This window comes from Kitasatospora sp. NPDC058162, from assembly GCF_042884005.1.
Lineage (GTDB): Bacteria > Actinomycetota > Actinomycetes > Streptomycetales > Streptomycetaceae > Kitasatospora.
The window spans coordinates 263148-318808 of sequence record NZ_JBHVUS010000007.1; the positions used below are offsets into that span (position 1 = coordinate 263148).

Here is a 55661-nt window from a genome sequence, read left to right on the forward strand (position 1 = left end):
CGGGTGGCGGGGAGCCCGGGGTTTTACACCCGGGGCGGTGGGGGGGCCAAAACGGGGGGGGGGGGGGCCGGCACCTGTGCGAGGGGGTGTGGGTGGGGCGGGCGCCGTACGGCGCCGGCCCCTCCGTCATGTCGTCCCGCGGGCTCAGACCACCTGGTGCAGCCAGCGCACCGGTGCGCCCTCGCCCGCGTAGCGGAACGGCTCCAGCTCGTCGTCCCAGGGCTTGCCCAGCAGCCGGGAGATCTCGGCCTCCAGGTCGGCCCCCTCGCTGCGGGCCCGCAGCAGGACGGCCCGCAGCCGGTCCTCGGGGATCAGGATGTCGCCGTGGATGCCCGTGACGGCGTGGAAGATGCCGAGCGTGGGCGTGCTGCTGTACCGCTCCCCCTCCGCCGTGGCGCAGGGCTCGCTGGTCACCTCGTACCGCATGAGCTGCCAGCCGCGCAGCGCGGAGGCGAGCTTCGAAGCGGTGCCGGGCTCCCCCTGCCAGGAGAGCTCGGCACGCCAGTGCCCGGGTGCGGCCGGCTGGCGGATCCAGTCCAGGCTCACCCGCACACCGAGCACCCCCGCGACGGCCCACTCGACGTGCGGGCACAGCGCGCGGGGCGCGGAGTGGATGTAGAGAACTCCACGTGTCGTCACCGGGACCTCCAGGCTGTGGACGAGGGTCGCCTTCCCCAGCTGCCTCGTGCCTGCAGTTGATCCACAGTTACCCACGTTAGCCGACATTAAGCTACTAAATTGAGCAAAACGGACAGGCTTTCGCTCAATGCTAGTCGAATCCTCAACGAGGTCTACCCCTCGGCCGGATCTCTCCCCCGAACGGCCCCATCGCCAGGCGGGACCACCGTACCGCGCGGCGCCGCACGATGGCTGACGCACTTTCGGATCCGGCCGGAATGCGGTAGTGCGGCCGGATCCCCTGCGCCGTGCACGCGAACCGCCCCGCGCGCCCGGTCGGGGGCGGCGGGGCGGTTCGGCCTCCTGACGGAGGGTCAGCCTTCCAGGCGGACGACCATCTTGCCGGTGTTGGCACCGCGCAGCAGGTCGATGAAGGCCTCGGCGGCGTTCTCGAAGCCGTCCACCACGGTCTCCTCGCCGCGCAGTTCGCCGGAGCGCAGCCAGCCGCCCACCTCGGTCACGAACTGCGGCTGCAGGGCGGCGTGGTCGCCGACCAGCATGCCCTCCAGGCGAAGCCGCTTGCCGATCGCCATCGCCAGGTTGCGCGGGGCGGCGGGCGCGGTGGTGTCGTTGTACTGGGCGATCGCGCCGCAGAGCACCGCGCGGCCGTGCACGCCGAGGGCGCCGATCGCGGCCTCCAGGTGCTCGCCGCCGACGTTGTCGAAGTAGAGGTCGATGCCCTCGGGGGCGACCTTCGCGAGCTGCTCGGCGACCGGGCCGTCCTTGTAGTTGAAGGCCGCGTCGAAGCCGTACTCGTCCACCAGCTTGGCGACCTTCTCCGCCGAGCCGGCCGAGCCGACCACCAGCGAGGCGCCCTTGAGCCGGGCGATCTGGCCGACCAGCGAGCCGACGGCACCGGCCGCGCCGGAGACGAAGACCTTGTCGCCCTCCTTGAGGGCGCCGACGGCGAGCAGTCCGGCGTAGGCGGTCAGGCCGGGCATGCCGAGCACCCCGAGGTAGGCGGAGAGCGGGGCGGCGGCCGGGTCGACCTTGACCGCGCGCTTCGCGTCCAGGGTGGCGTACTCGCGCCAGCCGAGCCCGTGCAGCACGGCGTCGCCCGGGGCGAAGCCCTCGGCCTCGGAGGCGACCACGTAGCCGACCGCGCCGCCGTCCATCGCCTGGCCGAGCTGGAACGGGGGCACGTACGACTTGACGTCGTTCATCCGGCCGCGCATGTACGGGTCGACCGAGAGGTGGGTGTTGCGGACCAGGATCTCGCCCGGGCCCGGGGTCCGGACCGGGGCCTCGACCAGGGCGAAGTCGGTGGGCGCCGGCCAGCCCTGGGGGCGGGCGGCGAGGTGCCATTCACGGGCGGTGGCGGGGGCGGCCTGCTCTGCCATGGCGGTACTCCTCGAAGGGGGTTCGGCAGGTGAAAGGTTGAGTAACTGAAGTAACGATGGACATGAAAGGTTCATGTTGTCAACTTTTCAGGTAGACTCTGGAGCATGGACACCCAGCCCACCGAGGTCGCCACGCCGCAGTCCGACGAGATCACCCGCGAGGTCGTCGACCTGATGGCCAACCTGGTCGCGCTGTTCCACCGCGAGTACGAGGAGGCCGCCGCCGCCCGCTCGCTCACCGGCGCCCAGGCCAAGGTGCTCGCCCTGCTGCGGCGCGGCCCGCTGCCGATGCGCCACATCGCCCAGACGCTCAGCTGCGAGCCCTCCAACATCACCGGCATCGTCGACCGACTGGAGGCCCGGGGCTTCGTCACCCGGGAGGCCGACCGGCAGGACCGCCGGGTCAAACTGGTCGCCGCCACCGAGACCGGCGCCGCCGCCTCCGAGGAGCTGCGCGAGTCGCTCAACTTCGCCCGCGAGCCGCTCGCCGCGCTCGGCCCGGAGGAGCGCACCGTGCTGCGGGACCTGCTCAGCCGGATGCTCACCGGCGCCGCCGGCCCCGGCGCGTGACCAGCATCACAGCCCCGCCGGTCGATTCGACCGCCCCCAGGGGGTAACCGAACAGCCTTCCGGAACGTCTAACGTTCGAACATCGAACGCGAGAAACCTGAAGACGGGGGGCACGGAGGATGAGCAGCAGCACGCGCCGGCGCCGCTACCTGCGGACCGCCATCGGCCTGGCCGCCGTTCTGGTGCTGTCGGTCGTGGGTGCCGGAGCCTGGTTCTACCACCGGCTCGACAGCAACATCACCACCTTCGACCAGGGCGGCGTCGCCACCGAGCGCCCGCCGGCCCCCGTCCCGGCCAGCCCCGGCGCCCAGGTGCCGGTCAACGTGCTGCTGCTCGGCTCGGACACCCGGGACGACGGCAACAACTCGCTGGGCGGCGGCGACGAGGGCGTCGGCAACTCGGACACCGCGATCCTGGTCCACATCTACGCCGACCACAAGCACGCCGTCGGGGTCTCGATCCCCCGCGACACCCTGGTCACCATCCCGTCCTGCAAGCTGGCGGACGGCACCTGGTCCAAGCCGCGCAACGACCAGATGTTCAACTCGGCGTTCAGCGTCGGCGAACTCGCCAAGGGCAACCCGGCCTGCACCCAGAACACCGTGGAGAAGCTCACCGGACTGCGGGTCGACCACACCGTGGTGGTCGACTTCAAGGGCGCCGCCGCGATGACCGAGGCCATCGGCGGCGTGGACGCCTGCGTGCCCAACGACGTCAACGAGTACGGCATCCAGCTGAAGAAGGGGATGCAGAAGCTCTCCGGGAAGCCCGCGGTGGACTACCTGCGCGCCCGCCACGGCATCGGCGACAACTCCGACATAGGCCGGATGAAGCGCCAGCAGGCCTTCCTCTCCTCGATGATCAAGAAGGTCCAGGGCCAGGGCTTCTCGCTGCCCACCCTGCTGCCGCTGGCCGACGCCGCCACCAAGTCGCTCACCGTGGACGAGGGCCTCGGCACCGCGATGAAGCTGGTGGACTTCGCCCGCTCGGTCGAGGACATCAAGCTCTCCGACGTCACCTTCGTCACCGCCCCCTGGCGCTTCGCCGGGGAGCGGGTGCGACTGGTCCAGCCCGACGCCGACACCCTGTGGAAGCTGCTGCGCGAGGACCGCACCCTGGACGGGCAGAGCACCGCCGGCACCGGCGCGGCCACCGCCGCCGCGTCCGGCTCCGCCTCGCCGAACGCGAGCACCGCCCCGAGCACCCCGCTCACCCCCGAGCAGGCCGCCGCCCAGATCACCGTGGTCAACGGCGTCGGCACCGCCGGGCTGGCCGGCTCCGGCGCGGAGACCCTCAAGGGCCGCGGCTTCCAGAACGTCGTCCTCGGCGCCAACAACCCCGGCAAGCAGCACACCGAGGTCTCCTACGACCCGGCGCTCAAGGCCACCGCCGACCAGGTCGCCGCGCTCTTCCCCGGCGCCGGCGCCGTCGAGGAGCCCGGCTCGGGCGCGATCACCGTCACCCTCGGCGCGGACTACAAGGCGGCCGGCACCCAGCTCAACTCGCTCTCCTCGCCCTCCGATTCGCCCACGACCCCCGCGCCCGGCGGGATCCCGACCGGCATAGCCGAGAACACCCGCAGCGCCGACACCGACCCCTGCGCCGACCTGACCTTCGGGTCGTAGGCGCCTCCGAGTCGTAGGCCCCTTCGGGCCTACTCCGGGTCCGGCAGGCCGGTGACCACGGCCGTCAGGCGGGTGCCGCGTTCGAAGGCGCCCGCCTGCGCCAGGTCGGCCAGTGCGGCGAGCAGCTTGGCGACGTACCGGCGCTCCACCGGGATGCCGTGACGGCGCTCGAACTCCTCGGCGTGGGCGGCGAGTTCGGACGGGACCTTGCCGTAGCCGCCGCCGTGGTGGGCGTGGTCGATCCGCCAGTTGTCGAACTCGCGCCCGAACCCGGCCCGGTGCAGCCGGGCCACCTCCGCCTCCAGGTAGCCCTCGCCACCGCGCAGCACGGCCACCCCGAGCGCCCGGGCCCCCGGCGGCAGGCCCGCCGCGATGCCGGCCAGGGTGCCGCCGGTGCCGACCGGGCAGCAGACCACGTCGCGCCCGCCCAGGTCCGGCAGTTCGGCCGGGATCGCGGCCGCGCCGATGGCGGCCAGGGCGTTGGAACCGCCCTCCGGGAGCACCAGGCACCGGCCCCAGCGGCGCCGCAGTTCCGCAGCGTCCCCGGCGCCGTCCTCGGCACCGTCCTCGGCACCGGCCCGGCCGGCAGCCTCCCGGTAGGCGGCCCGGGTGAGGAACTCCAGCCGCATCCCGGACCGTTCGGCGGCCCGCAGCGACCAGTTGCGCGGCCGGTCGGCCAACTCCTCGCCGCGCACCAGCCCGACGCTCTCCAGCCCCAGCGCGGCGGCGGCGGCCGCGACCGCCCGCAGGTGGGTCGAGTAGGCGCCGCCGAAGGTCAGCAGCCGGGTGTGGCCCTGCTCGACGGCGGCGGCCAGGTTGGGCGCGAGCTTGCGCCACTTGTTGCCGGGGACGCTCGGGTGCAGCAGGTCGTCCCGCTTGAGCCGCAGCTCCACCCCGGCCCGGGCGAAGACCCCGTCGGTGCAGTCCACCAGCGGAGTCGGCAACAGGGCGGGTTCGAGCACCCGGCCAGCTTACGGGCCCGCGCCCGGGACCCCGGACGCCCGGACGCCCGGAAGCCCGGCCGTCCGTCGGACGGTCGGGCCGGGGGCGGATCCCGGGCGGGTCAGCCCGCCCCGCCGTCCGCGTACTTCGCGGTGATGGCCATCCGCAGGGCGCGCGGGACAGGGCCCGCGGCGGGTGCCAGCTTGTCGATCCTGGTCCGGAACTCGCGCCGCTGGCGCCAGGTCAGGGCCGAGCCCAGCCGGGCGGCGTCGACCAGGGCGACCAGCGCCGCGTCCGCCGGGTCGACCCGGCTGAGCGGGCCGCGCAGCGCCGACATGACGCCCGCCGTCAGCGCCTTGCGCACCCGGGGCTCCGGAAGGGTGACCCGGGCGACCGGGAAGAGCCCGAGCACCCGGCGCTCCTCGACCCGGATCCGGCCGGCGGCCGCGAGCCCGTCGCGGACCACCCGCGCCGACCGCCGCGGGCGCCCGATCCAGCGCTTCCAGGTGCGCCGCCGCTCCTGGCGGATCTGCTCCAGCAGCGCGGCGGAGAGCGGGTCGAGCCCGTCGGCCGGGCCGTCGACGGCGGCCGGGTGCCGACCGTCGTCGCGGATCAGCCGGCGGCGGAGGAGCTCGGTGAGCGCCGCCGCCCGCAGGGCCAGGTCGAGCTCGGACGTGCGGGTGAGGCGCCCGCGCTCCGGGTCGTAGGCGAGCAGGTAGAACTTCTCGGGAAGATTGACGGGCAGGTCCATCTCGGTCTCCGAAGGATCTGGAAGATCTGCGGGACGCCCGGCGACCGCGGTCAGTCCTCGGCGGGACCGCCGCTCTCCGGGCTCTCCTTGGGCGGTCGGCCGCGCCGGGGAAGCCGGGCCGCACCGCTGGGCATCCGGCCGGCCTCGGTGAGGGCGCGGCGGAGCACGAACTCGATCTGTGCGTTGGTGCTGCGCAGTTCGTCCCCGGCCCATCTGGCCAGCGCGTCGTGAACTGAAGGGTCCAGTCGCAGCAGGAGCTTCTTCCGTTCCGTCGCCAACGCCGCGCCCTTACTGGTAGAGGGAGCCCGTGTTCACGACGGGCTGGGTGCCCCGGTCGCCGCAGAGCACCACCAGGAGGTTGCTCACCATGGCAGCCTTGCGCTCCTCGTCCAACTCGACGACGTCCCGCTCGGCGAGCCGGTCCAGGGCCTCCTCGACCATACCCACGGCGCCCTCGACGATCAGCCGTCGCGCGGCCACCACGGCCCCGGCCTGCTGGCGCTGGAGCATCACCTGGGCGACCTCGGGCGCGTAGGCGAGCCGGGTGATCCGGGACTCGATGACCCGCACGCCGGCCGAGGCGACCCGGGCGGCGATCTCGGCGGACAGCTTGCGGGTGATCTCCTCCGCGCCGTCGCGCAGCGACAACTGCCCCTCGTGGTGGGCGTCGTACGGGTAGCTGGTGGCGATGTGCCGGACGGCCGTCTCGGTCTGGACGGCGACGAAGTCGGTGTAGTCGTCCACCTCGAACACCGCCATCGCGGTGTCCTCGACCTGCCAGACCACCACGGCGGCGATCTCGATCGGGTTGCCGTCCGCGTCGTTGACCTTGGCGGTCTCGGTCTCGTGGTTGCGGATCCGCAGCGAGATGTGCCGGCGGCTGGTGAACGGGTTCAGCCAGCTGATCCCCTCGGCCCGGATCGTCCCCCGGTAGGTGCCGAGCAGCTGGACCACCCGGGCCGAGCCGGGCGAGACCACCGTCAGTCCGCAGAGCAGGACCAGCGAGGTGAGCAGCAGCAGCGGCCCGAGGACCACCAGCGGAACCCCCAAGCCCTTGTTCCCGCCGGCCAGTTGGACCCCTCCGACGATCAGCCCGGCCAGCCCGGCGACCACGCCGAGCAGCGCGCCGCCGAGCACCGGCAGCCCGGAGGCGCCGGTGATGACCCGCTCGGTGGTCTTCGGGGCCGGGAGGTCGAGAACGGGGCCGTCCTCGACGGAGACGTGCGGTGCGGTCATGGGACCGACTCCCCCCTGTGCGATGTGCGCCGCGCGGATGCCCGCTGCAGCTGTCAAAGTGATATCACTTTTTCCGTGCGGTGCGCCAGGGCCGTTCCGGGCGGTTGGTGGAATGTTGGGGCGTTGTTGCAGGCCGCTGTCAGCCTCGTGCCGTCCCCGTGTGACCGGCCCGCAGCGAAGCGAGGGCCGGGCGCACGCACCCAACGCCAGAGGCAGGACACGTGAAGATCAGAGTTCCCCGATTCCGCCGGATCAGAGCCGGCCTGACCGTCGTCGCCATGCTGGTGGCCGGCCTGTCGTTCTCCACCGGCCAGGCGTCGGCCGACGTGCACCCCTTGGCGTTCCAGATCCAGAACAAGGCGACCGGGCTGTGCCTGGTGGGAACCACCGACACGGGTGCGTGGCCCGTCGCGCTCCAGCCCTGCGGCAGCAACGACAACCAGTACTTCGTCAGCGGGTACCAGAACAACTTCGTCGACGGCTCCATGTACTACGGCGGTTCCTGCCTGGCGACGGACGGGTCCAACGTCCTGACCGTGGGCTGTGGCAGCCACGACTACGGGCTCGCCTGGTCGCAGGGCGGGTTGGACGGTCGCTGGACGACCATCGGCAGCCCCAAGGGCTGCTATCTGAAGGTCGCCCAGGGCACCCCCGTCTGCAGGCCCGGTTTCCAGGGCGATGAGGCCCAGTGGCGCATGGTCAGGACGCACTGGAACCACCACAGCGGCACCGAGGCCGGCAACGGCCGGGTCAAGTGGGCGGACTTCGACGGCGACGGCAAGGCCGACTACATCACCGTCGGCCCCACCGGCGCGATCAACGTCTGGCTGAACAACGGCGGCGACACCGGCGGCGGCTGGACGTCCCTCGGCCAGGTCGCCACCGGCCTCGGCGCGGACCCCAACCGCGTCCGCTTCGCCGACTTCGACGGCGACGGCAAGGCCGACTACATCTACATCAACCCGGACGGCTCGGTGCACGTCTACCTCAACCGCGGCGGCGACGGCCGCGGCGGCTGGCAGGACCTCGGCATCGTCGCCACCGGCCTGACCACCGACGTCAGCCGCGTCCGCTTCGCGGACATCGACGGCGACGGCCGGGCGGACTACAACGTCATCAACCCGAACGGCTCGGTCGGCACCTACCTCAACCGCGGCGGCGACACCGGCGGCGGCTGGGTCAACTACGGGCAGATCGCCTCCGGCCTCACCACCGACCCCAGCCGGGTGCGCCTCGCCGACATCGACGGTGACGGGCGGGCCGACTACTCCGCCATCGGCGGCAACGGCTCGGTCGTCACCTACCTCAACCGGGGCGGCGACGGGCACGGCGGCTGGAGCAACTACGGGCAGATCGCCACCGGCACCACCGCCGACCAGAACGCCGTCGTCCTCGCCGACTTCACCGGCGACGGCCGCAGCGACTACATCACCACCAACCCGAACGGTTCGGTCAACGTCTACCGCAACGACGGTGGCGACGGCCACGGTGGCTGGACCAACCTCGGTCAGGTCGCCACCGGCGCCTGACACCCGCGAACGGCGCCTGACTACCGTCGACGGCGTCACCCGGGGGCTTCGGTCCGTCAGCCGAAGCCCCCAGCCCGACCCGAACACCGAACACGTCATGGGGGGAACCATGAAACGCATCCTGCTGCTCGGCCTGAGCGCCCTGCTGGGCACGGCCGGTGCGGTCGCCGCCCCGGACGCGCCGTCCGCGCACGCCGCGCCGACGCCCGCGACCGCCACCACGACCGCCGGCACCGGCACCGCCGTGCCCTCGCTGCGCGTCATGCCGCTCGGCGACTCGATCACCGCGGGTGCCGGCAGCGCGACCTGGTCGTCCTACCGGGCTCCGCTGTGGAACCTGGTCGCCGGCCAGTCCCGCTACACCGTGCGCTACGTGGGCTCCCAGGCCGGCGGGCAGCTGCCCGACCTCGCCCACGAGGGCCACTCCGGCTACATGATCGACGACATCCGCGCCGGAATCGACCAGTGGCTCGCCGAGGCCCACCCGGACGTCGTCCTGCTGCACATCGGCGTCAACGACCTCGACCGCAGCACCGACCCGACCCACACGCCCGACCGCCTCAAGACCCTCCTCGACCGGATCTACGCGGACCGGCCCGGCGTGGCGGTGGTCATGGAGGGCGTGATCCCGACCACCCAGGGCCTCAAGGTGCCTCCGTCCGGCTACAACGACGCGGCCCGGCAGTTGCAGGCGATCGAGGCCCGGGCCGGGAACTCCTTCCGGTACGTGGACCCGCCGGCCCTGACACCGTCCGAGATGACCGACCGCCTCCACCCCAACGACAGCGGCTACCGGCGGATGGCGCAGTCCTTCTACGCCGGGCTGGACCAAGCGTACTCCGCCGGTACGGCCCGGGCCTCCGTGACGTCCAACACCGCCGGCGAATCGGGCGGGCTCGGCCGCGTCCGGTACGCGGACTTCGACGGCGACGGGAGGGCCGACTACATCACCATCAACCAGGACGGTTCGGTGCACGTCTGGCTGAACAAGGGCGGTGACGGCCACGGCGGTTGGCAGGACTACGGTCAGGTCGCCACCGGCGCCACCACCGACCCCGGCCGCGTGCGCCTCGCCGACTTCGACGGTGACGGGCGGGCCGACTACGAGGTGATCAACCCGGACGGTTCGGTGCACGTGTGGCTGAACAAGGGCGGTGACGGGCACGGGGGTTGGCAGGACCTCGGCATCGTCGCGACCGGCCTGACCACCGACGCCGGCCGGGTGAAACTCGCGGACTTCGACGGTGACGGGCGGGCCGACTACGCGGTCGTCAACCCGGACGGTTCGGTACACGTCTTCCTGAACAAGGGCGGTGACGGGCACGGGGGTTGGCAGGACCTGGGCCAGGTCGCCACCGGCCTCACCACCGACGCCGGGCGCGTGCGCCTCGCCGACTTCGACGGGGACGGCAGGGCCGACTACGCCGTCATCGACCCCGGCGGCGCCGTACGGGTCTGGCTGAACCGCGGCGGTGACACCGGCGGCGGCTGGGTGGCCCTGGGGCAGGTCGCCACCGGCCTCACCACCGACCAGGACCGCGTCCAGTTCGCCGACTTCGACGGCGGCGGAAACGCGGACTACATCCGCACCGACCCGCCGTCCAACGCCGCCACCGTCTACACCTGGAACGGCGGCGACGGCCACGGGAGCTGGATCGGCCTCGGCCAGGTGGCCACCGGCGTGCCCACCGGCTGATCCCGCTCGCAGTGCGCCGCCCGGGGAACTCCCGGGCGGCGCCGACGTGTTCACCGTCGTACGTCGCGGAGGCGTTCGAGCCCGTCGAGGCTCTGCTGCACGTAGGCGGGAATGTTGTGGTCCCGGCTGAGCCCGGCCGCCTGCTCGAAGCAGGCCCGAGCCTGCGGGAGGTCCCCGAAATGGGCGTGGGTGCGGCCGCTGATGATCAGGGTGTCGGCGATGCCGCTCATGTCCCCGAGGCGCCGGCGGATCGCCAGGGACTCGTCGAGCGCGGCGAAGGCGTCCCCCCGCCGGCCGAGTCCGCGCAGGCAGTCGCCGAGGTTGGCCAGCGCCACGGCGGCGTGCGTCAGGTTGCCACGGGCCCGGCAGAGTCCGAGGACCTCGCGGAAGTGGGTGTGCGCGGCTTCGAAGTCCCCGCTCCGCAGGTACGCCTGAGCCAGGGCCGCGAGCACCCCGGGCGTGCCCTCGTCCCCTCCGGCTTCCCGGTGCAGCTTCCATGCCTGCTGTGCGTACGCCAGGGCCGGCCCGTGCCGGCCCTGCTGGCTGAGGGCCGTGGACAGGTTCCCGAGGATGGTGGCCATGCAGAGGTCGTCGTCGTGGTCGTCGAAGACGGCGAGTGCGGCTTCCAGGGCCTCGATCGCCTCGTCGTTGCGGTAGGCCATGCCGTGCGACGCGCCGATCCGCCGCAGCGTCCAGGCCTGGCCGAGCAGGTCCTCACGCTCCTGGGCGGCCTTGAGGGCCACGGTCAGACAGGCGTCCCACTCCCCGGTCCACCAGAAGGTGTGCGCGTACCCCATGAGCCAGATCGCGAGTCGCCAGGCGAGATCGGGGCGGGAGGAGTCCGCGGCCCGGCGGATCACCTCCTTGATGACGGGCAGTTCCTGCCGGCACCAGTCCAGGGCCTGCTGGGGGTCGCCGAACGTGGGCACCGGGACGGCGGGGGGTTCGGCGAGGCGCGGAGCCCCTCCCGGTCCGATCACCGTTCCGGCCGTCTCCAGGGCGACCGTGTACCAGACGCCCAGCCGCAGGGCGGCCGCCTCGCGCAGCCCGGCCGGCTCCTCCTGGCGGGCACGCTCCGCGGCGAACTCGCCCAGCAGGTCGTGGAAGCGGTACCGCCACTGCTCCGGCGTCTGCACCAGGTGGACGTCCGCCAGCAGTTCGAGCAGGTCGGCGGTGAACTCCCGCGGGCGGTCCAGCAGGGCGGCCGCGGCGTCGACCCCCAGGGTGTGGCCCGCCCACAGGCCCAGCAGACGGAAGGCGCGCGCGGCCTCGCGCTCCACGGGGTCGTCGCTGTCGCGGATCGCCAGATAGCTGGTGGCGAAGGTGGTGTCGACGGCCAGCCGCCCCACGGACAGCGCCCGCAGCCGTCCCCGGCTGTCGTCCAGGCGCTCGGCCAGGGTGCCCAGCGACCAGGCCGGACGGGACGAGAGCCGGGCACCGGTGATCCGCAGCGCGAGCGGCAGACCCGCACAGGCGGCCAGCAGGCGGAAGGCACCGTCGGGGTCCTGCCGGATCCGTTCGGGGCCGCAGAGCCTGGAGAGGAAGGCGCGCTGCTCCTCGACGTCCAGCGGGGCCAGCGACAGCCGGACGCTCGCCGGCAGGTCGGTGAGGGTGTTGCGGGTGGTGACGACCACCGCGCTCCGGCGGCCGCCCGGCAGCAGCGGCGCCACCTGGGCGGCGTCCCGGGCGTTGTCGAGCACCAGCAGGACCCGGCGGTCCGCCAGCACGGTACGGAGCAGCGCCGCCCGGTCGTCGACGTGCTCGGGCAGCGGTCGGGCCGGTCCGCCGTGCTCGGCCGACCGGCCGTCCAGGGCCGCCAGGAGGACGGCGAGCAGCTCGTACGGGTCCCGGGCGGGCCCGGCGCCGAAGCCCCGCAGGTCCGCGTACAGCTGGCCGTCCGGGAAGAGGTGCTTCACGGCGTGGGCGGCTTGGACGGCGAGGGCGGTCTTGCCGATGCCGCCCATCCCCGAGACCACGGCCACCCGGGGCACGTCGTCGGCGGAGGGGGTGGCCAGCAGCTCGGTCAGGGCCCGCAGTTCGGTTCGTCGGCCGGTGAAGTCGGCGAGTCCGGAAGGGAGTTGGGCCTGCGGACGGATCGCGGGAGCGGGCGCGGGCGGCGCGGTCTCCTCAGCCGATTCGGTCCTGCCGGTCCTGCCGGTCCCGTCGCTCTCACGGCTCCCGTCGCTCTCGTCGCGCAGGATCTGCTCGTGGACCTTCCGGACGCCCGCCCCGGGCTCGATGCCGAGCTCCTCGACCAGCGCACGGCGCAACCGCTGGTAGGCCGCCAGGGCCTCGGAGCGCTGCCCGAGCCGGTGCAGGGCCAGCATCAGCTGGGCGTGGAAGGACTCGTGCAGCGGATGTTCGCCCGTCAGCCCGGTCAACTCGGGCACCAGGCCGCTGACCCGACCGAGGCGCAGCTCCGCCTCGATCCGCCACTCCAGGGCCTGCAGCCGGGCCTCCTCCCACTGCCGGCGCGGCGTCTGCGCCTCCGGCAGGTCCGGCAGCTCGGCCAGCGGCACCCCGCGCCACAGTGCGAGCACCGCGGCCGACTCCCGGTGCACCGAGTCCCAGTCCTCGCGCAGCAGCGCGTCCCGGGCGCGCTGGACGCCCAGGTCGAAGAGGTGGGCGTCCAACTCGCCCTCGGCGACCTCCAACAGGTAGCCCAGCGGCGTGGAGCGCAGGCGGTCGCCCTGCCCGTCGCCGAGCCGGCTCCGCAGGCGGGCCAGCATGTTGTGGAGCGAGGCGTTCGCCGAGGCGGGCGGACGATCGCCCCAGAGCGCGGCCTTGAGGCGGTCCGGCGGGACCGGCCGGTTGGCCGCCAGCAGCAGGACGGCGAGCAGGGTGCGCACCTTGACGCCGCCGACCGCCCGCTCCTGTCCGTCGATCCGGACGAGGAGCGATCCGAGCAGGCTGAAGTGCATGGCTGTTCCCCCGGTCCGATGCACCGCACCGTCCGTACGAGAACGGTGATCACCGACAGCGTAGGGGAAGGGCATCGTGGGTGTTCAAGGGGTTTTCACCGGTGCCGCCGGGCCGCTCGGGGATCCGGATCGAGGGCGCCCGGGGGGAGGTTCCACCGTCAACACGTTCCCGGGGTGTTCCCATCCGGGTGAAACCCAGCGTGGCACCGCCGGTTCCCGCGCGGGGTTGTTCTACAGTTCCACTCGCAGAAACCAGCGTTTTCGCTGGTCAAGGGCCCTATCGGCACAACGGCTCGGATGGGCCGGAGGTGGGGCGGGTGGGACTCGAACCCACGACCAAGGGATTATGAGTCCCCTGCTCTAACCGGCTGAGCTACCGCCCCGGTTCGCCGCGCGCGCCGGTCGTGGCCACGGCAGCAGCAGACGGCCCCGCGAGGCCGTCCCGGGCAGCATAGCCGGTCGATCACCCGTGGTGCGCGCCGGGGGCGCACCTGGGTGCGCGACGGTGCGCGCCTCTCCGGGCGGGGGACTCCGGGTGGCGGCGGAGGGCCCGGACAGGGCAGCCTGGGCTGATGACGATGCGTGGGGCGGGAGCGGCGGCCGGGGTGCTGGTCCTGGCGATCGCGACGGCCGGGTGCACCACCGCGGCGCGGCCCGGCAGCGTCGCCCCGACGGTCACCTCGGCACCGCCCAGCACCCCCGCGAGCGCCCACGGCTGGAGCAAGCAGCGCTTCAAGGGGGCGACCGGCAAGCACACCGGGGTCACCCGCACCGCCAAGCCCACCGTGCTCAACGGCCTGGTCGGCGCGGTGTTCACGCGCAACGCGGACGGCGACCACTTCTGCACCGCGAGCGTGGTCGACAGCGCCGGGCTCAACCTCATCGTCACCGCCGCCCACTGCGTCTGGGACCCGAAGATCGGCCAGCGCAGCGACCTGGTCTTCGTCCCCGGCTACCGCAACGGCGACACCCCCAGCGGCGTCTGGCCGCTGCTGGCGGTCAGCGTGGACGACGGCTGGAAGGACCACGCCGACCCGGACATGGACGTCGCCTTCGCCGTCGTCCAGGCCCAGAACGGGCAGCAGGTCCAACAGGTGCTCGGCGCCAACAAACTGGGCGTCAACCGCGGCTACCAGGTCCCGGTGCGGGTCACCGGCTACCCGGGCAGCAGCGACGTCCCGATCACCTGCTCCAACACCACCTCCGAGCAGAGCGCCACCCAGCTGCGGATCGACTGCCCCGACTACACCGGCGGCACCAGCGGCAGCCCCTGGGTCACCGACTTCGACCCGTCCACCAGGACCGGCACCGTGGTCGGCGTGATCGGCGGCTACCAGGAGGGCGGGGACAGTCCGAACACCTCCTACAGCAGCTACTTCGGCGACCGGGTCCAGGCGCTCTACGACCGGGCCACCGGCTGAGCGGGCCGGACCGGAGCCCCGGGCGCGTCCTTCGAACACCCGACAGTGGCGCCGCCGGGCACGGCCTGGTAGATCTTCCTCTCGAACGGCGGAACGCACGGCCCGGATGCCCGCCCCGAAGAACGAGACGGAGCCCCGATGGCCCCCCGCCCGGTGCCGCCCGCGCGCGCGGCCGGAGCGACCGCGCTGGCCGCCCTGCTGCTCACCGCCGGCACCTCTTGCGGCAGCGGGCCGGACAAGGCGCCGAACGCCGAGGTCGCCCAGCAGAGCGCGGCCCGCGACCGGATCGGCACCCTGTCCATCCACAACGCCCAGGGGCCCCGGTCCTGCACCGCGAGCGTGGTGCGCAGCCCCGCGCGCAATCTGCTGGTCACCGCCGCGCACTGCGTGCAGAACCAGCGGGTCGGCCTGCTGGACGGCCTGGTGTTCACCCCCGGCTACCGCAACGGGTACTCCCCGTACGGGAGTTGGCAGGTGCAGTCGATCACCGTCGACCCGCGCTGGGCCTCCGACGACGACCCCGACTACGACGTGGCCTTCATCACGCTCCGCCCGGCCGACGGCCGGCAGATCGAGGACGCGGTCGGCGGCAACCCGCTCGGCACCGGCCGGGGCGTCGGGCTGGCGGTCTCGGTGACCGGCTACCCCAACGAGAGCGACGAGCCGATCACCTGCTCGGTCCGGACCACTTCGCAGAGCTCCACCCAGGAGCGCTTCGACTGCGGCGGCTACACCGACGGCACCAGCGGCAGCCCGTGGGTGACCGGCGACGGCACGGTGGTCGGCGTGATCGGCGGCTTCGAGGAGGGCGGGGACACCCCGGGCACCTCGTACAGCGTCGCCTTCGACCAGCGGGTCGCCGACCTCTACCGGAAGGCGACCACCTGACCGCGCCCGTCACGTCCGCCCGCCCCGCCTTCCCCACAGGGGGCGGGCAGGCGGCGGGCCGGGCCGGGGCGGGCCGCCGGGTGACGCACGCGACACCTGGGCGGGCAACACGAAGGCCCCCCGGTCGTCCGAGGGGCCTTCGCTCTGAGCAGTCACCGAGCAGAGCCGGTGAAGCTCCCGCAATTGGACTCGAACCAATAACCTGCCGATTAACAGTCGGCTGCTCTGCCAATTGAGCTATGCGGGATCGCGGTACTCAACTTCCGTACCACGGGCGGGAGTCGGGCTCCGAAGAGCACTACTCCCGAGCTCCCCCAATTGGACTCGAACCAATAACCTGCCGATTAACAGTCGGCTGCTCTGCCAATTGAGCTATGGGGGATCGGCTTCCGCTTCGGCTCCCGTGACCCGGGCTCCTCGGCGCTCGCTGCGGGACATACATTAGCGCACTCGGGGGGGTGGTCCGCCAATCGTTTCCCCGGCCGCCCCGGACCGCCGGCCCGGCGTGCCCCGCGCGCGCCCCCGACGGCACCCGGGGATGCTGGGGGCGCGGGCGGTTCGCCGTCCCGGGCAACGGGTAGGGCAATGCGGCAGAAGGCCGCCAGGAGAGGGTGGGTCCGATCATGTGGAAGCTGTCGTTGGCCGTGGGTCTCGCGGCCGGCTACGTCCTCGGCTCGCGGGCCGGGCGCGAGCGCTACGAACAGATCACCAAGGTCACCCGGCAGATCGCCCGGAACCCCACCGTGCAGGGGGCGACCGACCGGGCGCGGCAGCAGGCCGGCGCGGTGGCCGGGAAGGCGGCGGGCGCCGTCGCCGACCGGGTCGGGGACCGGCTGCCGAACGCCGTCACCGACCGGGTGCCGTACTTCAGCCGCTCCCGGGCGGAGGACGACGGCTGGGGCACCGTCCGCCCGTGACCGGGCGGTAGGCCCGGCTACCGCCGGTCGGTAGCGGGGCTGTGGCCTCGGCTACCGGCCGTTCATGACGGGGCTGTGACCCCACGGCAAAGGAGATCCCAACGCGGGGTCCCGAACCGGCAACGGCTCACCCGGCCCGGACGCGTACCGGGCCGGGCTGAGGCATGATCTCGACATGGCCATCGTCGCGGGGATAGACAGCTCCACCAGCCGCACCAGGATCGTCGCGTGCGACACCGACACCGGTGCCGTCCTGCGCTCCGGCAAGGCGCCCCACCCCGTCCCCGAGGACCAGGACCTGCGCCCCGGCGAGGCCGACCCGCAGGTCTGGCTGCACTCGCTCGGCGACGCCGCGGCCGGCGGCCTGCTGGAGGGCGTCCGGGCCATCGGCGTCAGCGCCCAGCAGCACGGCATGATCGGCCTGGACGCGGGCGGGGTGCAGGTGCGGCCCGCGATCCTCTGGAACGACCCGCGCTCCAGCGGCGCCGCCGCCAAGCTGCTGGACGCCCTCGGCGGCCCGGCCGCCTGGACCGCCGCGATCGGCGCCGTGCCCGGCCCGACGTACACCATCGCCAAGCTGCGCTGGCTGGCCGAGTTCGAGCCGGCCAACGCCCGCCGGGTCGCCGAGGTGCTGCTGCCGCACGACTGGCTGGTCTGGCAGCTGCTCGGCCACCCCAAGCGCCGCACCACCGACCGCGGCGACGCCTCCGGCACCGGCTACTGGTCCCCGATCACCGGCGAGTACCGCCAGGACCTGGTCGAGCTGGCGCTCGGCCACGAGCTCAGACTGCCCGACGTGCTCGGCCCCGCCGAACCCGCCGGGCACACCCCCGAGGGCCTGCTGATCTCGGCCGGCACCGGCGACAACATGGCTGCCGCCCTGGGCCTGGGCCTCGGCCCGGGCGACGCGGTGGTCTCGCTCGGCAGCGCCGGGACGATCTTCGCGGTGCACGGGGAGGCCGTGGTGGACGCCACCGGCCTGGTCTCCTCCTTCGCCGACGCGAGCGGCCACCACCTGCCGATGGTCGCCACCCTCAACGCCGCCCAGGTGCTGCGCTCCACCGCCGCCATGCTCGGCCGGGACCTGGACGGGCTGAGCGACCTCGCCCTGCACTCCTCCCCCGGCGCCTACGGCCTGGTGCTGCTCCCCTACCTGGACGGCGAGCGCACCCCCGCGCTGCCGCACGCCGCCGGCACCCTGACCGGCCTGCGGGCCGAGGCGATGACCCCTCAGCACCTGGCCCGGGCCGCCGTCGAGGGCATGCTCTGCAACACCGCCGACGCGCTGGACGTGCTGCGTGCCCGGGGCGTCGGGATCAAGCGGGTGTTCCTGCTCGGCGCGGCCGGCCGGCTGCCCGTCGTCCGGCACGTCGCCCCGATGCTGTTCGGCGTCCCGGTCGTGGTGCCCCCGCCGGGCGCGCACGCCGCCCGCGGCGCCGCCCGGCAGGCCGCCTGGGCGCTGGCCGGGACCGCCGAGCCGCCGGAGTGGACGCTGCCGGACGCCGAGACGGTCGAGCCCGAGGGCGAGCAGGACCTGGCGATCGGATCGGCGGTGCGCCAGCAGTACCGCGCCGCCCGGAACCAGATCCACCCGGAGGCCGCCTCGGGCCCGTCGGCCTGACCACTGCCTCGTGAGGCCTGGAGTCTGAGGCCTGGAGTCTGAGGCCTGCCGTCGGGGGAAACGCCGTCTGGCCGAAGTCCGTCGGTGAAGATGCGTCACCCGGTGCCCGGTGGCAGCGTGGGTCGGGACACGGCCACCGAGGCGAAGGGCGGCAGGCACCCATGGCCCTGCACAAGGGGACCGGCGGCGACCGCCGGTTGAGCGTCAGTCCGTTCCTCGGCATCACCGACCCGCTGGGTGCGATGGAGCTCGCCCCGCCGGTCCACCGGCTCGGCGAGGGCCCGGTCGCGGCCGACACCGCGTACCAGCTGGTCCACGACGAGCTGATGCTGGACGGCAGCGCCAAGCTCAACCTGGCGACCTTCGTCACCACCTCGATGGAGGCGCAGGCCACCCGGCTGATGACCGAGTGCCTGGACAAGAACATGATCGACAAGGACGAGTACCCGCAGACCGCCGAACTGGAGCGGCGCTGCGTGGCCATCCTCGCCGACCTCTGGCACGCCCCCGACCCGGACGCCGCGGTCGGCTGCTCCACCACCGGCTCCAGCGAGGCCTGCATGCTGGCCGGCATGGCGCTCAAGCGCCGCTGGATGCGCCGCAACGCCGAGCGCTACGCGGCCGGGGCCCGCCCCAACCTGGTCATGGGCGTCAACGTGCAGGTGTGCTGGGAGAAGTTCTGCACCTTCTGGGAGATCGAGGCCCGCACCGCGCCGATGGAGGGCGAGCGCTTCCACCTCGGCCCCGAGCAGGCCGCCGCCCTGTGCGACGAGAACACCATCGGCGTGGTCGGCGTCCTCGGATCGACCTTCGACGGGTCGTACGAGCCGATCGCGGAGATCTGCGCGGCCCTGGACGCACTCCAGGCCCGCACCGGCCTGGACGTCCCGGTGCACGTGGACGGCGCCTCCGGCGGCATGGTGGCGCCCTTCCTCGACCCGGAGCTGGTCTGGGACTTCCGGCTCCCCCGGGTGCAGTCGATCAACACCTCCGGCCACAAGTACGGCCTGGTCTACCCCGGCGTCGGCTGGGCGCTGTGGCGGGACAAGGAGGCCCTGCCGGAGGAGCTGGTCTTCCGGGTCAACTACCTGGGCGGCGAGATGCCGACCTTCGCGCTGAACTTCTCCCGGCCCGGCGCGCAGGTCGCGGCGCAGTACTACGTCTTCCTGCGGCTCGGCCGGGCCGGCTTCCGGGCCGTCCAGGGCGCCAGCCGGGAGGTCGCCACCTACCTGTCCGGGGAGATCGGGAAACTCGGCTGCTTCCGGCTGCTGACCCGCGGCGACCAGGTCCCGGTGTTCGCCTTCACCACCACCGAGGACGTCACCTTCGACGTGTTCGACGTCTCCCGGCGCCTGCGCGAGCGCGGCTGGCAGGTGCCCGCCTACACCTTCCCGGCGGACCGGGAGGACCTGTCGGTGCTCCGGGTGGTCTGCCGCAACGGCTTCTCCAAGGACCTCGCCGACCTGCTGCTGGCCGACCTCAACCGGCTGCTGCCGGAACTGCGCCGTCAGCCCGTCCCGCTGCAGGAGCTGGGCGTGCCGGTCCGCGCGGGCTTCCACCATTGAGGCGTGTCCGACCCGCCTCGGGCGGCCGTCACGGCCCGGGAAATGCCGCGGCGGGAGGGCGCAGGGGAAGCGCCCTCCCGCCGGGTGGTCCCGGGTCGGTCGGGGCAGCCTCCCCCCGCGAGGCTGCCCCGACCGGTGGGGGGTTCCGGGACTCCGTATCGGGCCGACCACGGCCGACCGGCCGGGGCCCGAACGAAACCGCCGGGCGGCGAAACGCACCGGCGAGGAGAACTCTGCACGACGAACACGTGACTGTTCGAGGGTTCCGAGGGGTTGTGAGACACTTCCGTCCGTCTCAACGCCATGACCTGGAGTTTGGGACGCCAGGCCGCTGAGGTTGGAGAAGGAGAGACGCCGACCGGCCGGACCGGGCGTGCACCTCCCCGCCCCGTCCCACCGTCGTCCCGTCCCGCGACTCATGGAGGACCGCGTTGGCTTCCGCCTGGAAGGAACTGCCCGAGGAGCTGTCCGAGCCCGCCCGCCGGCTGGCCGAGGAGCTCCGGACGCTCAAGGACACCGCCGGACTCTCGCTGTCCGAGCTGGCCACCCGGACCCACTACAGCCGGGCCTCCTGGGAACGCTGGCTGAACGGCAAGCGGGTGGTCACCGAGCAGGCGCTGGAGGCGCTGATCGGGGCGGTCGACTGCGACGCGACCGCGCTGCGCCGGCTGTGGCAGCGGGCGGTGGCGCCCGAGGCCGAGGTGACGGCGGACCGGCCGACGGCCGAGCAGCCCAAGGCCGAGGCCCTGGCGCAGACGTCGGCACCGACCGACGCCGCGGGCCCCGAGCCCGACCGGGCAGAGCCCGACCCGGCCGGACCCGCCCCCGAAACCGCCCCCGCGTCGTCCCCCGAAACCGCCGACGAGCAGGCCGGCGAGCGGGCCGCCACCTGGTGGCGGCGCCCGGTGGCGCTGGTCTCCGGCGCGGCCGTGCTGGCGCTGCTGCTGGTGCTGGTCGGGCTGCGCGTCAGCCGGCACGACGGCCAGGCCTCGGCGGCCGACGAGCCGTCCCCGACCGCCCCGGCCGGCGCCAAGCCCGTCCCGACCGACCCCGCCTGCCGGGCCCTCGGCTGCGCCCACAAGGACCCCAAGACCACCGGCTGCGGCAAGGACGCCCGCACCCTGCAGACCCAGGTCGTCGGCAAGGTCGTCGTGTACCTCCGGTACAGCCGGACCTGCCAGGCCGCCTGGGCGGCGATCACCGAGGGCGAGCCCAAGGACTACGCGGTGATCACCGACAGCACCGGGGACAGCGAGACCGCGATGATCCACTGGGGCTACGACAACTACTCGCAGATGCTGAACGCGGCGGACCCGACGGTCAGCTTCAAGGTATGCGGCTTCCAGCCGGCCGGGAACGACTGCACCGGGACCGTCACCGACCTGGCCACGGTGGTCGCCTCCACCCCGATCCCGATCGGCCCCGCCTCCCCGCCCCCGGGTGCCGGGGGCGCGGCGGCGACGCCGAGCGACTCGCCGTCGGGGTCGGCGCCGGGGGCGGCGTCGACCGGACCGGCGCAGGGCGCCACCCAGGCGCCGCCGACCGACCAGGCCTCGCCGAGCGGCCAGGCCTCGCCGAGCCCGTCCGCGTCCTGAGGCACGGCCGACACGCCCCGGGGGACCCGCTATTCGAGGTAGCCGCGCAGCTGCTCGGCGTAGGCGTGGTCGCGGAGCTTGACCAGCGTCTTGGACTCGATCTGCCGGATCCGCTCCCGCGTCACACCGAACACCGCGCCGATCTCCTCCAGCGTGCGCGGGCGGCCGTCGTCCAGCCCGTAGCGGAGCTGGACGACCTGGCGCTCCCGATCGCCGAGGGTCGCCAGCACCGCGTCCAGGTGCTGGCGCAGCAGCAGGAAGGTCGCCGACTCGGCGGGCGAGGCGGCGTCGGCGTCCTCGATCAGGTCGCCGAGCGCGACGTCGTCCTCCTCCCCGACCGGGGTGTGCAGCGAGATCGGCTCCTGGGCCAGCCGGAGCAGCTCGCGGACCCGCACCTCGGTGAGCTCCAGGGCGGTGCCGATGTCGGCCGGGGTCGGTTCCAGGCCGCGCTCCTGCAGCAGCGCGCGCTGCACCCGGACCACCCGGTTGATCAGCTCCACCACGTGCACCGGCACCCGGATCGTCCGGGCCTGGTCGGCCAGCGCCCGGCTCATCGCCTGCCGGATCCACCAGGTCGCGTACGTCGAGAACTTGTAGCCGCGGGCGTAGTCGAACTTCTCCACCGCCCGGATCAGGCCGAGGTTGCCCTCCTGGACCAGGTCCAGCAGGGTCAGCCCGCGGCCGACGTAGCGCTTGGCGACGGACACCACCAGGCGCAGGTTCGCCTCGATCAGGCGGCGCTTGGCGATCCGGCCGAGGACCACCAGGGAGTCCAGCTCGCGGGCCAGCGGGTCGGGCGGCGGCGGGTCGCCGTTCAGCCGCTCCTCGGCGAACAGGCCGGCCTCGATCCGACGGGCCAGCTCGACCTCCTCGGCGGCGGTGAGGAGCCGGATCCGGCCGATCTCGCGCAGGTACTGGCGCAGCAGGTCGGCGGCCGGACTGCCGCCCTCCGCCCGCTCGGCGGGGCCTTCGTCGTCGAGATCCGGCTCGGCGTCCGGCTCGGAGTTCGACTCGGCGTCCGGCTCGGGGTTCGACTCAGGGGTCGGTTCCGGGCTGTCGGGGTGGCCCTCCGGCAGCTCCTGGGCGGGCACCCGCTGGTCCGGGGGCGCGGACCCGGCCCGGCCGTGGTCCGTCTCCTGCTCCCCGGTCGGCGGTCCGGTGGGCTCGGCTCGTCCGGTGGGCTCGGCTCGTCCGGTGGGCTCGGCTCGTCTGGTGGCGGTGGTCGCTGCGGCAAGGCCTTGGTCCACGGGCATCCCTCGGGGCGGGCGCGACTCTGGCGGACCCGCGCTGGACGGAGGTGGGACGCCCTCCAGTGTGGGGTACGCCACGCTCCGTGGCCGAGACTCGTGCGCCGACTTTCTGCGCAGGACTTCCCGGGCACGCCCTACAACGCTGCCGCGCCCCGGCTCTTCAGCTGGTCGCCGTACTGCTGGAGCTGCCACAGCTCGGTCTGCACCGCGTGCAGCTGCTCGGCGTCCGCCCGGTGGCCCAGCCGCTGGAGGTAGCCGCGGACCTCGGCGATCCGCCGGTCGACGGCCAGCAGGCGCAGCTTGACCAGGAACTCCCCGGCGTAGATCGCGTCCGCCTTGCGGAGCGACCGCACCGGTTCGACGGTCAGCTCGGTCACCAGCGAACGCACCTGGTCGTCCGGGGAGGCCTCGCGCACCGCGCTGGTGAAGTCGGGCACGGCCGCCCCGTACGCGGCGCCGCCGGCCTTGGCGATGGCCTGCCGGACGGCGGCGTACGGCGGGGTCGGGAACTCGTCCTCGCCGTACTGGTCGAAGGCCGGGCTGACCAGGTCCGGGTGCTGGAGCGCCAGCTTGAGCAGCTCCCGCTCGACGAACTGGGCCGGGTCCCGCGGGTTCAGCCGGAACGCGGGCCGGTCCGGGCGCGGCGCCGTGACGGGCTGCTCGGTGCGCCGCTGCTGGCCGTTGGCGCGGGGGTTCTGCTGCCGCTCCCGCTCCCAGCGGGCCAGCTGGGAGATCCGGCGGACCACGAACTGCTCGTCGCCCGGGTTGACCCCGAGCATGCCGGCCAGGCGGATCGCGTAGCCGTGCCGGATCGACTGGTCCTTGATCTTCGCGACGATCAGGGCGGCCTCCTCCATGGCGGCGGCCTGCCCCTCGGGCGTCTCGACCCGGTGCTTCGACACCGCGGAGTTCAGCGCGAACTCGAACAGCGGGACCGGGTGGTCGATCAGCTGCCGGACCGCCTCGTCGCCCTGGGCCAGGCGCAGCTCGCAGGGGTCCATGCCGCCCGGGCTGACCGCGATGGAGGTCTTGGCGGCGAACTTCTGGTCGTCCTCGAAGGCGCGCAGGGCGGCCTTCTGGCCGGCCGCGTCGCCGTCGAAGGTGAAGACCGTCTCGCCGCGGTACTGGGAGGTGTCCATCAGCAGCCGGCGGATGATCTTGATGTGGTCCTCGGCGAACGCCGTGCCGCAGGTGGCCACCGCCGAGGTGACCCCGGCCAGGTGGCAGGCCATCACGTCGGTGTAGCCCTCGACCACCACCGCCCGGCCCGACTTGGCGATCTCCTTCTTCGCCAGGTCGATGCCGTACAGCACGTGGGACTTCTTGTAGATCGGCGTCTCGGGGGTGTTCAGGTACTTCGGGCCGTTGTCGTCCTCGCGCAGCCGACGGGCGCCGAAGCCGACCACCTCACCCGCGATGTCCCGGATCGGCCACACCAGCCGGCCCCGGAAGCGGTCGATCAGACCGCCGCGCTGGCCCTGCGAGGCCAGGCCGCCCTGGAGGATCTCCTTGTCCGTGAAGCCCTTGCCGCGCAGGTAGCGGACCAGGTGCTCCCAGCCCACCGGGGCGTAGCCCACGCCGAAGATCTTCGCGGCCTCCTCGTCGAAGCCGCGCTCGGCCAGGAACCGGCGGCCGATCTCCGCCTCCGGCGAGGCCAGCTGCTCCCGGTACCAGGCGGCGGCCACCTTGTGCGCCTCGACCAGCCGGGTGCGCTCGCCCTGCTGGTGGCGGGGGCTGTAGCCGCCCTCCTCGTAGCGCAGCGTGATGCCGGCCTGGGCGGCCATCCGCTCGACGGCCTCGGCGAAGGTGAAGTGCTCGATCTTCATCAGGAAGGCGATGGTGTCGCCGTTCTCCTGGCAGCCGAAGCAGTGGAAGACGCCCTTGGCGGGGTTGACGTAGAAGGAGGCGGACTTCTCGTCGTGGAAGGGGCAGACGCCCTTGTACTCGCCGCCGCCACCGTTGGTGAGCTGTACGTAGTCGCCGACCACCGCGTCGATCGGCAGTGCGCTGCGCACCGCCTGTACGTCTTCGTCCCTGATCCGCCCGGCCACCCCGGAAGTCTACTGGGGCGGCCGGGGTTTCCGGCTCTGCCGGGGCACCCCGACGGGGAAGGGGACGGTGACCTCGGTCTCCCCCTCCCCCCCGCGGCTACGACCAGGCGGCGCCGACGAGTTTGGCGTGCAGGGCGAGGGCCGAGGCGTCCGTGAGGGTGGCGATCTGGTCGATCACGGTGCGCAGGGCGGCCCGGTCGTCCTCGGCCTCGTGGTACATCGCGGTGAAGACCGGGTCCAGCCCCTCGGGGGCGCGCTGGGTCAGCACGTACGCCAGCTCGGCGATCACGATCCGCTGGCGGGCCCGCAACTGGGCCTGCTCGTCGCGCATCATCACGTACCGGACGGCGACGGCCTTGAGCACCGCGACCTCCAGCCGGACCTCCCGCGGCACCACCAGCTCGGCCGCGTAGCGGGTGAGCCGGCCGGGGCCGTAGCGGGCGCGGGTGGCCTGCTCGGCGGCCAGGCAGAAGCGGCCGATCAGCTGGCTGGTGAGGTCCTTGAGGCCGGCCCGGGCGCGCGCGGTGCCGTCGTAGCCGCGCGGCCACCAGTCCTGGGCGAGCAGCCGGTCCAGGGCGGCGGCGAGCTCCTCCGGCTCGGCGTCCTGGGCATAGCGCTCGGCGACCTTGAACAGGTCGCCGCGCTCGCCGGGGGCGCGCAGGGCGGCCGGGTCGACGTGGCCGGCCTGGAGGGCGTCCTCGACGTCGTGGGTGGAGTAGGCGACGTCGTCGGACCAGTCCATGACGGTGGCCTCGAAGCACTTGCGCCCGGCCGGGGAGCCGGCCCGCAGCCAGCGGAAGACCGGCAGGTCGTCGGCGTAGACGCCGTACTTGGACGAGGCCGGGTCGGTGGGGTGGGCGCCCTTGGTCCACGGGTACTTGGTGGCGGCGTCCAGGGCGGCCCGGCTCAGGTTGAGGCCGACGCTACGGCCGGGCCAGGGGGCGAGCCGGGCGGCGGCCTGCTCCTCCGGGGGCGCGAAGCGCTTGGGTTCGAGCCGGGTGAGGATGCGCAGCGACTGGGCGTTGCCCTCGAAGCCGCCGCAGGCCTCGGCGGCCTGGTCGAGGGCCTCCTCGCCGGTGTGGCCGAAGGGCGGGTGGCCGATGTCGTGGGCCAGGCAGCCGGTCTCCACGAGGTCCGGGTCGCAGCCGAGGGCGGCGCCCAACTCCCGCCCGACCTGGGCGCATTCGAGCGAGTGGGTGAGCCGGGTGCGCGGGAAGTCGCTGCGCATCGGGGCGACCACCTGGGTGGTACCGGCCAGTCGGCGCAGCGCGGCGGAGTGCAGCACCCGGGCGCGGTCGCGCTGGAAGGCGGTGCGGCCGGGGCGCTTGTCCGGTTCGGGGACCCAGCGGGCCTCGGCGGCGTGGTCGTACGGGATCGGGGCGGCGAGGCGGTGCGTGGTGTCATCCATATGCTCCTCACGGTACGCCGCACCCCCGACACGCGGGGTGTGCCGCGCGCGAAGGGGCGCGGGCCGGGGCGTGAACCGTGGGAGGCGCGCCGGTGTCCGCCCCGGTGAATCGGCCGGACCCGAACGGTCCAGTCGCCCGGGGGCAAGTCCGGCGGGCGCGGTCAGCCCCGGACGGCCTTCAGCAGCACGGCGGCCACCGCCTCCTCCCCCCGGGCGTTGGGGTGGATCGGGGTGAGCCCGTGGGCCGGGAAGGGCGGCTCGATCCAGCGGGCGTCCTCCCCCGCGCACATGTCGTGCCCGGCCGAGGGCCCGGCGGTGTCCACGAACACCGCACCGGCGGCCTCCGCGCGCTGCTTGAGCATCCCGTTGAGCTGCTGCTCCTTCTCGGTGAGGAAGCCGAGGTCGGCCGGCGCGAGCGTGCCGCCCAGCGTCGGCTGGCAGCTCGCCGGGTCGGCCGGGAGCAGCGCCGGGTAGCCGACCACGTACACCCGGGCCTGCGGGGAGCGGCGCCTGATCTCCTGGAGGGCCTCGGCGACCTTCGCGCCGGCCGCGTCCACCCGGGCCTGCACCTCGTCGGTGCCGCCGGAGGCGTAGTGCTCCCGGCAGGGCGCGGCCGCGCGGTCCGCGCCGACCAGGTCCTTCACCGCGTCCACCAGGGTGGCCTTGGCGCACTCGGTGACGACCTGCATGAAGCCGGCGTCGTTGCCGCCGATGCCCAGGGTGACCAGCCGGGTGGCCGGGGTCAGCGCGTCCAGCTGGGCCGGGTTGGGGCCGTCGTCGGTCTTCTGCACCGCCCTGAGGTCTCCGGTGCGGGCGCCGCTGCAGCTGACGTCCCGGAACTGCCCGGACGGCACGGCGAGCGCCTTCGCCAGCAGGGAGGGGTAGTTGACCCCGGAGCGGGCGCAGCCGCCCGGGTCGCCGACCTGCGGGGCGATCTTCGGCCCGGCCGTGTACGAGTCGCCGAGCGCCACGTACGGGCTGGTGGGCGGCGGGGTGGGGGTCGGCGTCGGGGTCGGGGTCGGGCCGGCCGGTGCCCGGCCGGGCACCGCGCCCGCGAAGCCCCGGTCGGAACCGTCCGCTCCGTCCGGTCCGCCCCCGCCGCTGCACCCGGCCGTACCGGCCAGCAGCAGGGCGGCGAGCAGGGCCGTCGCGACGGCCGTCGGGCGGGTGGTGCTCGGCATGGCGTCCCCCCTGGGGCTGCGGGTCACGGGCTGCTCCGTACACGGCGGCCCGTCCCCCCGGGCACCGCAGGACCAACGTACGGGCGGCGCCGAAGACTCCCGTCCGCGGGGGCCTCCGCGGACGGCTCTGCGGCTGTGCGGCGTACTGCTACTCCGCGCCGCGTTCGTGCTCGGCCAGGAACTGCTCGAAGCGCCGCCCCAGCTCGTCCGCGGAGGGCAGGTCGACCGGCTCGGCGAGCAGGCTCTCCCGGCTCTCGGCGCCCGCGACCGCGTCGTACTGGCCCTCCATGCCGCGGATCGCCGAGCGCAACTCGCCGTCGCCCTGGGCCAGCTGCTCCTCGATGTCGGCGTACACCTCGCCCACCCGCTCGCGCAGCCGGGTGCCGGGCAGCACCAGGCCGGTGGCGGACTGCACCGCCTCCAGGATCAGCACCGCGGCCGCCGGGTAGGCCGAACGGGCCACGTAGTGCGGGACGTGCACGGCGAAGCCCAGCACGTCGTGCCCGGCCTCGGCCAGGCGGTACTCCAGCAGGGCCTGGGCGCTGCCCGGGACCTGCGCCTGCTCGAACCACTGCGGGTACCCCGGCGCGAGGTCGAGCCGGTTGCCGTGCGGCGTCAGGCCGACCGGGCGGGTGTGCGGCACCCCCATCGGGATGCCGTGGAAGTCCAGGCTGAGCCGGACCTCGAAGCGCTCGACCAGCGCGCGGACGGCGCGCGCGAAACGCTCCCACTCGACGTCCGGCTCGGGGCCGGTGAGCAGCAGGAACGGGGCGCCGGCGGCGTCGCGGACCAGCTGGAGCAGGATCTCCGGCGGGTCGTAGGACGACCAGTGGTCGTGGTCGAAGACCATCGCGGGGCGGCGGGCCCGGTAGTCGACCAGGCGGTCGTGATCGAAGCGGGCCACCACCTGGGGGGAGCCCGTCTCCAGCAGGTGGGCCACCACCTGGCCGCCCGCCTCGCCGGCGTCCATGAAGCCCTCGAAGTGCTGGAGCAGCACCAGTCCGGCGCCGGTGTCGCGCAGTTCCGCGTTGGCCTCGGCCACGGCGGCCACGCCCCGCTCATCCAGCTCGTACAGCGCCTGGAAGTCTCGCACCGCGCACCCTTCCCCGTTCTCTGCTCGTCCCGCTCCGACCGGCTCTCGTCCTGTCCAGCGTGTCGGGCCGCGAGGGAATTCCCGTTCCGGCCGACCGCTCGGTGGACGGTCCCGCCGGCGGGCCGTCCGGGGACCCGTCCGACGCCCTGTCCGCGGACCCGTCCGGCGACCCGTCCGGCGACACGTCCGGGGGCCGTCGCCGACCGCTCCGGACCATGATCGCACCCGAAGGGAAAGCCCCTGGTCACGGGTGTTCAACAGCCCGCTCCGGGGCGCGCGTCAGCGGCCCGCTGCGACATTCGCGCGCCGCGAAGTGACGCACCGCGTTCTGGCGGGTATCGTCCTCTCGCTGCCTCGCATCGTCGCGTCGTCGTCACGTCGTCCGTAACGCCGTCGATCACGACCCGGATCGCTGTCGGGCAGACACCCACGACGCACCTTGCCTTCACCTGGCCGCCTGCTTCCCTTCGCGCACCCGCCTCCTCCTCGGCCATTTCCCGGACGACACTGTCCCCTCGCTCTTCCCGCCGGACCGGTCCGAGGATCCGTGTCCGTTCCGGCACCCTCGCCGCCCGTTCCGGGCCGCCGCTCCGCCCCATCCGACCGGATTTCCTCCGGCGCACAGGGGTACCCGGAGCCGGAAACCGGGCCGGGGCGAAACCCCAGTCCACCGCAGTCCGTGCCGCACCCCGGCGCGGGATGCGCCCTACGACCGATGAAGGACCAAGGTTCCGTGCCAGCACCTGTCTTCCTCACCGGCCGCACCGTTCGGTTGGAGCCACTCGCCGCCCACCACGCCGAGGCCATCGCCGCGGCCGGCGCCGAGGACCGTACGACCTATGCCTTCACCCCCGTCCCGCACGGCCTGGAAGCGGCCCGCGACTACATCGCGCGCGCCCTCGCCGACCAGGCCGCGGGCCGGTCGCTGCCGTTCGCGACGGTGAACGCCGCCGACGGCCGGGTGGTCGGCTCCACCCGGTTCCTCGAACTCGACTACTGGCAGGGCCCCATGGTGTGGCCGCCGGTGCCCGGCGTGCCGTTCGGCGATCCGGCCACGGCCGTGCCGGACGCCGCCGAGATCGGCAACACCTGGCTCTCCCCGCGCGCCCAGGGCACCGGCATCAACACCGAGGCCAAGCTGCTCATGCTGCGGTACGCCTTCGAGACCTGGGGCGTGCAGCGGATCTCGCTGCGCGCGGACGCCCGCAACCTGCGTTCGCGCGCCGCGATCGAGCGGCTCGGCGCGACCTCCGAGGGGGTCCGCCGGGCGCACTCGCGCGGGCTGGACGGAGTGGTGCGCTCGACCGCGTTCTACTCGATCCTGGACGCCGAGTGGCCGGCCGTCCGGGACATCATCGAGCTGCGGATCGCCGCCGCCACCTCGCCGAGCGCCCCGGATCCGGCGATCAACCAGGAGTGCCTTAGACAGGGCGGCAGCGGCGCCGGGCAGCTGATGATCACGGCCTGAAGGGCAGCGGTTCGCCGGTAGCGGCGGTCTCCAGGATCCAGCTGAGGACCGCCAGGCCGTGCGCCTCGTGCGGCCGCACCGGCCAACGGTCGTGGCTCGTCTCGGCGACCGCCGAGACCGGCCGCCAGCCGTTGCGGACCGGGGCGACCACCACCTCCCAGACCGGATGGCCGTCGTTCGGGCGACAGATCCTGACCGAGCCCTCATGGGTGTGGACCGCCCAGCGGCCGTCCAGGGCGTCCGTGTGCCTCCCGCCCCGGATGCGCTGCCACTGCTCGTCGGTCCATTCCACCTCGGGGACCGGGTGCGGGCGCGGGACCAGGATCTCCGCGCGGCCCCGGCCGCCGGTGACCGCCCCGGGTGTCGGGAACGCCCAGCCGGGCAGCGGTTCCCGGGCGGCCAGCCAGGCGGCCGGGATGCCCTGGGTGCCGGTGTGGGCGGCGACCACTCCCCCGGTGATCGCGGCGACGGTGTCCATGTCGCCGCCGGCCGCGATCGCCTCGCGCACGGCGGTCGGGTAGTCGGTCAGATGGCTGGCGGCGCACCAGAGGGCGTACGGGACGGTGTCGGCGGCCGAGGTCCGGCTGCCGTTGCCGAGCACACTCGTGGCGGCCTGCGGGTCCGACTCGGCGAAAAATGTGGTCCCGGCCAGATCGCCTGAACGGCGCTGGCCGGGGTGAGATGCCCCGATTGATACCGGACCATCCTGCCCCTCCCCACCTCGGTCGCCACGCGACATCAATCGCGACTTCAACGGCTCGCGGGTGGGTGTGGGTGTTGGCTTCCTCCTGACCCCAAGGGATCAGGATTCCCTCCAGCCATGCGGCCGGACTGGGCTTCCGGTTACCCGTCTGCCTGGTTGGCGCTTCACAGCCTGCTCAACAGCTAAGGCTCCACGCCCTGCAAACGCCTGCCCGGCGTCCGTACTTCAGTGCCCCGAGTTTGGCTATCGCCCGCAGCACGAGCAACGTAGCACCCTTCGCTATCACGCGAGCACGAAGCGTCAATACTGTCGCGATCGACATGGCGGACACATACGAACAGACCATCTCAGCACAGCTGGTCCACAAGCTCGGGGCGGGAGAAAACGACCTGGGATGTAAGGCATGCCCAGGTGGACCGGAGCTTAGGAACCTCACCGACGGAGAGGCCGTTGAGCGCGTCGAGCGCGGGGCCGTTGGGTTCGATCATCATGGCCTCCCAGCACAGCGGCTCGACCGGCGTTTCGTCAACACCGTTGCGAGGAAGCCCCTGACGAGGGATGTTTCGCATACCTCCGATCCCGGCGGGCAGCACCCGGGTATGACCCGCGTGCATCCGCTCGACCCCGTCGCCCTGCTCGGCGCCGACCAGCAGCACATCGCCACCCGGGCGCAGCTGCGCCGGCTCGGCGTGCCCTCCGGCACCATCGCCCACCGGCTGCGGCCGGGCGGCCCCTGGCAGCAGGTGCTGCCGCGGGTGATCTGCCTGCAGAGCGGGAGGTTGACGATCCATCAGAAACTGCGGGCGGCCCTGGCGTACGCGGGCCCCAAGGGGCGGGAGCCGCACCCCGGGGAGGTGCTGCTGACCGGGTTCGCGGTGCTGGCGGACGCGGGGCTGCCGAGCGCCGGGCACCCCGCCGACCTGGCCGAGGTCGATGTGCTGATCCCCGGCCAACGGCGGATCCGGGAGCGGGAGTTCGTCCGGATCCACCGGGCGTCCGGGGTGATGCCGGGCGGCTTCGAGCGGGACGACGGGCTGTGGAGCGCCCCGGTCGCGCGGGCGCTGGCGGACGTCGCGCCGCAGGAGACCGGGCAGCGCCGGTTCCGGGCGCTGTGCGCCGAGGCGGTGCAGCGCCGGCACTGCGAACTCGGCGAGCTGCTGGACCAGTTGCTCGCCCGGCCGGGGGCACTGGCGCTGCCCCAGGTGGCCCGGGTGGTGGAGGACCTGACCGCCGGGGTGCGGTCCGTGGTGGAGGGCGAGGCCCGTGAGCTGCTCGCCCACGCGGGCCTCCCGGAGCCGCTGTGGAACCCGGTGCTCTTCCTGGACGGCCGCTTCCTGGCGGTGCCGGACGCCTACTGGCCGCACGCCTGCGTGGCCCTGGAGATCGACTCCCACGCCTACCACCTGCGCCCGGCCGACCACGAGCGCGGCCTGGCGCGGGCCAACCGGCTGACTGCCGCGGGCCTGCCGGTGGTCCGCACCACCCCGGTCCAGCTGCGCCGCGACCCGGCCCCGGTGCTGCACGAGTTGACCGCCTTGGTCACCACCGGCCCGCACGGCCCGCACGGCCGGATCAGCTGGCGGCGGGCACGGTGAACCCACCGTCGTTTCAGGCGTGTCGGGCTCCGGCCGCGGCAGCGGCGGTGACCAGGCGGTGGAGTTCGGCGAGGTGGGCGGCGAGGGCCGCGCGGCCCTCGCCGGTGGCGGCGAGCCAGGTGCGCGGGCGCTTGCCGACGTAGCCCTTCTTCACCGTGAGGTAGCCGGCCTCCTCCAGGGTGGTGGCGGCCTTGCTGAGGACGGAGTCGGAGACCTCGCAGTGGTCCCGGACGGCGCCGAACTCGGCCTCGCGGCAGGCGTCGAGGAAGGCGAGCACGGTCAGCCGGGTGGCGTGCTGGAGCAGCGGGTCGAGGGCGGCGGGCATCAGCCGGCCTCCTGGGAGCGCCGGACCCGGCGGTTGAGCCGGTCGGTGCCCACCCAGAAGGTCAGGCCCGCCGCGAGCCCGGCGGCCCCGCCGATCCAGCGCGGGCCGCCGCCGGCCTGCCAGGCGAGCAGCATCCCGGCCGCCGACGCGGCGCAGACCGCGAGGACCGCGAGGGCGACCGGGCCGCCGATGCCGTCCGGCACGCCCCGGCGGACGATGCCGTCGCTGCGCACGGCGACCCGGGCGAGGACACCGGTCAGGGCGGCGAAGCCGCCCGCGAGCACGGCGATCAGGACGAACTGCCCGGTCTCGATGACCTGGCCGATCCCCAGGCCGTAGGCGGCGAACGCGAAGGCGAAGGCCGGCCCGCTCAGCAGCGCGGGTCGATCTCCTGGAAGGTCGCGTAGTGGTCCGCGGACCAGTACTGCTCGCCCGAACCGCCGGTGACGACCCGTCGGGTGCCGCGGTCGTTGGAGCCCGGGGTGAGCACGGTGAACTCGTGGTAGTAGCCGTTGCCCTTCTTCGGCAGCCGGCTCTCGCGGTTCTCGAAGACGATGCCGTCCCGGTTGTACGGGTAGGGGCCGCCCTTGGCGATCAGGCCGAGGGTGTCCTGGGCCTGGCTGGGGAGCTTGGTGCGGCAGACGTCGGCCAGCGCCGGGTCGGCGGGCACCCAGGTGCCGCTCGGGGAGGCGGCGCCGCCGGCCGGCGGGGACGGCTTGGGGGCCGAGGGCTTGGGGGCCGAGGCGCCCGCGGTGGTGGTGGCGCTCGCGGCGGCCTTGGGGTGGCTGCTGCCGCCCTTGCCGGCGAGCAGGTAGCCGACTCCGGCGAGCACGGCCAGGATCAGGACGGCCACGACGACGAGCGGGCTCTTGCTTCTGGTCATGCGGACCAGCTTGGCAGGCGGCGGCGTGCGGCCCGGCCAGTCACACACATGACGGACACCACACGCGGCGCGCGCAGACGTACGGCCGGGCGGGAACGGACGCCGTTGTCCGTTCCCGCCCGGCCGTGTCACGTACGCCGGTTCTCCTGCGCCGAGCTCCGGTGTACGCCCTCCCGACGGGAGGGTGAGCGGTCAGTCGTACCCGCGCGTGAGTAGGGGATGCCTACCCTCTCAGCGCGAGTCGCTGCCCGCCGTCTCGATGGCGGCGCGGCCTGCCTCCAGGCGCGCCACCGGGATCCGGAAGGGGGAGCAGGAGACGTAGTCCAGCCCCACCTCGTGGAAGAAGTGCACCGACTCCGGGTCGCCGCCGTGCTCGCCGCAGACGCCGAGCTTGAGGTCGGGGCGGGTGGCCCGGCCGGCCTGGACGGCGTGCTTGACCAGCGAGCCGACGCCGTCGCGGTCGATGGTCTCGAACGGGGAGACCCCGAAGATGCCCTTCTCCAGGTAGGCGGTGAAGAACGAGGCCTCCACGTCGTCCCGGGAGAAGCCCCAGACCGTCTGGGTCAGGTCGTTGGTGCCGAAGGAGAAGAACTCGGCGGCCTCGGCGATCTGACCGGCGGTCACCGCGGCGCGCGGCAGCTCGATCATGGTGCCGAGCTTGATCTCCAGGCTGACGCCGGTGGACCGGACGACCTCGGCGAGCACCCGCTCGCACTCGTCGCGGACCAGCTCCAGCTCCTGGACGGTGCCGACCAGCGGGATCATCACCTCGGGGCGCGGGTCCCCGCCGGCCAGCTTGCGCTCGGCGGCGGCCTCCGCGATGGCCCGGACCTGCATGCCGAACAGGCCGGGGATGACCAGGCCGAGGCGGACGCCGCGCAGGCCGAGCATCGGGTTCTGCTCGTGCAGCTTGTGCACCGCCTGGAGCAGGCGCAGGTCGTTCTCGTTCGGGTCCTTGCGGGCCTCGGCGAGGGCGACGCGCACCGACAGCTCGGTGATGTCCGGCAGGAACTCGTGCAGCGGCGGGTCGAGCAGGCGGACGGTGACGGGCAGTCCGTCCATCGCCTGGAAGAGCTCCAGGAAGTCGGCCTTCTGCAGCGGCAGCAGGGTGGAGAGGGCGAGCTCGCGGTCCTTGTCGTTGTCCGCGAGGATCAGGTGCTCGACCTCCTTGCGGCGCTCCTCACCGAGGAACATGTGCTCGGTGCGGCACAGGCCGATGCCCTGGGCGCCGTAGCGGCGGGCGCGCCCGCCGTCCTCGGCGTTGTCGGCGTTGGCGCGCACGGCCAGGCGGCGGCGGCCGTCGGCGTGCGACATCAGCCGGTGGACGGCCTGGACCAGCCCGCCCTGGACGTCGGCGCCGGCGTGCAGGGTGCCCTCGAAGTACTCGACCACGGGGGACGGCAGGACGGGCACCTCGCCGAGGTAGACCTTGCCGGTGGCGCCGTCGATCGAGACCACGTCGCCCTCGTGGACCACCAGGCCGTCGGCGGTGGTGAACTTGCGCGACTTGGTGTCGACCTCCAGCTCCTCGGCGCCGCAGACACAGGTCTTGCCCATGCCGCGGGCGACGACGGCGGCGTGCGAGGTCTTGCCGCCGCGCGAGGTGAGGATGCCCTCGGCGGCGATCATGCCGTCCAGGTCGTCCGGGTTGGTCTCGCGGCGGACCAGGATGACCTTCTCGCCGGAGCGGGACCACTTGACCGCGGTGTAGGAGTCGAAGACGACCTTGCCGATCGCGGCGCCGGGCGAGGCGGCCAGGCCCCAGCCGATCTGCTTGGACTCGCCGGTCGGGGCGAAGCGCGGGAACATCAGCTGGGCCAGCTGGCCGCCGGTGACGCGCATCAGGGCCTCGTCCAGGTCGATCAGGCCCTGGTCGACCAGCTGGACGGCGATCCGGAAGGCGGCCGCGGCGGTGCGCTTGCCGACCCGGGTCTGCAGCATCCAGAGCTTGCCGCGCTCGATGGTGAACTCGATGTCGCAGAGGTCGCGGTAGTGGTTCTCGAGCTTCTGCATGATCGCCATCAGCTCGTCGTACGACTTCTTGTCGAGCTTCTCCAGCTCGGACAGCTGCAGCGTGTTGCGGATGCCGGCGACGACGTCCTCGCCCTGGGCGTTGGACAGGTAGTCGCCGTAGACGCCCTGGGCACCGGTGGAGGGGTCGCGGGTGAAGGCGACGCCGGTGCCGGAGTCCTCGCCGAGGTTGCCGAAGACCATGGTGCAGACGTTGACCGCGGTGCCCAGGTCGTTCGGGATGCGCTCCTGGCGGCGGTAGAGCCGGGCGCGGTCGCCGTTCCAGGAGTGGAAGACGGCGTGCACGGCGAGGTCCATCTGCTCCCGCGGTTCCTGCGGGAAGGGCCGGCCGGTCTCGCGCTCGACGATGCCCTTGAACACCTCGACCAGTTCCCGGAGGTCGGAAGCGTCCAGGTCCAGGTCGTTGACGGTGCCCTTGGCGTGCTTGGCCTCGTCCAGGGCCTCCTCGAACAGCTCGCCGTCGACGCCCAGCACGGTCTTGCCGAACATCTGGACCAGGCGGCGGTAGGAGTCCCAGGCGAACCGCTCGTTGCCGGACTGGGCGACCAGGCCGACCACCGAGGCGTCGGAGAGGCCGATGTTCAGGACGGTGTCCATCATGCCGGGCATGGAGAACTTGGCACCGGAACGGACGGAGACCAGGAGCGGGTTGTCGGCCTGGCCGAGCTTCTTGCCCATCTCCTGCTCGAGGGCGTCCAGGTGGGCGCTGATCTCCTCGTGCAGCGAGGACGGCTCGCTACCGGTCTCCAGGAAGACCTTGCAGGCCTCGGTGGTGATGGTGAACCCCGGAGGGACGGGGAGGCCCAGGTTGGTCATCTCGGCCAGGTTCGCGCCCTTGCCGCCAAGAAGATCCTTGAGGTCCTTGTTTCCTTCGGTGAAGGAGTAAACAAACTTCTGCTGGGACGGCACGGGTCGGTCTCCTCGTACGCGGTTGCCCTGACGCCGGAGAACATACCCATTTCGAAGGCACTTCTCTGCCCTGAATAGGCCACACGAGGCTGGTACCCAGCGGTAACCCGATAGATCGAAAGCGCATAAAGGCGTTCACCTCTGTTGGTGAAATCGTCCCCCTGACGCTAGCCAGCGTTCAAGTCTTGAAGGCGGCGAAACAAGAAGATCGCCCGATCCGGACGCTGGGTAGCGGCCGCGGGTCGGTCGCGTTGCCCCGGCTTGATTTCCTGCACCCGGATCGGCCGATCGGCGTCGAACCGGCTTCGGGAAGCGTTTCACGGCCGACCTGTCCATTCCGTCCACTGACCGACCGTCAGTCACGACCGCGTGTGGCAAGCGTCACCAGCCCGTCTCGCCACTCGAACGTAGAACGCCTGCGCCAATCGTCGCACTCCGTCCAGGAACGTGCCCGTTCCGTGACATCTGGACGCCGAAAAGGAGCCCTCCTGTCCAGAATGGACAAGAGGGCTGGGACCGGGTGGCCAGCGGCCCCGAGGGGCCGAATCTGCCGGATCGGCTAGATCATCCGCCGGATGTGTCCGATTCGGCGTCCTCGCCCGGCCGGGCGCAGTCGTACGGATCGTCCAACCAGCCCTCCGGCAGGACCACCCGGCCGTTGCCGCTGGTGCGCCCGCGCGGGCCGTCCGCGCCGATCGGCCAGGTCTGGGTCTGCTCCACGTGGGCGAGGGTTTCGGCCAGTTCGGCCAGCGAGGAGGAGTTCGCCAGCTTCACCCGCAGCTCGGAGCCGACCGAGAAGCCCTTGGTGTACCAGGCGACGTGCTTGCGGAAGTCGACCACACCGCGCGCCTCGTCGCCCAGCCACTCGCCGAGCAGCTGGGCGTGGCGCACCATCGCCCGGGCCACGTAGCCGAAGTCGGGGCGGGCGTAGTCGACGTCCCCCTCGAAGATCGAGACCAGGTCCTTGAACAGCCACGGCCGACCCAGGCAGCCGCGGCCCACCACCACGCCGTCGCAGCCGGTCCCGCGCATCATCCGCAGCGCGTCGTCGGCCGACCAGATGTCCCCGTTGCCCAGCACCGGGACGTGCGCCGGGACGGCCTCGCGCAGCCGGGCGATCGCCGCCCAGTCGGCCGTACCGCCGTAGTGCTGCGCGGCGGTGCGCCCGTGCAGGGCGATCGCGGCCACGCCCTCCTCGGCGCCGATCCGGCCGGCGTCCAGGAAGGTGAGGTGGTCGTCGTCGATGCCCTTGCGCATCTTCATGGTCACCGGCAGGTCCCCGGCGTTGGCGACGGCCTCGCGCAGGATCTCGCGCAGCAGGTTGCGCTTGTACGGCAGCGCCGAGCCGCCGCCCTTGCGGGTCACCTTGGGGACGGGGCAGCCGAAGTTGAGGTCGATGTGGTCGGCCAGGCCCTCGTCCGCGATCATCCGGGCCGCCTTGCCGACGGTCGCCGGGTCCACCCCGTACAGCTGGATCGAGCGCGGCTTCTCGCTCGGGTCGAACTTGATCAGCTGCATGGTCTTGGCATTGCGCTCGACCAGCGCCCGGGTGGTGATCATCTCCGAGACGTACAGCCCCTTGCCGCCGCTCTGCTCCCGGCAGAGGGTGCGGAACGGGGCGTTGGTGATGCCGGCCATCGGCGCCAGCACGACGGGCGGCCACACCCGGATCGGGCCGATGTCCAGCGGCGCGAACTCGGACTCGGTCGCGGTGGGTGCGGGCGTGGCAGTCATGCGCGGCTGACCTCGGGTAGCGGGGACGGGACTCTCCATTGTCCCCCACCCGGGTGAGCGGCCTCCGCCGCGGCTGCGGCGGAGGCCGCCACCGGCCCTGGTGGCGCCTTGTTACGAGGACGGGCCGATCGTGACCGAGCCCGAGGTGACCTCGGTGTGGATGGTGTCCGAGCTGGTGGAGTCCTCCAGCACCGGGTCGATCCGGCCGCTGCCGCTGCCGACGTCACTGGAGAGCGCGTAGCGGCTGCCCTTCGGCACGGTCATGTTCACCGAACCCGAGGTGGCGCCGACGTCCACCGCGTGCGGGGCCTTGGCGAAGACCAGCTCCACCGAGCCCGAGGTGGTCCGGGCGGTCACCCGCGGCGCGCTCAGGTCGCTGGCCTGCACCAGGCCGGAGGTGGCCCGGGCCCACACCTCGCCGGAGGTGTCCGCCAGCTGCAGCACGCCGGAGGTCAGCTCCATCCGCACGCTGCCGCTCAGGCCGTCCACCGAGATCGAGCCGGAGGTCACCGACCCGGTCACCTCGGTCGCGGCCGGCACCTCCAGATCGATCTGGGCACCGCAGCCGAAGTCGGCGAGCGGCAGCACCTGCCGGCAGTGCATCCCGACGGTGAGCACGTCACCGTCGAAGACGGCCGACACCACCGGCTTGCGCACCATCCAGTCCAGCCGCTGCCGGACCACCACCTGGCCCTCCCCTCCCGCGAACACCCGCACCGAGGCACTGCCGGTCTCCAGCCTGACCCGGTGGATCAGGACGGGGTACGACTTGGACGTGGTGGTCCGCTGCTGCACCACCGCCGACCAGGTCTGCAGCCCCGCGGCGAGCATCACCAGGACGACCGCGAGCGTCCCGGTGACCCGCCAGACCTTCGCACCGTCCACGGCTACCCGACCTCCAGGAAGCGCAGCACCGCCATCACCCGGCGGTGGTTGTCGTCGGCCGGCGGGAGGTCCAGCTTGGTGAAGATCGAGTTGATGTGCTTGGCCACCGCGCTGTCACTGACCACCAGGGAAGCCGCGATCGCCGCGTTGGACCGGCCCTCCGCCATCAGCGAGAGCACGTCCCGCTCGCGCGGGGTCAGCTTCTCCAGCGGGTCCCGGTGGCGGCGCACCAGCAGCTGGGCCACCACCTCCGGGTCCAGCGCGGTGCCGCCCTCGGCGACCCGCTGCAGCGCGTCCACGAAGTCGTCCACATTGGCCACCCGCTGCTTCAGCAGGTAGCCGACCCCGCTGGTGTTGGTCGACAGCAGGTCCGCGGCGTAGCGCTCCTCCACGAACTGGGAGAGCAGCAGCACGGCGGTCTCCGGCCACTGCTGCCGGATCACCATCGCCGCCTTGACGCCCTCGTCGGTGTAGCCCGGGGGCATCCGGACGTCCGCGACCACCACCCCCGGGCGGTGCTCCTCGACGGCGGCGAGCAGTTCGACGGCGTCCCCGACCGCGGCCACCACCTCGTACCCCACCGCCTCCAGGACCTTGACCAGGCCGACCCTCAGCAGGACCGAGTCCTCGGCGATCACAGCACGCACGGCAACTCCACGGTGATGGTGGTGGGACCCCCGAGGGGGCTGAGAACGGACAGCGTGCCGTCGACCGAGCCGGCGCGCTGGCGCAGACCGGTGAGCCCGGTGCCGCGCGAGGCGTCCGCGCCGCCCACGCCGTCGTCGCTGACGACCAGGCGCAGCCGGCCGCCGGTCGTCCGCACCGAGACGTCGACCTGCTTGGCCCGGGCGTGCTTGGCCACGTTGGTGAGCGCCTCGGAGACGGTGAAGTAGGCGACCGCCTCGACGGTCGGGGCGATCTGCTCGGACAGCTCGACGTCCAGCCGCACCGGCAGCGGGGCGCGCGCGGCGATGCCGGACAGCGCCGCGTCCAGGCCGCGGTCCTCCAGGACGGCCGGGTGCAGGCCGCGGACCAGGTCGCGCAGCTCGTCGATGGCGGCCTGGGCCTCCTCGTGCGCCTCCACGATCACCTGCATCACCTCCGGCGGCACGTCCTTGAGGGTGCGCCGGGCCAGGCCCAGGTTCATCGCCAGGGAGGTCAGCCGCTGCTGGGCGCCGTCGTGCAGGTCACGCTCGATCCGGCGGCGCTCCGCGTCCACCGCGTCGACCAGGCCGGCCCGGCTCTCGGCGATCTCCTCGACCCGCTGCTCCAACTGCTCCGTCCGGTCGGGGCCGAGCAGCCGCTGCGCCGCGCGGACCTCCAGCCAGGCCATCAGCCCGGCCAGCCAGGGCGTCAGCACCGCCAGCAGCAGGCCGCAGACCGTGAACGCCACCAACTCGGGCCAGTCCCCGCGCAGGTCGACGGACGGCGGCATCAGCCAGATCCAGCCGTACACCGTGGTCAGCACCAGGGCCGCGCCCCAGGCGTACACCACCAGCGCCGCACCGAGTGCCAGCAGCGGGCCGACCAGCAGGTGGTAGGCGGTCTGCCGCCAGGTCAGCACCGTCCGGACCCGGCCCATCAGCCGGCTCGGAGCGTCCCCGGGGCGCGGCGGCGGCACCACCACGCCGTGCAGGGTGCGGAGCCGGCCGCGCTGGACGGCGGACAGCGGGCGGGCACAGGCCAGCAGGACCGCGAGGACCGGGAAGAGCAGCTTGGACTCGGTGACGGCCAGCCAGGCCGGCAGGGCCAAGGGTATTCCGGCGGCTATGAAGCGGGTCTCCCGCCAGGCCTCGGCCGACCACGGTGGCCGCCGGAGGCTCCTGACGAGCGCTCGGCGCAACGTGGTGGAGGGCATGCCGGACAGCGTAGGGCCCGGTGATCAACGGCCGCCATGAAGGGGGGTACCCGCCGGGGGTGTAGCTAGATACACCCCTGATTCGGTGTGGAGCACCACCGACAAGGGACCCCTCCTCGCGGAAGGCTTGGGGACATGACGAGCACCGCATCGCACTCCGCCACTCCGCCGCACGGGCGGCCCGTCCCCGGGGACCACGGGGGTGTTCCCGGGGGCGCGCTCCGCCCGGCGCCGGGGCCGGAGGGGACGCTGCCCGCCGGGGCCGGGCCCTGGTCGGTCCGCAGCGTCGGGTCCGGCCGCGGCCGGGCCGCGCTGGAGCTGTACCAGCACGGCGAGTTGGCCGACGTCCTGGTCGCCGCCCGGCTCGCCCCGCAGCTGGTGCGGGGCGCGCGGCGCAGCCCGTCCTCCACCGGGCGCGGCTCGCACGTGCTCGCCTGGGGGCGGCTGCCCGCGGACGGCCGGGTGCCCTCGGTGGTGTTCACCGGCGGGCGGCGGCTGTTCGGCACCGTCCGGGCGGCGGTGGCCGAGGTGGTCACGGTGGCCGGGCAGTTCTGGCTCGCCCTGGCCGAGGGGCCGTACGACGCGGTGCAGGTCGGGCACCAGGCGGGCGGGCCGGTCGAGCGGCTCGCGCTGGAGCGGGTGCGGCAGGCGACTGGGGGTGCGGCATGAGTATCGCCGTCGTCTCGGGGGCTCCGGCGTACGTCCTGCCGGAGCGGTTCCGGCGGCTGCCGCGGCTGGCGGCCTTCGGGCTGCTGCCCTGGCTGATGATCCTGGCCGTCAACCACGAGACCCCGTGGGTGGTGCTGGACCTCGCGGAGTTCGCCGCGCTGCTCTCGCTGGACGCGCTGCTGCGCCGGGGCAGTGCCGCCGCCCCGTGGCTGGGCGGGGCGGTGGCCCTGCTGCTGGCCGGGGACGCGCTGGCCGACATCGCCTGCGCCGGGCCGGGGCACGCGGTGCTCGCCGCCCTGGTGATGGCCTGCTGCATCGAACTGCCGCTGGCGGCGGTCTGCTTGCTGCTGGGGCGCGAGGCGATACCCGGGGCGGTCCGCGCAGTACGTGGTTAGGGCTGCGCGGGCAGCCGGTCCATCAGGACGCGGGTCTCCTCGTCCAGCGGGGTGTAGCTGATCAGCCGCGTCCCGAGCCGGGGGCCGAGCCAGAAGTTGGTGTACTCGCAGCGCAGCAGGCCCACGCCCGGCACCTGGAAGCGCTTGATCCCGTTGCCCGGCCGCATCACCTCGTGCCGCTGCCACTCCTCCTCGAAGTCCGGCGAGGCCTTGCGCAGCCGGGCCAGCAACGCCTTCCAGGCCGGCTCGGCGGAGTGGTCGGCCATCGCGGCGCGGAACCGGGCCACCATGCCGAGGCGCTCCGTCCGGTAGTCGATCAGCACGTCGCGGAAGCGCGAGGGGGTGAACGCCAGCCACATCAGGTTCCGCTCCTCCGGGGGCAGTTCCCCGAGGTCGCCGACGATGGCGGTGTACGGCACGTTGTGCGCCAGGATGTCGTAGCGGGAGTTGACCGCGGCGGCCGGGTACGGCGCCAGCTGCTCCAGCACCAGCCGTACGCTCGGCGTCACCGAGGGGCAGTCCGTCACCGGCGCCGGGTCGTCCGCGCCGGCCAGGGTGAACAGGTGCGCCCGCTCGCTCGGGTCCAGCAGCAGTGCCCGGGCCACCGCGTCGAGCACCTGGGCGGACACCTGGATGTCCCGCCCCTGCTCCAGCCACGTGTACCAGGTCACCCCCACCGCGGCCAGCTGTGCCACCTCCTCCCGGCGCAGCCCCGGGGTGCGGCGGCGGCCGGTCAGCGGCAGGCCGACCTGCTCGGGGGCGATGCGCTCGCGGCGGCTGCGCAGGAACGCCGCCAGGTCGTGCCGGCGGGCCTCGTCGGGTGTGGCGCGGTGCTGCCCGGCGGAACCGGGGCGGCCTTGCGCGGCCGAACCGGAACGGGCTTGCGCGGCCGGGGTCATCAGGCTCATGCTCCCCAGCATGCGGCACGCGGCAGCCTGTTGCCAGGTACTTCTTATACCTGGATAACCACACTCTGGTACCAGGGTACGAAGCGGCGGATCGTATGACCCGTGACTCAACAACTCGCCGTCGCCCCGGCCCCGATCCGGACCGCCCCCGCAGCCGCAGCCGCTCCGCACACCGCCACCCTCGGCACCGCCGGGCTGGTCACCGTCCTGCTCGGCGCCTTCCTGCCGATGCTCGACTTCTTCATCGTCAACGTCGCCCTGCCCACCATCGACAAGGACCTGGCCGCCGGACCGGCCGTCCTGGAACTCGTCGCGGCCGGCTACGGCATCACCTTCGCCGTCCTGCTCGTCCTCGGCGGACGGCTCGGCGACACCTTCGGCCGCCGTCGGCTCTTCGTCGCCGGGGCCGTCGCCTTCGCCCTCACCTCGCTGGCCTGCGGCCTCGCCCCCGACGCGTGGTCCCTGGTCGCCGCCCGGGCCGCCCAGGGCGCCTCGGCCGCGCTGCTGATCCCGCAGGTGCTCGGCACCATCACCGCCGCCACCGACGGCGCCCGGCGCGGCCGCGCGCTCAGCGTCTACGGCGCGGTCGGCGGCATCTCCGTGGTGATCGGGCAGGTGCTCGGCGGGATGCTCGTGGCCGCCGACCTGTTCGGCACCGGCTGGCGCTCGGTCTTCCTGCTGAACGTCCCGTTCGCGCTGCTCGCCGTGGTCCTCGCCGTCCGGTACGTGCCGGAGAGCCGGGCCAGCCAGGCCGCCGCGGTCGACGTGCCCGGCACCGCCCTGCTCACCGCCTCGCTGCTCTCCCTGCTCGTCCCGCTGATGGAGGGCCGCGCGGCCGGCTGGCCGCTCTGGTCCTGGGTGCTGCTCGCCCTGTTCCCGGTGTTCGCCACCGCCTTCGCCCTGGTCGAACGCCGCGCCGAACAGCGCGGCGCCACCCCGCTGGTGCCGCCCACCCTGCTGCGGATCCCCGAGATGCGGCGCGGCCTCGGCATCGCGCTCCCCTACTTCGCCGGCTTCGGCGGCTTCATGTTCGTCATCGCCGTCGCCCTCCAGCAGGGCATGCGGCTCGGCGTGGTCGCGGCCGGCTGGGCGCTCGTCCCGATGGCCGTCGGCTACTTCACCGCCTCGCTCTCCGGCCCGCGGCTGATCGGCCGCTGGGGCAGCCGGGTGCTCAGCGCCGGAGCCGTCATCCAGGCCCTCGGCCTCGCCACCATCGCCGTGACCGTGCTCGCCGACGCGGACCACTTCTCCCCGCTGCGGATGGCCCCCGGCGTCGCCCTCGCGGGCATCGGCCAGGGCCTGATCGGCACCCCGCTGTTCCGGGTCGTCCTCTCCAAGGTGCCCGCCGCCCGGGCCGGGGTCGGCAGCGGCGTCCTCGCCACCAGCCAGCAGGCCAGCCTCGCCCTCGGCGTCGCCACCCTCGGCACCCTCTACCTCTCCCTCTCCCCCAGCCTCGGCATGGGCCGGGCGCTCGCCCTGTGCCTCGGCATCCAGCTGCTGGGCTCCTTCACCGTGCTGTACCTGACCACCCGCCTGCCCCGCTCCATCGGCTGAGCCCGGCGGGCCCACGGGCCCACGGGCGACGACGCACGGCCCCGCGACCGGTTCCCGCCGGTCGCGGGGCCGTTGCCGTGCTGCGGGTTCAGCTCCTGGGGGGCGGAACCGGGGGCGCTCCCGGGGGCGCTACCGGTGGAGCTCGTCCAGCCAGCGGCCGACCAGTCCCCGTGTCGTGGATCCGCCGGCCGGGCCGCAGGTACTCCTCGAAGAGCTCCCAACTGCGCCTGTCCAGGCGGGCCGTGACGTAGCCGAACAGCTCGCGGTCGGCGGTCGGGAGCCCGGCGAGCAGGTCCTCACCGGCGTCAGGGTCAAGCGGCCGTCCGACACCGGGCCGACCGGAGGGTCAGGCGAGTTCCTTGACCACGGACAGGTACTCCTGGATGGCGTCGCGGTTGCGGGTCAGGCACTCGATGCGGCGGGTCATCCGCTCCGTCTCGGACTCCAGGGTGTCGAGCATCTCCGGGGTGGCGTCCGCGAAGTGGATCGTCCGCGGGGCCTCCAGACAGGGCAGGATCTGCTTGATGATCCGGGTCGGCAGCCCCGCGTCCAGCAGGCCGCGGATCTGCAGCACCCGGTCCACCAGGTAGTCGTCGTAGTCCCGGTAGCCGTTCGCCTCACGGCGCGGGAAGATCAGGCCCTGCTTCTCGTAGTAGCGCAGCAGGCGCGGAGCGGTCTCCGTCAGCCGGGCCAGTTCGCCGATCCGCATGTGACCACCCTCACGTCCGGGCCGGGCCGTTCCGGCTGGACCTTGACATCGATGTCAACGATAGACGATCGGGCACATGTCGACGAACGAACTCCGTTCCCCCGCCTCCCCGATGACGATCCCGGCCACGGCCACGGCCGCGCCCCATGCTCCGGACGCAGCCGCCACTCCTCCGGACGCGCCGCCGGCCCGGCTGCCCTGGCCCGCGCTACTGGCCCTGAGCACCGGCGGATTCATCACCCTGATGACCGAGGCGCTGCCCGCCGGCGTCCTGCCCGCGATGAGCGCCGACCTCGGCGTCAGCCAGTCCGGTGCCGGACAGTCCGTCACCCTCTACGCGGTCGGCTCCATCGTCGCCGCCATCCCGCTGACCGCCGCCACCGCCGGCTGGCCGCGCAAGCGGCTGCTGCTCCTCGCCGTCGGCGGCTTCACCCTCGCCAATGCCGTCACCGCGGTCTCCGGGAACTACCCGCTCACCATGGCCGCCCGCTTCGCGGCGGGCCTGGTCGCCGGCATGCTCTGGGCCCTGCTGGCCGGGTACGCCCGCAGCATCGTCACGCCCGAGCAGCGCGGGCGGGCCATGGCCGTCGCGATGAGCGGCGCCACGGTCGCCCTGTCCGTCGGGGTGCCGGCCGGCACGCTGCTCGCCGGAGCCGCCGGGTGGCGGGTCGCCTTCGGGCTGATGAGCGTCCTCGCGCTCGCGCTCGTCGGCTGGATCGCCGCCGCCGTCCCCCCGGCCCCCGGCCGGGCCGAACACGACCGGCTGCCGCTCCGGAAGGTGCTCCGGATCCCCGGCGTCGGCGCCGTCCTGGCCGTCACCGCGGCCTTCGTGCTCGCCCACAACATCCTCTACACCTACGTCGCGGCCCTGCTCGAACCACTGCACCTCGGCGGGCGGACCGACACCGTCCTGCTCGTCCTCGGCCTGGCCTCCCTGGTGAGCATCGCCGCCACCGGGGCCCTGATCGACCGGCACCTGCGCACCCTCACCCTCACCGCCTGCGTCCTCGTCGCCGCCGCGACCCTGACCCTCGCCGCCGCCCTGCTCGGCTCGGCGCCCTGGGCCGTCTACGCCGCCGCCGCGATCTGGGGCCTCGGCTTCGGCGGCGTCGCCACCCTGCTGCAGACCGCCGTCGCCGACGCCGCCGACACGGCCGCCGACCTCGCCCAGTCCCTGCTGGTCACCTGCTGGAACCTCGGCATCGCCGCCGCCGCGTCCGCCGGCGGCCTCCTCCTCGACCACGCCGGACCACAGTCCCTGCCCTGGTCGGCCCTGGCCCTGCTGGCCCTCGCCCTGGCGGTGACGGCGGCAGCCCGCCGCCACGGCTTCCCGGGCCGGGGGCTCCCGGGGCGGAGGTGACGCTCGTCCGGGTGAACCCGACGCACGCTGCTCGCGGTGGCCGTCCGGTCCGCCCTACCGTGAGCCGCATGACGGCCCGCGCGACCATCCGACAACTCCAGCTCCACACGGACGAATTGATCGACCGGGTCGCGGCCGGGGAGCGGATCGGGATCACCCGCGACGGCCGCGTGATCGCCGTACTGGCGCCGCCCCACCCGGAGCAGCGGGTACTGGAGGAACTCGTGCGCACGGGCAGCATCGACCCGGAGAACGCCGCCACCGCGCGCGGACTGGCCGACTGGGACCCGCCCGCGACCGACATCCAGCTCCCGTCGGCGACCGAGGCCCTCCACAAGATGCGCGAGGAAGAAGACCGTTGATCTACCTCGACTCCTGCGCGCTCCTCAAGCTCCTCCTCCCGGAGACCGAATCCTCCGCGCTGCGAACACATTCCTCTCGTCACACGGTTCCGAAGGCCATGCGACCAGTGCGCTGGCCCAGGTCGAGGTCCCGCACGTGTTCATCAGGATTGGTACGCCGCAGCAGTTACACGATGCTGCGGCGGACCTGCTCGACCGAATGCTCCGCATCCGGCTCTCCGATCCGATCCTCCGAGCCGCAGGCAGCTTCCCCACCCGGCACTTGGGGACGCTCGACGCCATCCACCTCGCCAGCGCCGAACACCTGGAGCATGCGCTCACCGCTTTTGTGACGTACGACAAACGCCTCGCCGAAGCGGCCGAGGAACGTGACCTGCCGATCACCGCGCCGGGCTCGACTCTGAATGGCGAGCCCGGCAACACCCCTGGCTAGCAGCCGGATCCGCGCGCGGAGGGAGCGGCCATGCCCGCAGGCTACCCGCGGCCGTCCGGCGGGCGGCGGTCAGGCCCGGCTCCCCTCCGGCAGGGCCGGTCGGAGCCTGGTGGTGACCACCGCGAGGGTGCCGGCCAGGGCGATCGAGGCGAAGACGGCCAGCGCCCCGGTGGTGCCGACCGCGCCGGCCAGCGTGCCGCCCAGCAACGCGCCGACCGGCATGACGAGTTGGCCGATCGAACGGGACAGGCCGAGCACCCGCCCCAACTGCTCGGGCGGGGACAGCTGTTGCTGCAGGGTCACCCAACTGACGCCCCAGACCGTCGCGCAGAAGCCGAACACCGCCTGGTAAACGATCAGCACCGGGAGCGCCGCCCCGAGCGAGGCCAGCGGGATCAGGAACAGGGCGGCCGCGGCCAGCGGGCCGAAGACCGGGATCACCCTGGTCAGGCCGACCCGCCGGATGACCCGCTTCGCGGTGAGCACCGCGGTCACCGCGGCGATGCTGTAGACGGCCTGGGTCAGTCCGAGCTCGCCCGGGCCCAAGTCCACTACCTGGTAGGCGAAGTAGGCGAACAGGCCGGCCAGCCCGGCCCCGCCCAGGTTGAGCGCGGCCGCGGCGACCGCCAGCCGGGCCAGCAGCGGCTCGTCCCGCAGGACGTCGATCCCCTCCCGCAGCGACGCCCCGATCCCCGGACGCGCGGCGGCCGGCTGCGGCTCCTCGCCCCGCCGCAGCCGGGGCAGGCTCATCGCCAGCGCGGACAGCCCGTAGCTGACCGCGTCGGCGACCATCGCGGTCGCCGCGCCCACCGCCTGCACCAGCGCGGACGCCAGGCCCGGCCCGGCGATCTGGCCGACCGAACGGGCCCCGGCCAGCTTCGCGTTGACCGCCACCAGGCCGTCCTTCGGCACGAAGTCCGCCACCACGGTCGGCACCGCGATGGCGGAGACCCCGCCCAGCGCCCCGGAGACCGCCGCGACGGCGTAGAGGTGGAGCAGGGTCAGCGCGCCGACGGCGTGCGCCACCGGGACGGTGGCGATGAGCAGCAGCTGGAGGAGGTCCACCGCGACCAGCAGCCGCCGCCGGGAGGCGACCCGGTCCACCAGCACCCCGGCGAACGGCCCGGTCAACCCCTGCACCCCGTACTCCAGGGCGAACAGCAGCGAGGCCGCCAGCGGCCCGGCGTCCAGGAGCAGGATCGCCAGCGCCGGCAGGGCCAGCGCCGTGACCTGGGTGCCCGCCACGCTGACGCCCTGCGAGAACATCAGCGCCGGCACGGCGCTCCGCGCGGGCGGCGACGCGACCGAGGGGGTGGCTCCTGCAGCTTCATCTGCCATGCGCCCCAAGCTACTTCATGCTATGGCGGACCGACTTGACGGTCCGCCATACTCGATTCGCACAGTGTTCGAGCCCGGAGGAAGGGGAAGCTCGTGAGCTTCGTTCTCGTGTTCCTGGCCGCCCTGGCGGCCGTCATCGCCGGCACCACCCTGTTCCTGCTCCGCCGCGAGCGGTCCCGCCGGACGTGGGCGGGCGACCCGGAGGGCCTGTCGGTCGAACGGCGCCGGACCTCCCAGGCCGCCCGGATCCGCACCGTCTACTCCACCTGGGCCACCCACCACGGCAACGGCCTGCTCCCGGACGACCTCCACAAGCTCTACGTCTGACAGCGCGTCTGACCGCCCGTCTGACAGCGCGCTCCGGGACACCCGAAAACCCGGGTGCGGTCACCACCGCACCCGCGCGAAACTACCCGGATGAACTCCGACGCCGACCGGACACCGCAGGTCCGGGCCCTCGACCACGTGGCCTCGCTGTCCGCCGGCCCGCCCGTCGACCCGACCCTGCGGGTGACCCTCAACTTCCACCCGGACCGCGTCTCCCGCGGCCGGACCGTCCTCGACGCCCTCGCCGAGGACGGCGTCTACCTCTCCCAGTTCGCCACCGGAACCAGCAACGGCGGCCTGACCGCCCACCCCGGCGGGGACCGGTGGCGGTGGGAGAGCCGGATCTTCAACGGCGCCTACGACGACGCGGCCCCCGACCAGCGGCCCGCCTACGGGGCCCTGGACTACCGCCGCAGCCAGGTCGGCGCCGCACCGCGCTTCGGCTCCGCCCACCTCCGGCTCGCCGCCCCCGCGCTGGAGCGCACCACCTTCTGCTACCCGGACAGCTTCCTGGAGCCCACGGACTTCGGCACCGCGACCCGCATGCGGCTCGTCGAGCTCGCACTCGCCGACGACCAGGACGCCCTCGACGACTACATCGAGGCGCAGGTCCACGGCCCGGTCCGGCTCGCCCGGGACGTCGAGGCCCTGGTGCTCGACCCCTGCTACCGGGACACCCCCGTCGAGGACGCCGCCCGCCGCCTCCCCTGCCCGCTGGAATGGCACCCCGGCTTCCGACTCACCGTCGAGGAGCTACGCCGCCACCCCGACTACCGCGGCCAGGAGTTCGTCGACCTCGGCGCCCGGATCGCCGAGGACGGCGCACTCGACCCTTGCATCATCGGCACCGCCGCCGCCACCGGCCTGCACGACCCCCAGGCCCTCAAGCGGGTGTGGCACTACCTCGCCCGCTTCGGCGCCCCCGCGTGACCGACCGGCCGCGCCGCCCTACAGCACAGAGCCGAGCGCGTCGATGATCGGACCGACGGCCTCGAAGCCGGAGGCCGCGACGCTCATGATGCCGCGGATCCGCTCGATGATCGCCGGAATGCGGCCCGGGTCCGCGCCCTGGAGGTTCTCGGCGGCCTGCCCGGCGGCGTCCCGCAGCTGCGGCTGGAGCTCCGGGTCCCGCGCCACCGCGCCCAGCGCGGCGACGAGTTGGGCGAGCAGGGCGGACTGGTCGGTGCCGAAGTGGGTGGTGACCTCACGGGCCTGGTTGTGGTCGCCGATCTGGACCACGCCCGCCTGGTAGTTGTTGGTGACGTTCCGGGGCTGCTGCGACGCCGACATGATGCGCTCCATCCTCGCTTCTTCAACTGCCTTGTCCGTCAGGCGGATCGAGACGCCGGCCCGGTTGATCCGCGGCGATCCCTTGACGACACCGGCCCGGGCGAGGGAGTTGACGACCTTCAGGAACAGCCTCACCGGTATGAACGGCTGTCGGCGGACGTGGTCGGTGACGTCGATCCACACCCCCGAGACGGTCGAGCGCGCGTACAGCTCACGACGCAACTCCTCGGCGTAGGAGTTCAGTTCGGCCGGGGTGAGACCCCCACCCCGCCTGCCGTTCTTGCGCACGCCGACGCTCGCGATGACCAGCACGCCGATGATCACGAGCGCCCCGATGACAACGTATTCCACTGCTCGCCGCCCCCCGCGGCTCGGAGAATCTCCTGCGCGGGCAGTGTAGTACCGCCACCTTCCGCACGAACCCTCGACCGCTGCAACGTCACCGCGCCAGCGGCGTCAGCGCCGGGGGGCGGGCCGGGCGGAGTGCGGCGGCGGCCTCGAACCGCTCGTTGAAGGCCTGGGTCTCGGCGAGGCGGTCCTCGTCTGTGATCGTCATGGGCCGATCTTCGCGACCGTCCGCGACAGCCCCATGTCACCCTTTTCCAGTGGCCCGCGTCACATTTCCCGCCGCGGCTACCCTGGGGACGGCGCCCGCGCCGCAGCCGGGGCGCGTTCGAGAACCGAGGTTTCCCGTTGTCCGAGTACCAGGCCGCGCCACGGACGGTCGTCGAGGCCTGCTTCGATCCGCGGGGCAGCGCCTCGCTCGCCTACGTCTACGACGTCGCGGCCGCGGCCGGCCTCGCCGACCAGCCGGTCCGGCTCGCCATCCGCCGGCTGGAGGCGGCCGGTGTCCTGCGCCAGGAGGGGCGGGGCCGCAAGGGCCGCCTCCTGCTGACCGACGCGGGACGGCTCCGCACGGACGCGGACGCCCGCTTCGTCCGGCTCGCCTACGCCCAGGACGGCGGCCTCGCCCCCTGGGACGGGCTCTGGCGGCTGCACACCTTCTCCGTACCGGAGCAGCACCGCCCCGAACGCGACGCCCTCCGCACGGCGTTGACCCGGCTCGGCGCCGCCCCGCTCGCGCCCGGCGCCTACCTCAGCCCGCACGACCTGCTGGCCGAACTCGTCGGCGAGACCTCGGAGTCCACCGTCGGCGCGTACCTGATCACGGCGGAGGCCACCCGGCTGACCGGCCCGGGCTTCACCGACCCGGCCTCGGTCGCCGAGCGCCTCTGGCCCGCCGCCGACACCGTCGACGCCTACCGACCGCTCGCCGAGGCGCTCGCGGCCGAACCGGTCGGCAACGACCGCGGCTCCACCGAACTCGTCGCCACCGCACTGGGGTTGGCCGACGCCTTCAGCCGGGCCCTGGAGCACGACCCGCTGCTGCCACCCGAACTGCGCCCCACCCCCTGGCCGCCGTCACACCTCCGGCGCGCCTTCCGGGAGCGGTGGACGGCGCTCCGGCACCAGGCCCCGGACCTCTCCCTCTTCCGCACCTTCGACCCACCCGCGCCGCCACCGACCCCCACGCCGCCGGCTTGCCCTCCGGAGCCTGCGGGACCCCCGAGCACCCCGCCGCCCGGCCTCGGGCGAAAACCCGTTTGGCGCGGCTCCCCACCGGCCGGACAATCGCCGGATGACCGATGACCAGATCGACGTGAACCGCCGCCGGGCCGCCCGCCGGGCGTGTACCCGCTTCCTCTCCGGCAGCCGCCCGCTCACCATGCGGGAGCGGCTCACCGCCCTCGCCGAGGCGGTCGAGCCGGACGCCCATCCCGACATCTACGGCGACGGCGGGCCGGTCGGGGAGCTGGAGGAGCGCACCGCCGCGCTCCTCGGGACGGAGGGCGCGGTCTTCTTCCCCACCGGAACCATGGCCCAGCAGGTCGCCCTGCGTCACCACGCCGAGCGGACCGGCAACCCGGCCGTCGCGCTCCACCCGCAGAGCCACATCGAGCGGCACGAGCGCCACGCCCACATCCAGCTGACCGGCCTGCGGAGCCTCTGGCCCACCACCGAGCTGCGGCAGCCGACCGCCGCCGAGCTGCGCGGCCTCGGCCAGCCGTTCGGCACCCTGGTGGTGGAACTCCCGCTCCGCGACCCGGGTTTCCTCCTCCCCACCTGGGACGAGCTCACCGAGCTGGTCGCCGCCGCCCGCGAGGCCGGCGCCCGGGTGCACTTCGACGGCGCCCGCCTCTGGAACACCACAACCCACTTCGGCCGGCCGCTGAACGAGATCGCGGCCCTGGCCGACAGTGTCTACGTCTCCTTCTACAAGGACCTCGGCGGCATCAGCGGGGCCGCTCTCGCCGGGGACGAGGCCTTCACCGCGTACGCCCGCACCTGGCGCCACCGTTACGGCGGGCAGCTCTGGCAGCAGTGGCCGGCCGCCCTCTCCGCGCTCACCGGCCTGGACACCGAGCTCCCCCGGATCCCCGGCTACGCCCGCCACGCGCCGACCCTCATCCCGGCCCTGGCCGCGCTCCCCGGTGCGCGGATCTTCCCGGAGGTCCCGCCCACCCACGACTTCCAGCTCTGGCTGCCGCACCCGGCGAGCGTCCTGAACGCCGCCACCCTCGCCCTCGCCGAGCAGGAGAAGACCTGGTTCCTGGACTGGACCGACGCCGCCCCCGGCCTCGCCATGGCCGAGGTCCGCCTGGCGGGCGCGGCCCAGGACTGGACGGCCGAGGAGGTCACCGAGCTCGGGCTGCGCTTCCTGGAGCTGGTCGCGGCCGCCGAGCGGGGCTGAGCCGCCGGCCCCCTGACGCGAAGAGCCGGCCGGAGCCAACCGGCGTCAAACGGATGGCGGGCCCCAGACCCTTTGTGTCAGAATGACGATTATGAGCAAGCAGCACGTGGGGGAGTTCGCCGACGTCCGCACCCGCGAGGAACTGGCGGGCCTGATGGCCACCGGGGCGCGGCCGAAGTGGGTGATGTTCTGGGGCCACACCGCCCGCAAGGGCGGTGGAACGCGGCAGGAGTGCCTGAGCCAGTGGTGGCCCGGGCGGTTCACCGTCGACGGGGTGACGTACGCGTCCGCCGAGCACTGGATGATGGCCGGGAAGGCCCGGATGTTCGGCGACGAGGCGATCGAGCAGCAGGTGCTGGAGGCCCGGACGCCCGCCGAGGCGAAGAAGCTGGGCCGGCTGGTCCGGGGCTTCGACGACGAGGCCTGGGTGGCCGGGCGGTTCGACCTGGTGGTCGAGGGGAACGTCGCGAAGTTCGGCCAGGACGAGGCCCTGCGGGAGTACCTGCTGGGCACGGGCGGTCGCGTCCTGGTCGAGGCCAGCCCGCTGGACCGGATCTGGGGCATCGGGCTGGGCGCGGACGACATCCGGGCCGAACGCCCCCTGGAGTGGCGGGGGTTGAACCTGCTCGGGTTCGCCTTGATGGAGGCGCGGGCGCGGCTGGCCGGATGAGGCCGGTCGTCCCGCTGCTGGACGGTGCGGTGGCGGTCTCGACCGTCGCCGCGCTGCTGCTCGCACCCCGGACGGCGCGGCGCGGGGAACGCCCCCGGCCCGAACGGCGACGCCTCGGCCCGGAGGGGGCACTCGCCGCCGTGGTGGCGCTGGTCTACCTCAACCAGGTGCTGTTCGCCGTCTACGTCCAGCGGGTGAAGGGCGGCAGCCCGGCCTTCATCGCCCGCTACCTGCCGCCCGGCTGGTTCGACGTCCCCCGCCTGGGCCCGCTCGCCGCGCACTTCCCCGCACCGGAGCTGCTGGCCCCGTCCGTGCTGCGGGTCCAGGCCTTCCTCGAACTCCCGCTGGTGCTGCTGGCGTTCGCCGCCGTGCTGCGGTGCCTGGACCGGACGCTGTACGTGCGCGCGGCCCGCTCGCCGCTGATCCCGCTCGCCGCCGCCTCCTACACGGTGGCGTTCTGCGCGGTCGAATGGGACCTGCGGAACCCGTACACCGTGGACGACATCCTCCTGCGGCTGCTCTCCGCACTGCTCACCCCGCTGCTGGTCGCCCGGCTGGCCCGGGGCGAGCCCGCCACTCCCCCGCCGGCGCCGCGCAGTCCCCTCCTGTTCGCGCTCGACCTGTGGGCGTACGGCCAGCTGATGCTGGTGCTGTACGACACCGCGCTGCTCTACAACCTCGCCCGGATCGGCGGCCACCTCCCCTCCGCCGCAACGGCGTTGGCGGTACTGGTCGGCACCCGCGCGGTCGAGCGCCGAGTCCCGTACGGGAGCGGCCCGTTCACCACCGCGCTCACCGGGACGATCGGCCGGGGCCTGCTGCTCTTCCTCGTCCCCGCCCTGGCGATCCGCTACGGCGTCTCCTTCGGCACGCCCGAACTGGCGGCCGCGGCGGGGCTGGTGGTGTGCGGGGCGGCCGTCCGGCGCGACACGCCGCGGATCCTCCCGGCGGCGGCCGTGGGCGCGGCGGTCGGCTACGCGGTCGCGCACTTCGCCCCCGGCCCGTACTACGAGGCGACGCTGCTACGGAGCGCGACCGGCGCACTCCTCACAACGGCCGCCCTCTGTGCGCTCCTTGACACCACTCGGGCACGACTGGTCGCGCTCCCGTAACTCCATCGCCACATTCCGACGCCAGGATGTCCCGCAGTCAGGGTACAGATGGACAGGTTGGGGCGATCATGCGCATGCGGTCGACGGAAGAATCCGCAGGCCGGCCACCGGAGGGCGAGCAACAGGCCGCCGAACTCCGGTCCGAACTGGACGAGTTGCTCCGCGCGAGCCGCTACGCGAGCCAACGCGAACGCCGGTTGAACGAGGCGATACGGGCGACCCCGGGCCGCCAGCGCCCGGACGGCGACCTGTTGCGGCAGCTCGCCCAGGCCCGCACCCTCCGCGAGGGCCTGGGCGCGCGCTGCCTGCAACTGAGCGATCAGTTAGAGGAGTTGGAACTCCACCTCAGACAGCAGCAGCACCCGCAGCACTACCCGGAACACGCGGAGTACGCAGAACACCCGGGGCACCCGGAACACCCGCCGCAGCCTCCCCACCAAACCCCACCACCCCCGGCCCCGGCCCCACCCCCGGCACCCCCGGCCCCCGTGCCTCCCGTACCCCCCGCCCGCCCCGACCTCGGCGCCCTCACCGAGCGGATCACCGGGCTCCACCGCAGCGGCGCCCTCCCCGAGGCCGAGGAGCTGCTGGACCAGGCCGCCGCCCGCCTCGCCCCCGCCGACGCCGCCCTACTGGTCGGGATGCTCGCCCGGCGCGGCCCGACCACCGGCACCTCGCTCCGGCTGGCCCGGACCGCCGCCCGGAGCGCCCCGGAGCACGCCGTCGCGGTGCTGGCGGAGCTGCGCGAGCTGGGCCTGGCCGAGGAGGCCGCCGAGCTGTTCCACGCCTTCTGGGCCTACCCGGCCGCCGCGGTCCCGGCCCTGCTCGCCGCGCTGGAGCGGTCCGGGCAGCACGCCGACAGCGCCACCCTGCTCTGGGAGTGGGGCTCGGCGCCGACGCCGGAGCTGACCTCGCTGGCCGCCCACCTCCAGCAGCACGGCCGCCCCGCCGACGTCCGGACGCTGCTGCGCCAGGCGGCCGGGCGTCCGACCGCCGACCTGGTCGGCCTGGCGACGGAGCTGCCGCCCGCGCTGGCCACCCTCCTGCTGCAGGAGCTGGCCGTGCTGCGCCCGTCGGTCGAAGTGGTGCGCCTGGCCGCCGCCCTGGACGGCC

50 protein-coding genes and 3 tRNA genes (1 of these 53 only partly in view) are annotated in these 55661 nt (G+C 73.6%); 25 read left to right on the forward strand and 28 right to left on the reverse strand.

What is annotated here, in order from left to right; genetic code table 11:
- Window positions 1–144: 144 nt before the first annotated feature.
- Together ACFVXG_RS16830 and ACFVXG_RS16835 are read right to left on the reverse strand one after the other, a co-directional pair.
- On the reverse strand, window positions 145–639 hold the full coding sequence (locus ACFVXG_RS16830; RefSeq protein WP_270147090.1) for a DUF3145 domain-containing protein: 495 nt from the start codon (window positions 637–639) through the stop codon (window positions 145–147).
- Window positions 640–992: 353 nt separating this feature from the next.
- Entirely contained in the window at window positions 993–2018 is a 1026-nt protein-coding gene (locus ACFVXG_RS16835; protein WP_387928209.1) for an NADP-dependent oxidoreductase, read from the reverse strand.
- A gap of 105 nt (window positions 2019–2123) precedes the next feature.
- On the opposite strand from ACFVXG_RS16835, the gene ACFVXG_RS16840 reads away from it, so the two are divergent.
- Entirely contained in the window at window positions 2124–2588 is a 465-nt protein-coding gene (locus ACFVXG_RS16840; protein WP_387928211.1) for a MarR family winged helix-turn-helix transcriptional regulator, read from the forward strand.
- A gap of 119 nt (window positions 2589–2707) precedes the next feature.
- The gene (locus ACFVXG_RS16845; protein WP_387928213.1) at window positions 2708–4213 is read left to right on the forward strand and encodes an LCP family protein; all 1506 of its coding nucleotides are present in this window, start codon (window positions 2708–2710) and stop codon (window positions 4211–4213) included.
- Between the two features lie 29 nt (window positions 4214–4242).
- Here ACFVXG_RS16845 and ACFVXG_RS16850 read toward each other — a convergent pair whose 3' ends face one another.
- From ACFVXG_RS16850 to ACFVXG_RS16865, 4 genes are all read right to left on the reverse strand, one after another.
- The gene (locus tag ACFVXG_RS16850; RefSeq protein WP_387928215.1) at window positions 4243–5175 is read right to left on the reverse strand and encodes a 1-aminocyclopropane-1-carboxylate deaminase/D-cysteine desulfhydrase; all 933 of its coding nucleotides are present in this window, start codon (window positions 5173–5175) and stop codon (window positions 4243–4245) included.
- A gap of 101 nt (window positions 5176–5276) precedes the next feature.
- The gene (locus ACFVXG_RS16855; protein WP_387928217.1) at window positions 5277–5906 is read right to left on the reverse strand and encodes a GPP34 family phosphoprotein; all 630 of its coding nucleotides are present in this window, start codon (window positions 5904–5906) and stop codon (window positions 5277–5279) included.
- Window positions 5907–5956: 50 nt separating this feature from the next.
- Entirely contained in the window at window positions 5957–6184 is a 228-nt protein-coding gene (locus ACFVXG_RS16860) for a hypothetical protein (RefSeq protein ID WP_387928218.1), read from the reverse strand.
- A gap of 10 nt (window positions 6185–6194) precedes the next feature.
- Window positions 6195–7142, reverse strand: a complete 948-nt coding sequence (locus ACFVXG_RS16865; RefSeq protein WP_387928219.1) for an SPFH domain-containing protein — start codon at window positions 7140–7142, stop codon at window positions 6195–6197.
- Between the two features lie 221 nt (window positions 7143–7363).
- Here ACFVXG_RS16865 and ACFVXG_RS16870 point away from each other — a divergent pair, with 221 nt between their 5' ends.
- Window positions 7364–8671, forward strand: coding sequence for an FG-GAP-like repeat-containing protein (locus ACFVXG_RS16870; protein WP_387928221.1), 1308 nt, complete (start codon window positions 7364–7366; stop codon window positions 8669–8671).
- Between the two features lie 109 nt (window positions 8672–8780).
- Complete coding sequence (locus ACFVXG_RS16875; protein WP_387928223.1) at window positions 8781–10367, forward strand: FG-GAP-like repeat-containing protein; 1587 nt, start codon at window positions 8781–8783, stop codon at window positions 10365–10367.
- 50 nt (window positions 10368–10417) lie between these two features.
- Here the strand turns inward: ACFVXG_RS16875 and ACFVXG_RS16880 are convergent, their stop codons facing one another.
- Together ACFVXG_RS16880 and ACFVXG_RS16885 are read right to left on the reverse strand one after the other, a co-directional pair.
- Window positions 10418–13288 carry a BTAD domain-containing putative transcriptional regulator gene (locus tag ACFVXG_RS16880; RefSeq protein ID WP_387928224.1) on the reverse strand — a complete coding sequence of 957 codons (2871 nt, stop codon included), beginning with the start codon at window positions 13286–13288 and terminating at the stop codon, window positions 10418–10420.
- Window positions 13289–13597: 309 nt separating this feature from the next.
- Window positions 13598–13671: transfer RNA gene (locus ACFVXG_RS16885), tRNA-Ile, on the reverse strand.
- Window positions 13672–13860: 189 nt separating this feature from the next.
- Between ACFVXG_RS16885 and ACFVXG_RS16890 the strand changes: the two genes are divergently transcribed.
- Window positions 13861–14709, forward strand: a complete 849-nt coding sequence (locus ACFVXG_RS16890) for a trypsin-like serine peptidase (protein WP_387928226.1) — start codon at window positions 13861–13863, stop codon at window positions 14707–14709.
- Window positions 14710–14847: 138 nt separating this feature from the next.
- Window positions 14848–15597: a trypsin-like serine peptidase gene (locus tag ACFVXG_RS16895; RefSeq protein WP_387928228.1), complete on the forward strand. Its 750-nt coding sequence runs from the start codon at window positions 14848–14850 to the stop codon at window positions 15595–15597.
- 174 nt (window positions 15598–15771) lie between these two features.
- Here the strand turns inward: ACFVXG_RS16895 and ACFVXG_RS16900 are convergent.
- Window positions 15772–15844, reverse strand: a tRNA-Asn gene (locus ACFVXG_RS16900).
- A gap of 62 nt (window positions 15845–15906) precedes the next feature.
- Window positions 15907–15979, reverse strand: a tRNA-Asn gene (locus tag ACFVXG_RS16905).
- Between the two features lie 241 nt (window positions 15980–16220).
- Between ACFVXG_RS16905 and ACFVXG_RS16910 the strand changes: the two genes are divergently transcribed.
- The 4 genes from ACFVXG_RS16910 (at window position 16221) to ACFVXG_RS16925 (ending at window position 21295) form a co-directional block, all read left to right on the forward strand.
- Window positions 16221–16514 (forward strand): hypothetical protein, encoded by a 294-nt coding sequence (locus tag ACFVXG_RS16910; RefSeq protein WP_350509403.1) that lies wholly within the window; start codon window positions 16221–16223, stop codon window positions 16512–16514.
- Window positions 16515–16689: 175 nt separating this feature from the next.
- The gene (locus ACFVXG_RS16915) at window positions 16690–18135 is read left to right on the forward strand and encodes an FGGY family carbohydrate kinase (protein WP_387928230.1); all 1446 of its coding nucleotides are present in this window, start codon (window positions 16690–16692) and stop codon (window positions 18133–18135) included.
- Window positions 18136–18296: 161 nt separating this feature from the next.
- Entirely contained in the window at window positions 18297–19700 is a 1404-nt protein-coding gene (locus ACFVXG_RS16920; protein WP_387928232.1) for a glutamate decarboxylase, read from the forward strand.
- A 431-nt stretch (window positions 19701–20131) separates the two neighbouring features.
- Window positions 20132–21295, forward strand: a complete 1164-nt coding sequence (locus ACFVXG_RS16925; protein WP_387928234.1) for a DUF2690 domain-containing protein — start codon at window positions 20132–20134, stop codon at window positions 21293–21295.
- A 29-nt stretch (window positions 21296–21324) separates the two neighbouring features.
- On the opposite strand, the gene ACFVXG_RS16930 is transcribed toward ACFVXG_RS16925, so the two are convergent.
- The 5 genes from ACFVXG_RS16930 to ACFVXG_RS16950 all read right to left on the reverse strand — a co-directional run bounded on the left by ACFVXG_RS16930 (window position 21325) and on the right by ACFVXG_RS16950 (window position 28278).
- Complete coding sequence (locus ACFVXG_RS16930) at window positions 21325–22548, reverse strand: sigma-70 family RNA polymerase sigma factor (RefSeq protein WP_387928236.1); 1224 nt, start codon at window positions 22546–22548, stop codon at window positions 21325–21327.
- Window positions 22549–22679: 131 nt separating this feature from the next.
- Window positions 22680–24596 (reverse strand): DNA primase, encoded by a 1917-nt coding sequence (dnaG, locus tag ACFVXG_RS16935; protein ID WP_387928238.1) that lies wholly within the window; start codon window positions 24594–24596, stop codon window positions 22680–22682.
- 97 nt (window positions 24597–24693) lie between these two features.
- Window positions 24694–26004 (reverse strand): deoxyguanosinetriphosphate triphosphohydrolase, encoded by a 1311-nt coding sequence (locus ACFVXG_RS16940; RefSeq protein ID WP_387928240.1) that lies wholly within the window; start codon window positions 26002–26004, stop codon window positions 24694–24696.
- A 161-nt stretch (window positions 26005–26165) separates the two neighbouring features.
- A complete protein-coding gene (locus ACFVXG_RS16945; RefSeq protein WP_387928242.1) occupies window positions 26166–27185 on the reverse strand; it encodes an SGNH/GDSL hydrolase family protein in 1020 nt (339 codons plus the stop codon).
- A gap of 148 nt (window positions 27186–27333) precedes the next feature.
- Entirely contained in the window at window positions 27334–28278 is a 945-nt protein-coding gene (locus ACFVXG_RS16950) for a PAC2 family protein (RefSeq protein WP_350505341.1), read from the reverse strand.
- A 733-nt stretch (window positions 28279–29011) separates the two neighbouring features.
- On the opposite strand from ACFVXG_RS16950, the gene ACFVXG_RS16955 reads away from it, so the two are divergent.
- Window positions 29012–29746, forward strand: coding sequence for a GNAT family N-acetyltransferase (locus ACFVXG_RS16955; RefSeq protein ID WP_387928245.1), 735 nt, complete (start codon window positions 29012–29014; stop codon window positions 29744–29746).
- On the opposite strand, the gene ACFVXG_RS16960 is transcribed toward ACFVXG_RS16955, so the two are convergent.
- Window positions 29736–30485 (reverse strand): ADP-ribosylglycohydrolase family protein, encoded by a 750-nt coding sequence (locus ACFVXG_RS16960; RefSeq protein WP_387928247.1) that lies wholly within the window; start codon window positions 30483–30485, stop codon window positions 29736–29738. The two genes, ACFVXG_RS16955 and ACFVXG_RS16960, sit on opposite strands and share 11 nt — an antisense overlap.
- A gap of 563 nt (window positions 30486–31048) precedes the next feature.
- On the opposite strand from ACFVXG_RS16960, the gene ACFVXG_RS16965 reads away from it, so the two are divergent.
- Window positions 31049–32044, forward strand: coding sequence for a hypothetical protein (locus tag ACFVXG_RS16965; RefSeq protein WP_387928249.1), 996 nt, complete (start codon window positions 31049–31051; stop codon window positions 32042–32044).
- 13 nt (window positions 32045–32057) lie between these two features.
- On the opposite strand, the gene ACFVXG_RS16970 is transcribed toward ACFVXG_RS16965, so the two are convergent.
- The 8 genes from ACFVXG_RS16970 to ACFVXG_RS17005 form a co-directional block, all read right to left on the reverse strand.
- On the reverse strand, window positions 32058–32369 hold the full coding sequence (locus ACFVXG_RS16970; protein WP_387928250.1) for a transcriptional regulator: 312 nt from the start codon (window positions 32367–32369) through the stop codon (window positions 32058–32060).
- Window positions 32369–32653 carry a hypothetical protein gene (locus ACFVXG_RS16975; RefSeq protein WP_387928252.1) on the reverse strand — a complete coding sequence of 95 codons (285 nt, stop codon included), beginning with the start codon at window positions 32651–32653 and terminating at the stop codon, window positions 32369–32371. Before ACFVXG_RS16975 ends, ACFVXG_RS16970 begins: the two co-directional genes overlap by 1 nt.
- 86 nt (window positions 32654–32739) lie before the next feature.
- Window positions 32740–33252 carry a ribonuclease gene (locus ACFVXG_RS16980; RefSeq protein ID WP_387928254.1) on the reverse strand — a complete coding sequence of 171 codons (513 nt, stop codon included), beginning with the start codon at window positions 33250–33252 and terminating at the stop codon, window positions 32740–32742.
- Between the two features lie 231 nt (window positions 33253–33483).
- Window positions 33484–36192: a pyruvate, phosphate dikinase gene (gene ppdK, locus ACFVXG_RS16985; protein ID WP_387928255.1), complete on the reverse strand. Its 2709-nt coding sequence runs from the start codon at window positions 36190–36192 to the stop codon at window positions 33484–33486.
- Between the two features lie 564 nt (window positions 36193–36756).
- On the reverse strand, window positions 36757–37926 hold the full coding sequence (gene dusB / locus ACFVXG_RS16990; protein WP_387928257.1) for a tRNA dihydrouridine synthase DusB: 1170 nt from the start codon (window positions 37924–37926) through the stop codon (window positions 36757–36759).
- Window positions 37927–38037: 111 nt separating this feature from the next.
- Window positions 38038–38811: a DUF4097 family beta strand repeat-containing protein gene (locus tag ACFVXG_RS16995; protein WP_387928258.1), complete on the reverse strand. Its 774-nt coding sequence runs from the start codon at window positions 38809–38811 to the stop codon at window positions 38038–38040.
- Window positions 38812–38813: 2 nt separating this feature from the next.
- Entirely contained in the window at window positions 38814–39458 is a 645-nt protein-coding gene (locus tag ACFVXG_RS17000; RefSeq protein WP_387928260.1) for a response regulator, read from the reverse strand.
- Window positions 39446–40669, reverse strand: a complete 1224-nt coding sequence (locus ACFVXG_RS17005; RefSeq protein WP_387928262.1) for a sensor histidine kinase — start codon at window positions 40667–40669, stop codon at window positions 39446–39448. The genes ACFVXG_RS17000 and ACFVXG_RS17005 overlap by 13 nt, the downstream gene beginning before the upstream one ends.
- Before the next feature lie 135 nt (window positions 40670–40804).
- Between ACFVXG_RS17005 and ACFVXG_RS17010 the strand changes: the two genes are divergently transcribed.
- Together ACFVXG_RS17010 and ACFVXG_RS17015 are read left to right on the forward strand one after the other, a co-directional pair.
- Window positions 40805–41338: a hypothetical protein gene (locus ACFVXG_RS17010; RefSeq protein ID WP_387928264.1), complete on the forward strand. Its 534-nt coding sequence runs from the start codon at window positions 40805–40807 to the stop codon at window positions 41336–41338.
- On the forward strand, window positions 41335–41733 hold the full coding sequence (locus tag ACFVXG_RS17015) for a hypothetical protein (protein WP_387928266.1): 399 nt from the start codon (window positions 41335–41337) through the stop codon (window positions 41731–41733). The genes ACFVXG_RS17010 and ACFVXG_RS17015 overlap by 4 nt, the downstream gene beginning before the upstream one ends.
- Here the strand turns inward: ACFVXG_RS17015 and ACFVXG_RS17020 are convergent.
- Window positions 41730–42641 carry a helix-turn-helix transcriptional regulator gene (locus tag ACFVXG_RS17020; protein WP_387928268.1) on the reverse strand — a complete coding sequence of 304 codons (912 nt, stop codon included), beginning with the start codon at window positions 42639–42641 and terminating at the stop codon, window positions 41730–41732. The two genes, ACFVXG_RS17015 and ACFVXG_RS17020, sit on opposite strands and share 4 nt — an antisense overlap.
- A 102-nt stretch (window positions 42642–42743) precedes the next feature.
- Here ACFVXG_RS17020 and ACFVXG_RS17025 point away from each other — a divergent pair, with 102 nt between their 5' ends.
- Window positions 42744–44195 carry an MFS transporter gene (locus ACFVXG_RS17025; RefSeq protein WP_387928270.1) on the forward strand — a complete coding sequence of 484 codons (1452 nt, stop codon included), beginning with the start codon at window positions 42744–42746 and terminating at the stop codon, window positions 44193–44195.
- Window positions 44196–44541: 346 nt separating this feature from the next.
- Here ACFVXG_RS17025 and ACFVXG_RS17030 read toward each other — a convergent pair whose 3' ends face one another.
- Window positions 44542–44904, reverse strand: a complete 363-nt coding sequence (locus ACFVXG_RS17030) for a MerR family transcriptional regulator (protein ID WP_387928272.1) — start codon at window positions 44902–44904, stop codon at window positions 44542–44544.
- A gap of 76 nt (window positions 44905–44980) precedes the next feature.
- On the opposite strand from ACFVXG_RS17030, the gene ACFVXG_RS17035 reads away from it, so the two are divergent.
- From ACFVXG_RS17035 to ACFVXG_RS17045, 3 genes are all read left to right on the forward strand, one after another.
- Complete coding sequence (locus ACFVXG_RS17035) at window positions 44981–46264, forward strand: MFS transporter (RefSeq protein WP_387928274.1); 1284 nt, start codon at window positions 44981–44983, stop codon at window positions 46262–46264.
- A gap of 68 nt (window positions 46265–46332) precedes the next feature.
- Window positions 46333–46626 (forward strand): type II toxin-antitoxin system Phd/YefM family antitoxin, encoded by a 294-nt coding sequence (locus ACFVXG_RS17040; protein WP_387928276.1) that lies wholly within the window; start codon window positions 46333–46335, stop codon window positions 46624–46626.
- Window positions 46627–46738: 112 nt separating this feature from the next.
- Window positions 46739–47059, forward strand: a complete 321-nt coding sequence (locus ACFVXG_RS17045) for a type II toxin-antitoxin system VapC family toxin (protein WP_387928427.1) — start codon at window positions 46739–46741, stop codon at window positions 47057–47059.
- Window positions 47060–47128: 69 nt separating this feature from the next.
- Here ACFVXG_RS17045 and ACFVXG_RS17050 read toward each other — a convergent pair whose 3' ends face one another.
- Window positions 47129–48397 carry an MFS transporter gene (locus ACFVXG_RS17050; protein ID WP_387928278.1) on the reverse strand — a complete coding sequence of 423 codons (1269 nt, stop codon included), beginning with the start codon at window positions 48395–48397 and terminating at the stop codon, window positions 47129–47131.
- A gap of 93 nt (window positions 48398–48490) precedes the next feature.
- Here ACFVXG_RS17050 and ACFVXG_RS17055 point away from each other — a divergent pair, with 93 nt between their 5' ends.
- Window positions 48491–48724 (forward strand): hypothetical protein, encoded by a 234-nt coding sequence (locus tag ACFVXG_RS17055; RefSeq protein WP_387928280.1) that lies wholly within the window; start codon window positions 48491–48493, stop codon window positions 48722–48724.
- Between the two features lie 90 nt (window positions 48725–48814).
- Window positions 48815–49654 (forward strand): DUF3626 domain-containing protein, encoded by an 840-nt coding sequence (locus tag ACFVXG_RS17060; RefSeq protein ID WP_387928282.1) that lies wholly within the window; start codon window positions 48815–48817, stop codon window positions 49652–49654.
- 18 nt (window positions 49655–49672) lie between these two features.
- Here ACFVXG_RS17060 and ACFVXG_RS17065 read toward each other — a convergent pair whose 3' ends face one another.
- Window positions 49673–50365, reverse strand: a complete 693-nt coding sequence (locus tag ACFVXG_RS17065) for a hypothetical protein (protein ID WP_387928284.1) — start codon at window positions 50363–50365, stop codon at window positions 49673–49675.
- 342 nt (window positions 50366–50707) lie between these two features.
- Between ACFVXG_RS17065 and ACFVXG_RS17070 the strand changes: the two genes are divergently transcribed.
- The 5 genes from ACFVXG_RS17070 to ACFVXG_RS17090 all read left to right on the forward strand — a co-directional run.
- Window positions 50708–51664 carry a PaaX family transcriptional regulator C-terminal domain-containing protein gene (locus ACFVXG_RS17070; RefSeq protein WP_387928286.1) on the forward strand — a complete coding sequence of 319 codons (957 nt, stop codon included), beginning with the start codon at window positions 50708–50710 and terminating at the stop codon, window positions 51662–51664.
- Window positions 51654–52766, forward strand: coding sequence for a threonine aldolase family protein (locus ACFVXG_RS17075; protein WP_387928288.1), 1113 nt, complete (start codon window positions 51654–51656; stop codon window positions 52764–52766). The genes ACFVXG_RS17070 and ACFVXG_RS17075 overlap by 11 nt, the downstream gene beginning before the upstream one ends.
- Window positions 52767–52857: 91 nt before the next feature.
- Window positions 52858–53436 (forward strand): NADAR family protein, encoded by a 579-nt coding sequence (locus tag ACFVXG_RS17080; protein WP_387928290.1) that lies wholly within the window; start codon window positions 52858–52860, stop codon window positions 53434–53436.
- The gene (locus ACFVXG_RS17085; RefSeq protein ID WP_387928292.1) at window positions 53433–54548 is read left to right on the forward strand and encodes a hypothetical protein; all 1116 of its coding nucleotides are present in this window, start codon (window positions 53433–53435) and stop codon (window positions 54546–54548) included. The genes ACFVXG_RS17080 and ACFVXG_RS17085 overlap by 4 nt, the downstream gene beginning before the upstream one ends.
- Before the next feature lie 74 nt (window positions 54549–54622).
- On the forward strand, window positions 54623–55661 hold the 5' portion of the coding sequence (locus tag ACFVXG_RS17090; RefSeq protein WP_387928294.1) for a hypothetical protein. Its footprint extends 140 nt past the window's final position; the window shows 1039 of its 1179 coding nt (coding positions 1–1039); its start codon is at window positions 54623–54625; its stop codon lies off the right edge, out of view.

Excerpts from the sequence above, each read along its gene's own strand:
- ACFVXG_RS16835 (WP_387928209.1), bottom strand. The coding sequence starts at position 2,018 with ATGGCAGAGCAGGCCGCCCCCGCCACCGCCCGTGAATGGCACCTCGCC.
- ACFVXG_RS16840 (WP_387928211.1), top strand. The coding sequence starts at position 2,124 with ATGGACACCCAGCCCACCGAGGTCGCCACGCCGCAGTCCGACGAGATC.
- ACFVXG_RS16845 (WP_387928213.1), top strand. The coding sequence starts at position 2,708 with ATGAGCAGCAGCACGCGCCGGCGCCGCTACCTGCGGACCGCCATCGGC.
- ACFVXG_RS16855 (WP_387928217.1), bottom strand. The coding sequence starts at position 5,906 with ATGGACCTGCCCGTCAATCTTCCCGAGAAGTTCTACCTGCTCGCCTAC.
- ACFVXG_RS16865 (WP_387928219.1), bottom strand. The coding sequence starts at position 7,142 with ATGACCGCACCGCACGTCTCCGTCGAGGACGGCCCCGTTCTCGACCTC.
- ACFVXG_RS16875 (WP_387928223.1), top strand. The coding sequence starts at position 8,781 with ATGAAACGCATCCTGCTGCTCGGCCTGAGCGCCCTGCTGGGCACGGCC.
- ACFVXG_RS16880 (WP_387928224.1), bottom strand. The coding sequence starts at position 13,288 with ATGCACTTCAGCCTGCTCGGATCGCTCCTCGTCCGGATCGACGGACAG.
- ACFVXG_RS16890 (WP_387928226.1), top strand. The coding sequence starts at position 13,861 with ATGACGATGCGTGGGGCGGGAGCGGCGGCCGGGGTGCTGGTCCTGGCG.
- ACFVXG_RS16895 (WP_387928228.1), top strand. The coding sequence starts at position 14,848 with ATGGCCCCCCGCCCGGTGCCGCCCGCGCGCGCGGCCGGAGCGACCGCG.
- ACFVXG_RS16910 (WP_350509403.1), top strand. The coding sequence starts at position 16,221 with ATGTGGAAGCTGTCGTTGGCCGTGGGTCTCGCGGCCGGCTACGTCCTC.
- ACFVXG_RS16915 (WP_387928230.1), top strand. The coding sequence starts at position 16,690 with ATGGCCATCGTCGCGGGGATAGACAGCTCCACCAGCCGCACCAGGATC.
- ACFVXG_RS16920 (WP_387928232.1), top strand. The coding sequence starts at position 18,297 with ATGGCCCTGCACAAGGGGACCGGCGGCGACCGCCGGTTGAGCGTCAGT.
- ACFVXG_RS16930 (WP_387928236.1), bottom strand. The coding sequence starts at position 22,548 with ATGCCCGTGGACCAAGGCCTTGCCGCAGCGACCACCGCCACCAGACGA.
- ACFVXG_RS16940 (WP_387928240.1), bottom strand. The coding sequence starts at position 26,004 with ATGGATGACACCACGCACCGCCTCGCCGCCCCGATCCCGTACGACCAC.
- ACFVXG_RS16945 (WP_387928242.1), bottom strand. The coding sequence starts at position 27,185 with ATGCCGAGCACCACCCGCCCGACGGCCGTCGCGACGGCCCTGCTCGCC.
- ACFVXG_RS16960 (WP_387928247.1), bottom strand. The coding sequence starts at position 30,485 with ATGTCGCGTGGCGACCGAGGTGGGGAGGGGCAGGATGGTCCGGTATCA.
- ACFVXG_RS16965 (WP_387928249.1), top strand. The coding sequence starts at position 31,049 with ATGACCCGCGTGCATCCGCTCGACCCCGTCGCCCTGCTCGGCGCCGAC.
- ACFVXG_RS16970 (WP_387928250.1), bottom strand. The coding sequence starts at position 32,369 with ATGCCCGCCGCCCTCGACCCGCTGCTCCAGCACGCCACCCGGCTGACC.
- ACFVXG_RS16980 (WP_387928254.1), bottom strand. The coding sequence starts at position 33,252 with ATGACCAGAAGCAAGAGCCCGCTCGTCGTCGTGGCCGTCCTGATCCTG.
- dusB (WP_387928257.1), bottom strand. The coding sequence starts at position 37,926 with ATGACTGCCACGCCCGCACCCACCGCGACCGAGTCCGAGTTCGCGCCG.
- ACFVXG_RS17005 (WP_387928262.1), bottom strand. The coding sequence starts at position 40,669 with ATGCCCTCCACCACGTTGCGCCGAGCGCTCGTCAGGAGCCTCCGGCGG.
- ACFVXG_RS17010 (WP_387928264.1), top strand. The coding sequence starts at position 40,805 with ATGACGAGCACCGCATCGCACTCCGCCACTCCGCCGCACGGGCGGCCC.
- ACFVXG_RS17015 (WP_387928266.1), top strand. The coding sequence starts at position 41,335 with ATGAGTATCGCCGTCGTCTCGGGGGCTCCGGCGTACGTCCTGCCGGAG.
- ACFVXG_RS17020 (WP_387928268.1), bottom strand. The coding sequence starts at position 42,641 with ATGAGCCTGATGACCCCGGCCGCGCAAGCCCGTTCCGGTTCGGCCGCG.
- ACFVXG_RS17030 (WP_387928272.1), bottom strand. The coding sequence starts at position 44,904 with ATGCGGATCGGCGAACTGGCCCGGCTGACGGAGACCGCTCCGCGCCTG.
- ACFVXG_RS17035 (WP_387928274.1), top strand. The coding sequence starts at position 44,981 with ATGTCGACGAACGAACTCCGTTCCCCCGCCTCCCCGATGACGATCCCG.
- ACFVXG_RS17040 (WP_387928276.1), top strand. The coding sequence starts at position 46,333 with ATGACGGCCCGCGCGACCATCCGACAACTCCAGCTCCACACGGACGAA.
- ACFVXG_RS17050 (WP_387928278.1), bottom strand. The coding sequence starts at position 48,397 with ATGGCAGATGAAGCTGCAGGAGCCACCCCCTCGGTCGCGTCGCCGCCC.
- ACFVXG_RS17060 (WP_387928282.1), top strand. The coding sequence starts at position 48,815 with ATGAACTCCGACGCCGACCGGACACCGCAGGTCCGGGCCCTCGACCAC.
- ACFVXG_RS17075 (WP_387928288.1), top strand. The coding sequence starts at position 51,654 with ATGACCGATGACCAGATCGACGTGAACCGCCGCCGGGCCGCCCGCCGG.
- ACFVXG_RS17080 (WP_387928290.1), top strand. The coding sequence starts at position 52,858 with ATGAGCAAGCAGCACGTGGGGGAGTTCGCCGACGTCCGCACCCGCGAG.
- ACFVXG_RS17085 (WP_387928292.1), top strand. The coding sequence starts at position 53,433 with ATGAGGCCGGTCGTCCCGCTGCTGGACGGTGCGGTGGCGGTCTCGACC.